Origin of the sequence: Streptomyces albicerus (genome assembly GCF_008905045.1) — a bacterium.
Taxonomy (GTDB): Bacteria; Actinomycetota; Actinomycetes; order Streptomycetales; family Streptomycetaceae; genus Streptomyces; species Streptomyces albicerus.
On record NZ_VWMY01000067.1, the window covers coordinates 1 to 55,849 of the forward strand.

51 protein-coding genes and 1 pseudogene are annotated in these 55,849 nt (G+C 71.7%); 28 read left to right on the plus strand and 24 right to left on the minus strand.

From position 1 onward, the window contains the following. Positions 1-196: 196 nt before the first annotated feature. Positions 197-1,378: a PP2C family protein-serine/threonine phosphatase gene (locus GAS53_RS42975; protein WP_151483221.1), complete on the plus strand. Its 1,182-nt coding sequence runs from the start codon at positions 197-199 to the stop codon at positions 1,376-1,378. Positions 1,379-1,574: 196 nt separating this feature from the next. Then, on the plus strand, positions 1,575-2,804 hold the full coding sequence (locus GAS53_RS42980; protein WP_151483222.1) for a hypothetical protein: 1,230 nt from the start codon (positions 1,575-1,577) through the stop codon (positions 2,802-2,804). A gap of 54 nt (positions 2,805-2,858) precedes the next feature. Here GAS53_RS42980 and GAS53_RS58120 read toward each other — a convergent pair whose 3' ends face one another. From GAS53_RS58120 to GAS53_RS42995, 3 genes are all read right to left on the minus strand, one after another. Then, positions 2,859-4,226: a sensor histidine kinase gene (locus GAS53_RS58120; protein ID WP_318723646.1), complete on the minus strand. Its 1,368-nt coding sequence runs from the start codon at positions 4,224-4,226 to the stop codon at positions 2,859-2,861. Then, positions 4,214-4,915 carry a response regulator transcription factor gene (locus tag GAS53_RS42990; protein WP_192583524.1) on the minus strand — a complete coding sequence of 234 codons (702 nt, stop codon included), beginning with the start codon at positions 4,913-4,915 and terminating at the stop codon, positions 4,214-4,216. The genes GAS53_RS58120 and GAS53_RS42990 overlap by 13 nt, the downstream gene beginning before the upstream one ends. A 119-nt stretch (positions 4,916-5,034) precedes the next feature. Then, the gene (locus GAS53_RS42995; RefSeq protein ID WP_151483223.1) at positions 5,035-6,282 is read right to left on the minus strand and encodes an amidohydrolase; all 1,248 of its coding nucleotides are present in this window, start codon (positions 6,280-6,282) and stop codon (positions 5,035-5,037) included. Between the two features lie 121 nt (positions 6,283-6,403). On the opposite strand from GAS53_RS42995, the gene GAS53_RS43000 reads away from it, so the two are divergent. Both GAS53_RS43000 and GAS53_RS43005 read left to right on the plus strand, forming a co-directional pair. Next, entirely contained in the window at positions 6,404-6,841 is a 438-nt protein-coding gene (locus GAS53_RS43000) for a VOC family protein (RefSeq protein WP_151483224.1), read from the plus strand. A gap of 85 nt (positions 6,842-6,926) precedes the next feature. Further along, positions 6,927-7,505: a TIGR03086 family metal-binding protein gene (locus GAS53_RS43005; protein WP_151483225.1), complete on the plus strand. Its 579-nt coding sequence runs from the start codon at positions 6,927-6,929 to the stop codon at positions 7,503-7,505. 94 nt (positions 7,506-7,599) lie between these two features. Here GAS53_RS43005 and GAS53_RS43010 read toward each other — a convergent pair whose 3' ends face one another. The 3 genes from GAS53_RS43010 to GAS53_RS43020 form a co-directional block, all read right to left on the minus strand. Further along, positions 7,600-8,943, minus strand: coding sequence for a helix-turn-helix domain-containing protein (locus GAS53_RS43010; RefSeq protein WP_151483226.1), 1,344 nt, complete (start codon positions 8,941-8,943; stop codon positions 7,600-7,602). A gap of 394 nt (positions 8,944-9,337) precedes the next feature. Beyond that, on the minus strand, positions 9,338-9,622 hold the full coding sequence (locus tag GAS53_RS43015) for a DUF397 domain-containing protein (RefSeq protein ID WP_151483227.1): 285 nt from the start codon (positions 9,620-9,622) through the stop codon (positions 9,338-9,340). After that, positions 9,582-10,430 (minus strand): helix-turn-helix domain-containing protein, encoded by an 849-nt coding sequence (locus GAS53_RS43020; protein WP_151483228.1) that lies wholly within the window; start codon positions 10,428-10,430, stop codon positions 9,582-9,584. Before GAS53_RS43020 ends, GAS53_RS43015 begins: the two co-directional genes overlap by 41 nt. An 83-nt stretch (positions 10,431-10,513) precedes the next feature. On the opposite strand from GAS53_RS43020, the gene GAS53_RS43025 reads away from it, so the two are divergent. Further along, positions 10,514-10,954 carry an ATP-binding protein gene (locus GAS53_RS43025; RefSeq protein WP_151483229.1) on the plus strand — a complete coding sequence of 147 codons (441 nt, stop codon included), beginning with the start codon at positions 10,514-10,516 and terminating at the stop codon, positions 10,952-10,954. Here the strand turns inward: GAS53_RS43025 and GAS53_RS43030 are convergent. Further along, on the minus strand, positions 10,951-12,033 hold the full coding sequence (locus GAS53_RS43030) for a DNA polymerase III subunit beta family protein (RefSeq protein ID WP_151483230.1): 1,083 nt from the start codon (positions 12,031-12,033) through the stop codon (positions 10,951-10,953). The two genes, GAS53_RS43025 and GAS53_RS43030, sit on opposite strands and share 4 nt — an antisense overlap. Before the next feature lie 185 nt (positions 12,034-12,218). Here GAS53_RS43030 and GAS53_RS43035 point away from each other — a divergent pair, with 185 nt between their 5' ends. The 3 genes from GAS53_RS43035 to GAS53_RS43045 all read left to right on the plus strand — a co-directional run bounded on the left by GAS53_RS43035 (position 12,219) and on the right by GAS53_RS43045 (position 15,052). After that, the gene (locus GAS53_RS43035; RefSeq protein ID WP_151483261.1) at positions 12,219-13,214 is read left to right on the plus strand and encodes a permease; all 996 of its coding nucleotides are present in this window, start codon (positions 12,219-12,221) and stop codon (positions 13,212-13,214) included. 41 nt (positions 13,215-13,255) lie between these two features. Then, positions 13,256-14,104, plus strand: a complete 849-nt coding sequence (locus tag GAS53_RS43040) for a TIGR03943 family putative permease subunit (RefSeq protein ID WP_450165072.1) — start codon at positions 13,256-13,258, stop codon at positions 14,102-14,104. 120 nt (positions 14,105-14,224) lie between these two features. After that, complete coding sequence (locus GAS53_RS43045; RefSeq protein ID WP_151483231.1) at positions 14,225-15,052, plus strand: MOSC domain-containing protein; 828 nt, start codon at positions 14,225-14,227, stop codon at positions 15,050-15,052. A 4-nt stretch (positions 15,053-15,056) separates the two neighbouring features. Here the strand turns inward: GAS53_RS43045 and GAS53_RS43050 are convergent, their stop codons facing one another. Beyond that, positions 15,057-16,739 carry a transglycosylase domain-containing protein gene (locus GAS53_RS43050; protein ID WP_151483232.1) on the minus strand — a complete coding sequence of 561 codons (1,683 nt, stop codon included), beginning with the start codon at positions 16,737-16,739 and terminating at the stop codon, positions 15,057-15,059. After that, positions 16,736-17,860 (minus strand): sigma factor-like helix-turn-helix DNA-binding protein, encoded by a 1,125-nt coding sequence (locus GAS53_RS43055; protein WP_151483233.1) that lies wholly within the window; start codon positions 17,858-17,860, stop codon positions 16,736-16,738. Before GAS53_RS43055 ends, GAS53_RS43050 begins: the two co-directional genes overlap by 4 nt. Before the next feature lie 224 nt (positions 17,861-18,084). Between GAS53_RS43055 and GAS53_RS43060 the strand changes: the two genes are divergently transcribed. Beyond that, the gene (locus GAS53_RS43060; RefSeq protein WP_151483234.1) at positions 18,085-18,594 is read left to right on the plus strand and encodes a SigE family RNA polymerase sigma factor; all 510 of its coding nucleotides are present in this window, start codon (positions 18,085-18,087) and stop codon (positions 18,592-18,594) included. Further along, complete coding sequence (locus GAS53_RS43065) at positions 18,584-19,417, plus strand: L,D-transpeptidase (RefSeq protein WP_192583525.1); 834 nt, start codon at positions 18,584-18,586, stop codon at positions 19,415-19,417. The genes GAS53_RS43060 and GAS53_RS43065 overlap by 11 nt, the downstream gene beginning before the upstream one ends. On the opposite strand, the gene GAS53_RS43070 is transcribed toward GAS53_RS43065, so the two are convergent. Continuing rightward, positions 19,414-19,845 (minus strand): luciferase domain-containing protein, encoded by a 432-nt coding sequence (locus GAS53_RS43070; RefSeq protein WP_192583526.1) that lies wholly within the window; start codon positions 19,843-19,845, stop codon positions 19,414-19,416. The genes GAS53_RS43065 and GAS53_RS43070 overlap by 4 nt on opposite strands. 226 nt (positions 19,846-20,071) lie before the next feature. On the opposite strand from GAS53_RS43070, the gene GAS53_RS43075 reads away from it, so the two are divergent. Then, the gene (locus tag GAS53_RS43075; RefSeq protein ID WP_151483236.1) at positions 20,072-20,497 is read left to right on the plus strand and encodes a nuclear transport factor 2 family protein; all 426 of its coding nucleotides are present in this window, start codon (positions 20,072-20,074) and stop codon (positions 20,495-20,497) included. 127 nt (positions 20,498-20,624) lie between these two features. Continuing rightward, the gene (locus GAS53_RS43080) at positions 20,625-21,854 is read left to right on the plus strand and encodes a PP2C family protein-serine/threonine phosphatase (RefSeq protein ID WP_151483237.1); all 1,230 of its coding nucleotides are present in this window, start codon (positions 20,625-20,627) and stop codon (positions 21,852-21,854) included. 64 nt (positions 21,855-21,918) lie between these two features. Here the strand turns inward: GAS53_RS43080 and GAS53_RS43085 are convergent, their stop codons facing one another. The 4 genes from GAS53_RS43085 to GAS53_RS43100 all read right to left on the minus strand — a co-directional run bounded on the left by GAS53_RS43085 (position 21,919) and on the right by GAS53_RS43100 (position 25,835). Beyond that, positions 21,919-22,458 (minus strand): CGNR zinc finger domain-containing protein, encoded by a 540-nt coding sequence (locus GAS53_RS43085; RefSeq protein ID WP_151483238.1) that lies wholly within the window; start codon positions 22,456-22,458, stop codon positions 21,919-21,921. Between the two features lie 377 nt (positions 22,459-22,835). Further along, positions 22,836-23,669 (minus strand): class I SAM-dependent methyltransferase, encoded by an 834-nt coding sequence (locus tag GAS53_RS43090; RefSeq protein WP_225859436.1) that lies wholly within the window; start codon positions 23,667-23,669, stop codon positions 22,836-22,838. A 70-nt stretch (positions 23,670-23,739) separates the two neighbouring features. Then, positions 23,740-24,786 carry an ABC transporter substrate-binding protein gene (locus GAS53_RS43095; RefSeq protein WP_151483239.1) on the minus strand — a complete coding sequence of 349 codons (1,047 nt, stop codon included), beginning with the start codon at positions 24,784-24,786 and terminating at the stop codon, positions 23,740-23,742. A 164-nt stretch (positions 24,787-24,950) separates the two neighbouring features. After that, positions 24,951-25,835: an alpha/beta fold hydrolase gene (locus tag GAS53_RS43100; RefSeq protein WP_151483240.1), complete on the minus strand. Its 885-nt coding sequence runs from the start codon at positions 25,833-25,835 to the stop codon at positions 24,951-24,953. 308 nt (positions 25,836-26,143) lie between these two features. Between GAS53_RS43100 and GAS53_RS43105 the strand changes: the two genes are divergently transcribed. Continuing rightward, on the plus strand, positions 26,144-28,261 hold the full coding sequence (locus GAS53_RS43105; RefSeq protein WP_151483264.1) for a BTAD domain-containing putative transcriptional regulator: 2,118 nt from the start codon (positions 26,144-26,146) through the stop codon (positions 28,259-28,261). Between the two features lie 55 nt (positions 28,262-28,316). Here the strand turns inward: GAS53_RS43105 and GAS53_RS43110 are convergent, their stop codons facing one another. Then, positions 28,317-29,198, minus strand: coding sequence for a hypothetical protein (locus GAS53_RS43110; RefSeq protein ID WP_151483241.1), 882 nt, complete (start codon positions 29,196-29,198; stop codon positions 28,317-28,319). Positions 29,199-29,426: 228 nt separating this feature from the next. Between GAS53_RS43110 and GAS53_RS43115 the strand changes: the two are divergent. The 3 genes and pseudogenes from GAS53_RS43115 (at position 29,427) to GAS53_RS43125 (ending at position 33,945) form a co-directional block, all read left to right on the plus strand. Beyond that, positions 29,427-31,245: pseudogene (locus GAS53_RS43115) on the plus strand (glycoside hydrolase family 15 protein). 217 nt (positions 31,246-31,462) lie between these two features. Then, the gene (locus GAS53_RS43120; protein ID WP_225859437.1) at positions 31,463-32,317 is read left to right on the plus strand and encodes an FkbM family methyltransferase; all 855 of its coding nucleotides are present in this window, start codon (positions 31,463-31,465) and stop codon (positions 32,315-32,317) included. A 266-nt stretch (positions 32,318-32,583) separates the two neighbouring features. Beyond that, a complete protein-coding gene (locus GAS53_RS43125) occupies positions 32,584-33,945 on the plus strand; it encodes a serine/threonine-protein kinase (protein WP_263974218.1) in 1,362 nt (453 codons plus the stop codon). Positions 33,946-33,998: 53 nt separating this feature from the next. Here the strand turns inward: GAS53_RS43125 and GAS53_RS43130 are convergent, their stop codons facing one another. Then, positions 33,999-35,051 carry a PucR family transcriptional regulator gene (locus GAS53_RS43130; RefSeq protein ID WP_151483265.1) on the minus strand — a complete coding sequence of 351 codons (1,053 nt, stop codon included), beginning with the start codon at positions 35,049-35,051 and terminating at the stop codon, positions 33,999-34,001. A 516-nt stretch (positions 35,052-35,567) separates the two neighbouring features. On the opposite strand from GAS53_RS43130, the gene GAS53_RS43135 reads away from it, so the two are divergent. The 4 genes from GAS53_RS43135 (at position 35,568) to GAS53_RS43150 (ending at position 39,596) form a co-directional block, all read left to right on the plus strand. After that, on the plus strand, positions 35,568-36,083 hold the full coding sequence (locus GAS53_RS43135) for a hypothetical protein (RefSeq protein ID WP_151483244.1): 516 nt from the start codon (positions 35,568-35,570) through the stop codon (positions 36,081-36,083). Between the two features lie 150 nt (positions 36,084-36,233). After that, complete coding sequence (locus tag GAS53_RS43140) at positions 36,234-37,664, plus strand: flotillin family protein (RefSeq protein WP_151483245.1); 1,431 nt, start codon at positions 36,234-36,236, stop codon at positions 37,662-37,664. Positions 37,665-37,872: 208 nt separating this feature from the next. Then, complete coding sequence (locus GAS53_RS43145) at positions 37,873-38,358, plus strand: cation:proton antiporter regulatory subunit (protein WP_151483246.1); 486 nt, start codon at positions 37,873-37,875, stop codon at positions 38,356-38,358. A gap of 5 nt (positions 38,359-38,363) precedes the next feature. Next, positions 38,364-39,596: a cation:proton antiporter gene (locus GAS53_RS43150; protein ID WP_225859438.1), complete on the plus strand. Its 1,233-nt coding sequence runs from the start codon at positions 38,364-38,366 to the stop codon at positions 39,594-39,596. Positions 39,597-39,607: 11 nt separating this feature from the next. Here the strand turns inward: GAS53_RS43150 and GAS53_RS43155 are convergent, their stop codons facing one another. Together GAS53_RS43155 and GAS53_RS43160 are read right to left on the minus strand one after the other, a co-directional pair. After that, positions 39,608-41,056: an FG-GAP repeat domain-containing protein gene (locus tag GAS53_RS43155; RefSeq protein WP_151483247.1), complete on the minus strand. Its 1,449-nt coding sequence runs from the start codon at positions 41,054-41,056 to the stop codon at positions 39,608-39,610. Between the two features lie 307 nt (positions 41,057-41,363). Further along, complete coding sequence (locus GAS53_RS43160; RefSeq protein WP_151483248.1) at positions 41,364-41,780, minus strand: hypothetical protein; 417 nt, start codon at positions 41,778-41,780, stop codon at positions 41,364-41,366. Between the two features lie 143 nt (positions 41,781-41,923). On the opposite strand from GAS53_RS43160, the gene GAS53_RS43165 reads away from it, so the two are divergent. The 3 genes from GAS53_RS43165 to GAS53_RS43175 all read left to right on the plus strand — a co-directional run bounded on the left by GAS53_RS43165 (position 41,924) and on the right by GAS53_RS43175 (position 44,977). Next, positions 41,924-42,883 (plus strand): ATP-binding protein, encoded by a 960-nt coding sequence (locus tag GAS53_RS43165; protein WP_151483249.1) that lies wholly within the window; start codon positions 41,924-41,926, stop codon positions 42,881-42,883. Between the two features lie 109 nt (positions 42,884-42,992). Then, positions 42,993-43,385, plus strand: a complete 393-nt coding sequence (locus GAS53_RS43170; RefSeq protein ID WP_151483250.1) for an SCO5389 family protein — start codon at positions 42,993-42,995, stop codon at positions 43,383-43,385. Positions 43,386-43,483: 98 nt separating this feature from the next. Further along, positions 43,484-44,977: an alpha/beta hydrolase gene (locus GAS53_RS43175; protein WP_151483251.1), complete on the plus strand. Its 1,494-nt coding sequence runs from the start codon at positions 43,484-43,486 to the stop codon at positions 44,975-44,977. A 129-nt stretch (positions 44,978-45,106) separates the two neighbouring features. On the opposite strand, the gene GAS53_RS43180 is transcribed toward GAS53_RS43175, so the two are convergent. Beyond that, complete coding sequence (locus GAS53_RS43180; protein WP_151483252.1) at positions 45,107-45,682, minus strand: TerD family protein; 576 nt, start codon at positions 45,680-45,682, stop codon at positions 45,107-45,109. A gap of 77 nt (positions 45,683-45,759) precedes the next feature. Continuing rightward, positions 45,760-46,266: an HflX-like GTP-binding protein gene (locus GAS53_RS43185; protein ID WP_225859439.1), complete on the minus strand. Its 507-nt coding sequence runs from the start codon at positions 46,264-46,266 to the stop codon at positions 45,760-45,762. 340 nt (positions 46,267-46,606) lie between these two features. Here GAS53_RS43185 and GAS53_RS43190 point away from each other — a divergent pair, with 340 nt between their 5' ends. From GAS53_RS43190 to GAS53_RS43205, 4 genes are all read left to right on the plus strand, one after another. After that, positions 46,607-47,980: a hemolysin family protein gene (locus GAS53_RS43190; RefSeq protein WP_151483253.1), complete on the plus strand. Its 1,374-nt coding sequence runs from the start codon at positions 46,607-46,609 to the stop codon at positions 47,978-47,980. A 5-nt stretch (positions 47,981-47,985) separates the two neighbouring features. Then, positions 47,986-49,008: a hemolysin family protein gene (locus GAS53_RS43195; protein ID WP_151483267.1), complete on the plus strand. Its 1,023-nt coding sequence runs from the start codon at positions 47,986-47,988 to the stop codon at positions 49,006-49,008. Positions 49,009-49,186: 178 nt separating this feature from the next. Continuing rightward, entirely contained in the window at positions 49,187-49,684 is a 498-nt protein-coding gene (locus tag GAS53_RS43200; RefSeq protein ID WP_151483254.1) for a hypothetical protein, read from the plus strand. A gap of 142 nt (positions 49,685-49,826) precedes the next feature. Further along, positions 49,827-51,443, plus strand: coding sequence for a serine/threonine-protein kinase (locus tag GAS53_RS43205; RefSeq protein WP_151483255.1), 1,617 nt, complete (start codon positions 49,827-49,829; stop codon positions 51,441-51,443). Positions 51,444-51,469: 26 nt separating this feature from the next. Here GAS53_RS43205 and GAS53_RS43210 read toward each other — a convergent pair whose 3' ends face one another. The 3 genes from GAS53_RS43210 to GAS53_RS43220 form a co-directional block, all read right to left on the minus strand. Continuing rightward, entirely contained in the window at positions 51,470-52,237 is a 768-nt protein-coding gene (locus GAS53_RS43210) for a GAF and ANTAR domain-containing protein (protein WP_151483256.1), read from the minus strand. Beyond that, positions 52,234-53,013 carry an ANTAR domain-containing protein gene (locus GAS53_RS43215; protein WP_225859440.1) on the minus strand — a complete coding sequence of 260 codons (780 nt, stop codon included), beginning with the start codon at positions 53,011-53,013 and terminating at the stop codon, positions 52,234-52,236. Before GAS53_RS43215 ends, GAS53_RS43210 begins: the two co-directional genes overlap by 4 nt. Positions 53,014-53,092: 79 nt before the next feature. Continuing rightward, a complete protein-coding gene (locus tag GAS53_RS43220) occupies positions 53,093-53,476 on the minus strand; it encodes an STAS domain-containing protein (RefSeq protein ID WP_151483258.1) in 384 nt (127 codons plus the stop codon). A 740-nt stretch (positions 53,477-54,216) separates the two neighbouring features. Here GAS53_RS43220 and GAS53_RS43225 point away from each other — a divergent pair. Further along, positions 54,217-54,639 carry a DUF5994 family protein gene (locus tag GAS53_RS43225; RefSeq protein ID WP_225859441.1) on the plus strand — a complete coding sequence of 141 codons (423 nt, stop codon included), beginning with the start codon at positions 54,217-54,219 and terminating at the stop codon, positions 54,637-54,639. A gap of 77 nt (positions 54,640-54,716) precedes the next feature. Here the strand turns inward: GAS53_RS43225 and GAS53_RS43230 are convergent, their stop codons facing one another. After that, positions 54,717-55,358, minus strand: a complete 642-nt coding sequence (locus tag GAS53_RS43230; protein ID WP_192583527.1) for a GNAT family N-acetyltransferase — start codon at positions 55,356-55,358, stop codon at positions 54,717-54,719. Positions 55,359-55,849: the final 491 nt, after the last annotated feature.

Below are 55,849 nucleotides of genomic sequence, written 5' to 3' on the forward strand. Positions count from 1 at the left end.
CCCGCGCCCCTAAAGACGGGGCAGCGCCCCGTAAGGGGCGCGGGGAACTGCGCGCTCAGCCAAGACGAACCCGCAAAACGACACGCGGCCCAAGCCCCACCCACCCAGGGGCGCGGGGAACTGCGCGACCAGCCCCCGTCGGCCTGCAGACGACACTCCGCGTGCACCTCCCCCACGGCCGTGGTTCGCTGGGCGAGTGAGCGGGCCGGACATCGTTGGTGTCGCCGCGCGCCGTCGTGCTCAGCCGCAGCACCTCCTGCGCGTACGCGGCCGGAGTGTGGCCTGGGTGCCGCCGCTGGTCCTCCTCGTCGCGATCGCGGTGGTCGACTGGAACACGTCGGCGGAGTTCAGGATCATCTCCTGGATCGTGCTCGTGCCGGGCATCGCGGCGGCGATCTGCGGAGTCAAGGCGACGGCCGTGTTCGCCGTGCTCGGGCTCATCACGTACATCGAGATGGACGCCGTCTGGCCGGACGAGTACCAGAGCGGCATGCCGGACTTCATCCTCGTCGCCGTGGGCGGGGCGCTGGCGACGCTGGCGTGTGCCGTGCGGATACGCGGCGAGCGGCGGATGCTGCACATGCGGGACGTGGCTGACACGACCCGGCGTACCGTGCTGCGCCCGCTGCCCTCGCCCTGGGCCGGCCTCGACCACGCGGCCGTGTACCTCGCCGCCGACAGCGAGGCCCGCGTCGGCGGCGACTTCTTCGACATCCAGCCGGGCCCGCACGGCACGCGGGTCCTCGTCGGGGACGTCCAGGGCAAGGGCCTGCCTGCGGTCGAGGCGGCCGCCGCCCTGCTCGGCACGTTCCGCGAGTCCGCCTACCACGAGGCGTCCCTGGCCGTCGTCGCCGAACGGCTGGAGGTACGGATGGGCCGCCACCGGCGATACGTCACCGACCTGGGCGAGGATCTGGACGGGAACCCGGCGAGGGGCGTGGAACGCTTCGCGACCGGTGTGCTCGTCGCGTTCCCTCCCCCGGGCTCCCCCGGCGGCCACATCGAGGTCGTCAACTTCGGTCACGAACCCCCGCTGGTGGCGGGCCCCGACGGCGTACGCGCCCTGCCGCCCGGTGACGGCCTGCCGCTCGGCCTCGGCGCCCTGGCGGGGACCGGTTCGGGCATCCCGCCGGTCCGCCGGGTCCCCCTCGCCCCCGACGAGACCCTCCTCCTCGTCACGGACGGCGTGACCGAGGCCCGCGACACCGACGGCGTCTTCTTCCCCCTGCACGAGCGGTTGGCCCTGGCCGTCTCCACCGACCCCACGGCCACCCACCCCCGCCACCTGGTCGAAGTCGTCCGAGACGGCACCCTCCGCCACAGCGAGGGCCACCTGGCAGACGACACAACGATCTTCGCGGTCCGCCAGGTCCGATGATGGGAGAGGTCCGGGGCAACCGCCCTCCTTTAGGGGCGCGGGGAACTGCGCGCTCAGCCACACACAACCCGCACCGGCTGAACAAACCCGCACCACCCACCCCGTACCGCCCCCACCCCAACACCATTTGCACCCGCACCGGTTACGGTGCTGCCGTAGTGATCGAAGGGGAATCGAAGGGGAGGGGACAACGGCGATGCCAGGAACCGTATTGCTGCTCGCAGCGTCGCCGACAGGCAAGAGCTGCCTCGTGGACGCCGCATCCGTACTCCCCGTACTCGCCGCCGTGTCCCCCTCCGTCCTCTCCGGCACGGACACCGCGAACGTGGTCGAACTCGCCGACCCGTTGGAGCCGCAAGCCGTCCTGACCCGCCTGCGCGCCGCCGCGACGGCCCCCGGCCCGCTCACCGTCTTCCTCACCGGCCAGCTCCAGCTGGACCGCCGCCAACGACTCCCGCACCTCGCACTCGCCCGGACGACCCCCGCCACCGTCCGCTACACCGGCTTCCCCTGGCACTGGCTCCGCGAGGAGATCCGGCTGCGCGCCCCGGGCAGTACGACCGTCCTCGTCGACCTCCACACGGACACGGAGACCTGGCAGCACCTGACCACCCATCCGCTCACCGTGGGACCGGGCACCCGGTTCTACGGCCGCGTCGCCCCGCCTCCCCCGCGACGCGCGGTGGCGTCCCCCACGTACATGAAGTCCCTGGCCACGATCCTCCGCAGCGGCCATCGCCCGTCGCTCCCGCAGCTCCACCAGCAGGCCCTGACGCGTTCGCTCGGCGAGGATCCGGAGGCCGCCCGCCGGGACATCGTGCTGGCGGTCGATCCGGCGCAGCCGGCGGCACCGGCGGCGGGACCGTACGCGCCGCCGGTCCAACAGGCGGCACCAGTCCAGCCCGCGTCACCTCCGGTACCCGTACCCGAGCCTGTGCCTGTACCCGAGCCCGTTTCCGTACCCGCCCCCGCCTCCCCGGAGGCACCACCCGCACCCCCGCCCTCGGACCCGCACGCCGAGATCGCCGCCGCCGTCCAGAGCGGCAAGCACGCCGAGGCCGCCGCGCTGGCCGAGCGGTGGGAGCAGGCGGCGGTTCGGGCGTACGGTCCCGGGGCCGACGAGGTCGTGCACTGGATGGAGGTGCGGGCCGACCTGGCCATGTTCGCGGGGGACGCCGAGCTCAGCTGCCGGACCTGGCTCGCGGTGGCCGACGTACGGCTGGCCGCGGGGCAGGCGCCGGACGCGCCCGGTGTCGAGGCGGCCGTCGACCGGGCGCATCACCAGTGGGGCCGTATCGACGACTCGGCGCGGGCCCGTGAGCTCGGGCCCGCGCTGGCCGACCTGCGCCTGCGCGTTCCGGGGCGTCGGCAGGGGGCGCTGGACGACGTCCAGCGGCAACTCAGCCGGCTCCAGGCACAGGTGTGACGAGGCTGAGCCTTTCCTCGTCTTTCCTCTCCTCCCCTTTCCTCTGCCTTTCCTTCAGAAATCGCTGGGCGGGTAGACCTCCGCCCTTGGTGACGCGGCGGGCAGTCTCACCCTGAACCAGGCTCCCCGGTCGGACGGTTCGAGGGTCACCGTGCCGCCGTGGGCCTGCGCGATGGCCGCCACGATGCTGAGCCCGAGGCCGCTGCCCGCCGCGGTCGCCTCCTCGCCCCGCACGAACCGTTCGAAGATCTGCGGCCGCAGCGTGGGCGGCACGCCCGGTCCGTCGTCCGTGACCTCGATGACCCGGTACCCGTCCTCCGTGCCCAGCCCCAGCGTGGTCGTCGTGCCCACGGGCGTGTGCACACGCGCGTTGGCCAACAGGTTGGCGATCACCTGGTGGAGCCGCAACGGATCACCGGTGACGGTGTGCTCGCCGGGCGCCACGAGGAGCCGTACGGCGTGCTCGGGATGGCAGTCGCGCGCGGCCGTGACCGCGTCGCGGCACAGCCGGGCCAGGTCCACGGGCAGCAGTTGCAGCGGCTGGCCCAGGTCCAGGCGGGACAGCAGCATGAGTTCGTCGATGAGCGAGGCCATCCGCTCGACCTCGGTGGCGACCCGCCCGAGCAACTCGTCGCGTACAGCGGCGACTTGTACGGACTCGGCTCGGCCTTCCCAGGAGTCCGATCCGTGCCCGGGACCCGATCCCTTCCCGGGACCCGATCCGTGCCCGGGACCCGATCCCTGCCCGGGTACCGGCCCGGCGCGGGCGAGTTCCGCGTACCCGGCGATCGCGGTCAGCGGATTGCGCAGTTCGTGTCCCGCGGCCGCCAGGAACTCCCGCATCCGGCGCTCCGACGCCTGCCGCTCCTTCTCCGCGCGTCTCCCCAGCCGCCGGGCACCGAACGCCACGGCGCCCAGCAGCGGCAGCGAGGCCCAGGCCTCGATCTTGAGGAGCCGGTCGACGGCCCGCTGGGCGTCGGCCATCGACCGGGCGGTGATCACATACGTGCTCTTGCGGTCGGCGCCCGCTTCCGGGGAGCGCACCACGAGGGCCCGGTACATGTCGCCGACGGCCACGGTGCGGCCGTGTGCGGCGAGGGCGGCCAGCCGGGCGGCGGTCAGGGAGGGGAAGGGCGGCAGGTCCGGGGAGCCCGCGTACCGCTCGGTCACCCGGCCCGTGTCGTCCACGACGAGGATCAGGCACGCCTCGTCGAGCACCGGCTGACCGGGGGCGGCGGACACCGTGATGCCGCGGAACTTCTCGATCTCCTGGTCGGTGCGCTCGGCGAGGTGGTGGCCGAGCGTGTGGGCGGACAGCGCGGCGACCGTGCCGAGGGTCGCGAGGGTGGCGGCCAGCCACAGTGCGACGGTCCGTGAACCGGCCGGGTACAGTCCGCGCACAGCCAGGTTCAGTCCGCGCACAACAGATAGCCCGCTCCGCGCACGGTCCGTATGAGTTCCTGTCCGGGGCCGCCGAGCTTGCGGCGCAGGTAGTAGACGTACGTGTCGACGTTGCCGGAGCTCTCGGCGCGGTGGTTCCAGACGCGCTCCTGGATCTGGGCGCGGGTCAGGACCCGGCCGGGGTTCTCCATCAGGTAGCGCAGCAGGGCGAATTCGGTGGTGGTGAGGCTCACCGGCCGCCCGCCGGACCAGACTTCGTGCGTGTCGGCGTCCAGCCTCACGCCGCCGGCCTGCAGGCTGCGGTGCTCGGCCGAGCGGTCGGCGGCGGTGCGTCGCAGGAGGGCCCGGACGCGGGCGGCGACCTCTTTGAGTTCGAAGGGCTTGGTGACGAAGTCGTCGCCGCCCAGGTCGAGTCCGCGTACCCGGTCGTCGACCTCGTCGCGGCCGGTGAGGAACAGCACCGGCATGGTGTGCCCCCGCGTCCGCATCGTCCGGCAGACGTCGAAGCCGTCGAGGCCGGGGAGGTTCACGTCGAGCAGCACGAGGTCGGTTCTCCGGCGGGAGAGCGCGTCCAGCGCGTGGCGTCCCGTGGCCGCGGCGGTCACGCGGAAGCCGAGGAACTCCATCGCCATGGTGAGCATGGCGCGTACGCCCTCCTCGTCGTCCACGACGAGGAGATGGGCGGGGGCAGTGGGGACAGGGTTGGTCATGTCCTGTTCCTTTGTTGTGCCGACCGTGAAAGTGACTCAACTCATGGAGGCTCATTGAGACTTCAAGTCTCAGTGGGCGCACATCGTCACACGTACCGGCAGGTAGCGGGTAGCACCCGCTATCGGGCAAACATCTCCAGCGCCCCCGACACCAGCGTCCGTACGCCCGGGCCGACCGTCGCCAGATCGGGTGCGAAGTGCGGGCTGTGGTTGCTGGGCACGGCGGCGAGCTGCTCCATCAGGTCGCCGCCGGCCGACGCCCCCGCCGCGTCCCACACCTCGGCGGGCGTGCTCGTCACGAACCAGTAGGCGTACGGGAGTCCGCCCTGGGCGAGGAACGGGAAGTCCTCGCTGCCCATCACCGGCCCGAAGTCGAGGACCGTGCCCGCGCCGAACACCTCGCCGTGCACGGCGGCGACCCGGCGGTCGGTGTCGGCGTCGTTCACGGTCACGGGGAAGCTGCCGCCGACCGTCATGGTGGGCTCGCGCGGACAGCCCGCCGCCGCGCACTCGCCCGCCGCGATCCGCCGGATCGCGGCGAGCATCCGCTCCCGCACCTCGACGGACTGCGTACGGAGGTTGAGGGCGAGCCGGGCCTCGGACGGAATGATGTTGTGGCGCGCGCCCGCCTCGATCTTCCCCACGGTCAGTACGGCGGACTCGCGGGCCGCGATCTCGCGCGAGACGACGGTCTGGAGCCTCGTCACGATGTACGCGGCCGTCACCACCGGGTCGACGGTCGCCTCGGGCCGCGAGCCGTGCCCGCCCACCCCGTGCACCACGATGTCGACGTCCGTCGAGGCCGACATGATCAGGCCGGGCGAGTGCGCGTACAGACCGGCCGGGCCGGGTGCCGCGTGCTGGGCGAGCAGGACGTCCGGGCGCGGGAAGCGCTCGTACAGCCCGTCCCCGACCATCGCGGCCGCGCCCTCGCCGGTCTCCTCGGCGGGCTGGCCGACGACGAGGAGCGTGCCGTTCCAGGTGTCGCGCCCGGCGGAGAGCGCGTCGGCGGCGCCGGTCAGCCAGGTGATGTGCAGGTCGTGCCCGCAGGCATGCATGACACCGGGCGTCTCGGAGGCGTACGGCAGTCCGGTCTCCTCGGCGACCGGCAGCGCGTCCATGTCGCCGCGCAGCAGGACGGTCGGCCCGTCGCCGTTGCGCAGCATCCCGACGACGCCGGTGCCGCCGACCCCCTCGGCCGTCTCGTACCCGGCGGCGCGCAGACGGTCGGCGAGCCCGGCCGCCGTGCGGTGCTCGCGCGCCGACAGCTCCGGGTGGCGGTGCAGGTCCCGGTAGAGCTCCTCCAGCGCGGGGAGCGGGAGGTCGGCGGTGAGGTCCAGCGCGGTGCGTGCGGCGGGAGAGGTCACGGGGTCAGATTATGTCCGCACGCCGTCCCGCGGGCCGGACCGGAAAGATCACGGGCAGGGAAGTTCGTATGCCGTCCCGCGGGCCGGACCGACTGTCAGAGGTGCGCAGTACCGTCCTGTCATGGCAGCCAGAATCGATCTGACCCTCGACTGCGCGGACGCGACGCTCCTCGCCGAGTTCTGGAAGACGGCCCTCGGGTACGTGGACGAGCCGCCGCCCGCGCCCTTCAAGACGCGTGAGGAGTGGCTCGCGCAGTTCGACCTTCCGGAGGACGACTCTGAGGATGACGCCGCGTGGCTCTGCGATCCCGACGGCGTCGGGCCCCGGCTCTCCATCCTCAAGGTCCCCGAGCCGAAGACCGCGAAGAACCGGCTCCACATCGACGTCCGGGTGCCGGGACACGGCAGTCCGGATGAGCGGTGGGCGCGAATCAGAGCGGAGTCCGGGCGGCTGGTGGCGGCGGGCGGGGCCGTCCTGGAGGAGGTCGAAGGGCATCACGTGGTGATGGCCGACCCGGAGGGCAATGAGTTCTGCGTCGCGGCGGCGGCTCCCGGTTGACCCGCTCGGAGTGACGGGCGGGACGACGTGCGGAGTGACGTGTTTCTTCAAGACCGCGGTGCGCGGGCCTTCCTAGACTCGCGTCATGCATGAAATTGAGCTGCTTTCGGGTGTTCTGTCCAAGACCGGTGACCTCATCGAGGGTGTCGAGGGCGGGCGGCTCGGTTCTCCGACGCCGTGCGAGGAGTACGACGTCGAGACGCTGGTCAACCATCTTGTGGGCTGGTTGATGTTGTTCGAGGCCCGCTGCCACGGCCGCCCGTACGACTCCGACCCCGCGCAGTACCGGTGCGGAGCTGATCCGGCCGGCGAGTTCCGGGCCGCCGCGGCCGGTCTGGTCGCCGGGTGGGAGAAGTACGGCTTCGACCGCGAGGTGGCCGTGACCGGCGACGCCAAGCTGCCCGCCGCGATGGTCTTCAACATGACGCTCATGGAGTTCTCGGTCCATGGGTGGGACCTGGCCGTGGCCACCGCTCAGCCCGTCCCCTTCACCGAGCAGGAGGCGGCGGAGATCCTGGCCCGCGCGGAGGTCACGCTCCCGCCGCAGTACCGGGGCGAGGGCATGCCCTTCGGCGAGATCGTCCCCGTCGCCGAGGACGCACCGGCCGCGGACCGCCTCGCGGGGTTCCTCGGCCGCGATCCGCTGCGCTGGGAACGGTCCTAGGCTAGGCCGGCGTCAGCGCCCCGTAGGGGCGCGGGGAACTGCGCGACCAGCCACAACGGACCCGCAGACGAAGCACCGCACTTCCAGCGGAGCGCTAAAGCGGTGGGTGCGCCGGTGCCGGGCCCAGTGTCGTGGTGCCCGGCGCCGTGCGGTGCCCGAGACCCGTCCGGTACGCGTCCAGCGCGGCGTCGATCCGGCCCGTGCGCCGGAGCAGATCGCCGAGCAGGCGGCACAGGTCGGCCAAGTCACCGGCCGCGCCCGCCCGTTCGAGGAGGCTCAGCGCGCGGACGTAGTGCTCCTCGGCGGTCTCCGTGTCGCGGGCGTCCTCCGCGATGATGCCGAGCAGCCGGTGCGCGGCCGCCGAGTGGACGGCACCCCGCTCCGAACTCAGGTCCCCGAGCACGTCGTGGAGCAGCGCCGCCGCCTCGTCCGACTTGCCCCGCCGGTGGAGTACGTCCGCCAGCTCCACCGCCACCTGGCTGGTGTAGAGCACGGCCCGCTTGGCCGAGAGCATGGCCTGCGCCTCGCGCAACTCGCTCTCCGCCCGCTCCATGTCACCGTTCTGCGCGTACAAGTACCCGCGCATCCAATGGCAGTTGGCGAGTTCCGTACGGATCTGGAGCTGCCGGTACAGCTCCGCCGCCTTCCCCAGGGACGCGTCCGCCTCGGCGATCCGGCCCTCGGCGATCATCGTGCGGGCGACGGACCGATGCATACGGGCCACCAGCGCGGGATCCCCGACCTGTGGGGCCAGCGCCAGCGCGAACTCCGCGGCCTGCGCCGCCCGCGCGTGCGCACCCATGTCCATGTACGGCGCTATCACCGCCGTGTAGAGCAGCAGCAGGGCGTCCGGATCGTGCAGCCCGCCGCGGTTCAGCTCGTCGAGCGTGGACTCCAACAGGTAGCAGGCGTACCGGAGTTCGCCCGCGAGGTAGTGCGAGACCGCCCGGCCGCGCAGGGCGGGTACCCGGCTCGGCAGCGGCGCGTCCGCGAGGCGCTTCTCGGCCTGCTCGAAACGGAGCCTGGCCGTGGCCAAGTCCCCTGTCTCCAGGGCGCATTCGCCCAACCCCAGCAGCGCGGCCGAGCACTCCGCGTTGAGCCCGTGCGCCTCCGCTTCCGCGAGCAGTTCGGTGTACTGCTCGGCGGCGACCTCCGCCTCGCCGGTCGCCAGCGTCCGCTGGGCGTCCGTGAGCCGCAGCCGCAGGTCCGTGGCCAGGTGCGCGGGCCGCCCGGTGGCCAGCTCCTCGTATGCGACCCCGAGCTTCTCCGCGATGTGCCGCAACGCCTCCTCGGAGGGCCGTACGCGGCCCGCCTCCAGCGTGGAGACGTACGCGGGCGTGTAGGCGGGTTCCGCCAACTGCTTCTGCGTCAGACCGCGTTCCGTACGCAGCTGCTGCACTCTGCGCCCGATGATTCCCGGGTCGTCGCGCTCGGCCATGGCGTAAGCATGCCAGTAAGTCGACTTACACCTACCTCGCTATCCAACTTCCGCTTGTAACAGCGTAGTTAAACGGTGCGGGCGGGCCGCCGAACGGCTCAATGCGGGTCTTGCCCCGGAGGCCAACACGCCCTAGGTTAAGCCGCGCGTTAAGCGCACCATGACTCAAGACTTAATACGCTGGCTTACGTTGACGATGCGAGGTTGTCGCCGTGTTCCGACGCATTGCCGCGCGCTACATCCCGGCCCGGTTCATCGCAGCGCTGGGCGCCGCCGTGATCGCCTTCACCGCGCTGATCAGCGCGGCGGAGGCGGGCCCCCACTAAGCGCTCCGCGGGAGGGCGGTACTGAAGGTGCGGGCCGTTTGTGGCTGGTCGCGCAGTTCCCCGCGCCCCTAAAGGGGCGCGACACCGCGTCGGGCGAGGGTGTCCACGAACGTGCCGAAGGCGGCCGGGCTGACGGTGAAGGCTCCGCCTTCGGGGTTCTTGGAGTCGCGGATGGCGATCAGGGTGGGGAGTTGGGCGACTTCGATGCACTCGCCGCCCGTGTTGCCGCCGTACGACGACTTGCGCCACTCGGCTGCGCCGAGAGGGGCGCACTCGACGCACTCGCCGCCGCTCGTTCCGCTGTAGCTGGACTTACGCCACGATGCGGCCGTCAGTGCCTCGCTGGTCTCCATAGCGCTCCTCCATTACGCGGGCGATCAGTTCTGCCGAGGCCTCGGGCGAGAGAGCCATGGCCTGCAAGCGAGCGTAGCCGACCGAACGCTCCCTGATCACTTGCGGGTTGGCCGTCATGTGAGGGATGTCGTAGGTCTCAGCGTAGAAGAGATCTGGGTCGTCCTCGAAGCGCAGGAGCGTGAACGAGCCCATCATTCCGGTGTGCTGGCCAACCGAGTGCGGCAGCACCTGAATCTGTACCCACGGTTGCGTACGGAAGCTCAACAAGTGGGCCAGTTGATTCCACATGACCTCTCGGCCACCCACCTTCTGGTGGAGCGCCGACTCGTCCAGAACCACCCAAAGTGCGGGCGGATGCTCTCGTTCGAGGATGCGCTGTCGTTCCAACCGAGCCGCGACCATCTCCTCGACCCTGTCCGGATGGTCCACACCCAGCAACGCTGACGCGTACCCCTTGGTCTGGAGAAGTCCGTGCACCAACTGGCACTGATACGTGGAGACGTACGTGGCCCGCGCCTCCATCTCCGCGTATGGCTGGAACCACGTCGGCAGCTGACTCCGCAGCACCAACCCCACCAGCCGCGTGAACAACCCATCCGTCATCAGCGCCGCATCCACCCGCTCGGCGAAATCCCTCGTCGGGACCTTCCTCGCCGTCTCGATCTGGCCGACCAGGGACCCCGTACAGAAGATGCAGGAACCCAACTCCCCCTGCTTCAGCCCGGCGGCCTCCCTCTGGCGGCGCAGTTCGGAGCCGAAGTAGTCCAAGGGGGAGGCGCTGGGATCGAGTTCGCGGATGTTGGCCATGTGTGCCATCCCCCAAGCTGACGCGTCGCGTCGTTGATTCCGGGTCGTAGCCGAGCGTAATCAAACAACTCCACGCTGGTGACATGAATCACGCAACTGACGTCCCTGAGGCGGGGATTGGCGCCAGGTACGGCATCAGCTTCACCGTCGGTGACCACTCGGCTCGGCATCTGCGCCGCATCTTGAGGATGTACCTCGCCGCATGGGAGACGCCGGAGCTGACGGAGGCGGCCGGGCTGGCGCTCACCGAGCTGGTCGCGAACGTCGTACGTCACGTACCGGATCGCCGTTGCGCGTTACTGATGCTGCGGCGGCCGGGCGGCGTACGCGTCGAGGTGACGGATGCACACCCCTCGCCCCCGCTGTCCACAGCTGTGGACGAACTCGCCGAGGGAGGCCGGGGCCTGGTGATCATCGAAGCGGTCACCGACCGCTGGGGCTGGCAACCCCTGCCCGGCCGCCCCGGCAAGACGGTGTGGTTCGAGTGCGACGCGAAGCCCCCCTCGCCTGTCGACGGCGCCTAGTTCTCCAGGCGGACCGGCATCAGGAGCGAGAACGTGTCCTCGGCGTCGGGCCGGCGGATCGCCAGCGGCGCCGTAGGGGCGCCGAACTCCAGGATCAGTCGGTCTCGGGCACCGGCGGCGAGCGCGTGCAGCAGGAACTCGCGGTTGACGGCGACGTGATTCTGGTCGTCGTCACTGTCCTCGCAGACGGTCACCGCGCCGTCGGCCGTCACCTCGAGCACGCTGAGGTCGCAGGACACGCCGTCCTCTTTGCGCGGCTCGCTCGCCCGGACCGGACCGGTCTCCAGCGCCTTCCGGAACGCCGGCACGTCGACGACCGCACGGCGCCCGGCCGGCAGGCGGACGAGGCGGCGGTAGTCAGGGAAGTGGTGGTCGAGGCACTGACCGGCCGCCTGGCGGTCCCCGGCCTCCAACGTCACGCGGTCACCGTCCACGGAGAGTCGGACGGGTTCCTCGCCGTTCAGCAACGCCCGCATCGCGTCGGCGAGCGGGGCAGGCACGATGACCTGCACACGGGGCCCGCCGTGCCCGGCGGTACCGGTCCGCGCGACAGCCATCCGGTACCGGTCGGTGGCCACGACATGGAGTGCCTCGTCCTCGATGTCGAACAGGACACCGCCGAGCATCGGCAGCTCCGGGTCGGCACTGGCGGCGAACCGGACGGCGTCCAACGCGCCGGCCAGCTCAGCCGCGGAGACGGTCAGCCGGACGGCGGCGGTGCGGAGCGATGTCATGGGAATCTCCTTGCGTTCGAGTAGCGCTCTGACCGCGGAGAACTCGCTGCGGGCATCGGCCAGCCCCAGTTCGAGACGGCGCAGATGCGCCTGAAGCAGCGTCCGTACGAGGTCGGTGTCCGCGCCGGACCAGCCGGCCAGCACCAGCCGGATGTCCGGCAACGGCATACCGGCCCGGCGCAACCGGGTCAGCAACCGGGCCTCCTCGCACTGCTCGGGGCCGTACCAGCGGTAGCCGCTCACCGGATCCACCCAGGCGGGGACCAGCACCCCGGCACGGTCGTAGAACCGCAGGGCGCTCACGCTCAGTCCACTGTCCCGGGCCATCTCGCCGATACTGCGCATCTCGCTCTCCACATCCGGAACTCTGAGCCCTGCACAAGGTCGAGGGTCAATCCCAGCCGGTCGGCCCCGCAAGCGGCCCGTCGCCCAAGGAAAGCGCGGACCCCGCACAGCGGCACCGGTTAACCTGCGCTGACGTACAAGTGGGTGAGGCGGGGCGGGAAGCAAGGCGCGTGGAGAACCGACGAATGGTGGCCGACGGGGCGCGGGTGGCGGCCCGGGCCTTGGTCTACGCGGTGGTCGGTGGGGTCGCGCTGATCACCATCGCCACCGTCGGGTCCGTGCTCGGGCCGATGCTCGCGCTCGACATCGCGACGCCGGCGATGGCCGCGTGGTGGACGGTGTTCACGGCCATCGCCGTGCAGGGGATGCCGTTTCTGCTGCTGGGCACGGTGGTGTCGGCGGCGATCGGGGCGTTCGTGCCGGAGCGGGTCTTCAAGCGCGTACTGCCGAAGAACCCGGCGCTCGCCGTGCCCGTCGCGGGCGCCGCGGGGGTCGTACTGCCCGGGTGCGAGTGCGCGTCCGTGCCGGTGGCCGACAGCCTGATGCGACGCGGGGTCGCCCCGGCGGCCGCGCTGGCCTTCCTCCTCTCCGCGCCCGCCATCAATCCGGTGGTGCTGGTCGCCACCTCCATCGCCTTCCCCGGGAACCCCGCCATGGTCGGCGCCCGGCTCGTCGCCTCGCTCGCCGCCGCCGTGGTGATGGGATGGCTGTGGGTGCGGTTCGGGCGGGAGGAGTGGCTGCCCGCACGACGTACGGGTGGCGCGGGGGCTGCCGGCCTGGGCGGATGGCCGGGCTTCCGGGACGGGCTCCAGCACGACTTCCTGCACGCCGGAGGCTTTCTCGTGGTGGGCGCGGCCGCCGCGGCGACGTTCAACATCCTCGTGCCGCGGTCCGTCCTCGACCTCTTCACCGACTCGCCCTGGTTGTCGGTGCTGCTGCTCGCCGTTCTCGCTGTCGTGTTGTGTGTCTGCTCCGAGGCCGATGCCTTCGTGGCCGCTTCGCTGACCGGGTTCTCCCCCACCGCCCGGCTCGCCTTCATGGTCGTCGGGCCGATGGTCGACCTGAAGCTCATCGCTCTGCAGGCGGGGACCTTCGGGCGGGCGTTCGCGGTGCGGTTCTCGGCCGTGACGTGGGTGGTGGCCGTGGTGAGCAGTGGGGTGGTGGGCTGGTGGCTGCTGTGAATGACGTGAGTGACGTGGATTCCGGGAAGGGGCGGACCCGTGTGCGTCTGCGTCTGGGTCCGCAAGGGGTGCTGCTCATCCTGTGCGGCGCCGCGCTGCTCCGGATCGCGCTCTTCAGTGAGCTGTATCTGCGGTACGTGAAGGAAGGGCTGCGGCCCTATCTGGTCGTCTCGGGGGTAGTGCTGATCGTGCTCGGGGTGGTGGGCATGGTCAGGCGCGATCACGAGGATGAGCGGTCTGAGGCTCACGATCACCACGAACCCGGTGACGAGTGGAGTGACGGTCACGATCAGCCCGAGCACGGTGACGAACGGACTGACGGTCACGATCAGCACGAACACGGTGACGAACGGACTGACGGTCACGATCTGCCCGAGCACGTCGGCCACGACCACACCCGCAACCCCCGCATCGCCTGGCTCCTCACCGCCCCCGCCCTCGCCCTCCTCCTCTTCCCTCCTCCCGCCCTCGGCTCGTACAGCGCCGAACGCGAGGAGGCGAGGGTCGCGGCCCAGGGCACGGGCACCTTTCCGAAGCTCCCGGCCGGGGATCCCGTCGACCTGACGGTCGGCGCGTTCGCGTCCCGGGCGGAGTGGGACACGGGCGCCTCCCTGAAGGGCCGCACCGTCCGCCTGACCGGCTTCGTGACCCGGGACGACGGCGGGGTCTGGTACGTCGCCCGGTTGCTGGTCGCCTGCTGCGCCGCCGATGTGCAGGCACTGAAGGTCGAGATCCGCGGTGCCGACGCTCCGGCGGCCGATACGTGGGTCACGGTCACGGGGACGTGGCGTCCGACGGGGAAGCCCGGGTCGGAAGCGGCTCGACCCGTGCTGGACGCCGCATCCGTACAACGGATTTCGGCACCTTCCGACCCGTACGAGAAGCGTTGAGCGTTCCGTGCGACCGCGACGAGGCAGGACCCCCGGGCCCCTGGCGGGACGCGGTGGCGGGCGGAGGGTGCCGGAAACAACGGGAAGCAGGGCAGGAAACAACGGAAGGCAGGGCAGGACATGGCCACCGTCGTCGAGTTGACGTACTACCCCGTCAAGGGCTGCGCCGGGACGTCGGCGAGTGAGGCGATGCTGACGCCCGCCGGTCTCGCACACGACCGCAGCTTCATGGTCGTCAGCGAAGAGGGCGTCTTCCGCACGCAGCGGCGGGATCCACGACTGGCCGTGATCCGGCCCGACATCACCACCGACGGCGAACGGCTCACGCTCCGCGCACCGGGCTCCGAATCCGTGGACATCGACGTGGACACCTCCGGCGCCCGGCGGCCCGTCGACCTGTTCGGGGCCGCACACCAGGGGATCGACCAGGGCGACGCGGCAGCCGACTGGCTGTCGCACGTGCTCGGCACACCCAGCAGGCTCGTGCGCGTGCCGCCGGAACACCACCGGGTGACCGACGGCAGGACACCGGGCACCTCCGGCTACGCCGACAGCAGCGCCCTGCACCTCATCTCGCGCTCCACCCTGGACCTGCTGCAGCGGAAGCTGGCCGAACGCGGCGCGCAACCGCTGCCCATGAATCGCTTCCGCCCGAACGTCGTCATCGACGGCTGGGACGAACCGCACACCGAGGACCGCGCCCACCGCATCACCATCGGCGACGCCGAACTGAGCTACGCGAAACTCGCCATCCGCTGCGCCGTCACCATCGTCGAGCAGAATTCCGGCACGAAAACGGGCCCGGAGCCCCTCCGCACCCTCGCCGCCTACCGCCGCGCCACCCAGGGCGGAGTCGCCTTCGGCACGAAGTACGCCGTACTGCGCCCCGGCAAGCTGTCCGTCGGCGACGACGTGACCGTCAGCTTGTGGGGCGAGTCCGAGATGTAGCCCCCTATGGGGCTGTCCGGGTGGGTACGGGCACGGCCACCGCCTCGGACTGCGCGCCGGGGGAGCCGGCCAGCCGCCATACCTCCGTCGCCTCCAGCGCCGCGTGCTGGTCGGGCGGATACGTGCCGGTCAGGCCCGCGACCCGGGCGGGCTTGCCGCCGCGCTCGGCGAACAGGGCGACGGTGAGGGCGAGCCGGGGCGAGTAGACGCTGTGCCAGACGGTACGGGTTCCCGGGCCGCTGCCCGCGCCCGCCGAGTGGCTGATCAGCGGCCGGGACGTGACCTCGACCGGCTTGACCGCGGCCCCCTCGGCGAGCGACACATGCATCAGCTCGTTGATCACCGCCGCCTCCTTCTCGTGCATCGCCGTACGGGTCTTCGCGTGCGTGGTGTGGACCGTGGTGCCCCCGCGGGTGATCTTCGTGACCGTGTACGGCTTCGCGTACCTGCCTTTGGCCGCCAGGGTCGCGTACGCCGAGTTCAGGCGCATGGGCGTGGGGGCCGGATCCTTCTGGAGGTCGGACAGCGGGTCGCCGAGCCGGATGCCCTTGAACATGAACGGTTCGGTCGCCGTGCCCGCCTCGACCGCCCCGTCGACGGCGTCGTTGAACGGCTGGTGAGCGTAGTCCGCGCCGCCGTACAGCACACGGACCGCGCCGTCGCCCGGCACGGTCGCGACGACCGCGGTGTGCAGCCGCGCCCCTTTCGAGTTCGCGGGCGTACGGTCGCGGACCAGTTCCGCCGTCGCGTCCTGCAGGCCGAGGTCGAAGGTGGTGTGCACCTTGTAGCCGCCGCGCGCCAGTTGGTCCTCCGTGATGCCGAGCCGGTCGGCGGCCTCGGCGGAGGCCGCGTCGATCAGGTACTGGCGCTGGCCGTCCGTGTCGCCCGGCGGGTAGAAGCGGAACGCCGGGAAGCGGGCGGACGCGCGCTGCCGGTCGGTGATCGCGCCCGAGTCCGCCATCGCGTCGAGCACCCAGACCCAGCGGCGCTCCAGCGTCCCGGTCACCTTCGCGTCGGCGCCCGCCCGCTCGTAGTACGAGGGAAGGTTGACGATCGCCGCGAGTGCCGCACCCTGAGAGACCGTCAAGTCCCCTGCTCCCACGCCGAAGTAGTTCCGCGCGGCCGACTCGATCCCCGCGGCGCCGCGGCCGAAGTACACCGTGTTGAGGTAGCCCTCCAGGATCTCGTCCTTGGACCTCGTGCGGTCCAGCTTCACGGCGATCAGCGCCTCGTGCGCCTTGCGCTTCAGCGACTGCTCCGGGGTCAGCAGGGCGTTCTTCACGTACTGCTGCGTGATCGTGGAACCGCCCTGCCGCTCGCCGCCCGTCACGGTCGCGAGCGCCGCCCGCAGGATCGCGGTCGGGGCGACCCCCGAGTCCGTACGGAACGAACGGTTCTCGGCGGCGATCACCGCGTTCTGGACATGCCGGGGCACCTGCTCGAGAGGGATGTCCTGGCGGTCGACCGGTCCACGGCGGCCCAGGTACTCGCCCTCCGCGTCCACGAAGACCGTGCTCTGGCTGACCGTCTCCGGGTGCGGCTCGGGGATCTCGGTCAGGCGGTACGCGAGGACGAGGGCCGCGCAGGCCGTGAGGAACAGGGCGAGCAGGGCTGCCAGGGCGCGGCGGAGGCGGCGGGGGCGGGTCCGGCGGAGGTAGGTGCGGAGCGTGCGAAGTCGGGCGCTCATGAGGTGGTGGCCGTCCGCGCGAGGAGCTTGCCGGTGGAGTCGTAGGCCTTCACGGTGACCGGGTCCAACAGCCCCTTGCTGCCGGGGAGTTGGGTGTCCGCGAACCAGACGGACCAGCCCGGGGTGCCCGCCAGAGTGAGGACACGGGCCGTGAACTCGCCGTCGTCAGTGGTCAGTTCGATGCGGGACAGCTCGCGGGCGCCCCGGTAGACGCCGGAGAGGAAGTGGCGCTCACCGGACGCGGGGTCCGACTGGACGGTCAGAGTGGGACTCTTCCCCTCACCGGTCGGGTGGAACTGGTTCGACTGCTTCGGCGTCGACCAGTGCTTGCCGTCCTTGGTGAGCCAGAGCTCGACACCGGGGCCGGCGGCGACGCGCTCACCGGCGGTGACGACGCGAACAGCAGTCCTGGCGGCGGGAGTTGAGGTCGTATTCGGACCGGAGCCGGTGCCCTGCACGGCTCCCAGGACCAGGGGTACGAGGAGCAGGGCGCAGGCCGTCGTCAGTGCCGCCGTCGTACGGCGCCGTCGTCGTCGGCGGGTGCGGCCCGCCTCTTCGATCGCGGGGAGCGGCGGGAGGACGGGGTCGGGCACGGGCGGGCTCCCGATGTGGGGGGCGTCGTTGTACGCGGGATGGGCGCGGAGGGTCTTCAGGGCTCGGCGCCGGTGCGCTTTGACCGCGCCCGGCGAGGAGTCGAGGAGCGCGGCGATCTCGCGGTGGGGGAGGCCGTCCCAGTGGTGGAGCACGGCCACGGCCCGTCGACGGGGCGAAAGGGCGGCCAACGCCTCGGCGAGCGGGTCGAGTTCATCGGGGACGTACGACTTCGGTGCGTGCCCGGAACGGGCGAACGGCAGGCGCTGCCTGCGCGAACGCCGGAGGTGACCTCGGGCGAAGGGCAGGCGCTCGCTGCGTGACCGCCGGAGGTAGCCCCGTACCAACGCCCTTCGGACGTAGAACTCCGCGTCGTCGGATGGAACCCCTCGCCGCCGCGCGTACATCTCCGTCAGTGCCGCTCGCGCCAGGCTCTCCGCGCCGGCGGGATCCCCCGTGAGCAAGCGGGCGGTACGGATCAGTCGAGGCCAGTACTTCCTGGCGCGGGTGGTGACGTCGTGTTCGTCCATGGTCAGTCGATCGCTGGTCGTCGGGCTGGTGCGGGTCCGTGGGGGGTTCTGTGCCCACCGCCGCCGTGGACCGCTGTCGCTCCGCGGAGGTCGTTGCTCGTGGTCATGGGGTGCCCCCTGTGTTGTGCTTCGATGTACGCGACGTACGGGACCTGTACGCACGGCGGGGGCGGCCGGGTTGCACGGGAAATCCGCGAACAGCGGCGGGGAACATGGCGGGGGGCATGACCGAGGAAGAGTTCGACACGTTCTACGCCGCCGCGTTCCCCCGGCTGACCGGCCAGCTCTACGCCTTCACCGGGGATCACGGCGAGGCGCAGGACGTCGTCCAGGAGGCGTTCGTACGCGCCTGGGACCGGCGGCGGGAGTTCCTGGCCGAGGGGGCGCCCGAGGCGTGGATCCGCACGGTCGCGATGCGGCTCGCGGTGAGCCGGTGGCGGCGGGCGCGGCGCTGGCTGGAACTGGTGCGCCGCAATCCGCCGCCGGAGCACACGCCCGGTCCGGGGCCGGAGCGTGCCGCGCTGGTGGGGGCGTTGCGGGAGCTGCCGGAGGCGCAGCGCATGGCTGTCGTTCTGCACCATCTGTGCGACATGAGTGTCGAACAGGTAGCCTCCGAAACCGGTGCGCCCGTGGGGACGGTCAAGGCCCGGCTGTCCCGTGGCCGGGCGGCGCTGGCGCGGCTGCTCGACGAGGCCGACGAACTGGGTGAGAGGGAGGACGGCCGTGTCCGATGAGCTCACGCCCCGCCGACCCGAGGACGCTTCGGGCTCCGGGCAGCTCGATCGCTCCGAACTGGCCCTCGCGCTGCATGAGTTGGCCCAGGACCACGAGACGCCCGTACCGGTTCCGGGTGCGGAGATCCGGCGGCGCGCGGTACGCCGTCGGCGTCGGCGGCAGGGCTCGCTGGCCGCGGCCGGCGCCACCGCCGCGGGGGCCCTGGCTCTGGTCCTGACCGTGATCCTGACGGGTGGCGAGGATGCCCGTTCGACTCCGCCCGCCGCGACCTACGGCGCGCCCACGCCGCCGGTCACCAGGGCGCCCAGTCCGGTGGCCCCCGCCGTCACGGTCGATCTCACCCGGCGTGAACTGACCGTCGAGGGGCGCATTCTGCCCATCTCTTCCGGGGCGCTCAAGACACCGACCCCGACGGGGCTGATGACGGTCACCGCCAAATACCCGGCGGCGACCGTGCCCGGCGATTCCGCGGGGTTCAACGGGTACGACATGAAGGCGACATGGGTGATGAGGCTGCGCACCCCCGACGACCGTACGAACTACGTCCTCGCCCTCACCTGGGACGAGAAGGCGCCCGGCAACTACGACAGCACCGGCGGCGTGATCGGCCTGCGGAGCCCCGACGCGATGTTGCTGTACAAGGTGTTGAAGCCGGGCTCGGTGGTGGAGGTGGTGGGGGCGGCTCCGGCGACGGAGCTGGCCCCGACGGGGAAGGCGAAGGCGACTGCGGCGGAGCCGTCGACTGCGACGGACGCGGCATCCCCGGCGGAGCCCCGGACAGCGGCAACGCGGGGCGTGAGCGGCGGCGGTACGGGGCCCTAGTGACTGTGACCGTGCGGCATGAGGCGGTCCACCACGCGCCGGGCCGCCCCCGGGCGTGGACGGGGGACCGTCGGCGGCCGCTCCCAGTCGCACGGTGGTGACGGGCGGCGGGGCGTGACCGCGCCGTGCTCCTTCAGCGCGACGCTCACGAGGCCCAGCAGGAGCTGGACGTCGGCGTCGCAGTCGAGGAGGACGGTGATCCAGGAGGCGCCGGGGCGGACTCGGATCGCGCTGGTGTGCACGAGCTGGGGAAGCAGGCGTTCGACAGCCGTGCGGGTGAGGTAGAGGTCGGCGGAGTCGTCGGAGTGGAAGTGGACGATCTCGTGTCCCGCCGAAGCGAAGGCATGCCCAACGGTGCACCGGGGCGGGCCACTTACCAGGTTCGGCCAGGTCTCCAGGAGAGCCATGGCGCGATGGGCCGCGGTCATAACCCCATACTCGCTCATGCTTCACCCGGAGTACCACCCCCAGCCACTTCCGACTACTGGTCCCGCACGCCCGGTCAAACCGCCCGGTCAAGCCGCCAGGCCACCCCACCCGGTCACCCGCCGGTTTCCGGCCCGCTCACCCCTCCTGGACCTCGAGGCCGATGCCCCGCGGCGATTACTTTCCGGCCGTGGAACAGTCGTCAGAGAAAGGAGCAAGGAGATCGACATGACCGACACGACCGATACAAAGGGCCCGGAGAACGACGAAGCGCTGATCCGGGAGCTGATCGAGCGGTGGGCCGAGGCCGTGCACGCCGGGGATCTGGACACGGTTCTGGCCGACCACGCGCAGGACATCGTGATGTACGACGTGCCGCCGCCGCAGGAAGGCGTCCGTGGTCTGGACGCGTACCGCGCCACTTGGCCGCCCTTCTTCGAGTGGCAGGCCAAGGGGGCGTCCTTCGACATCCTCTCGCTCGACGTCACCGCGGGCGCGGACGTCGCCTACGCCCATGCCCTCCTGCGCTGCGGCACCCCGGACGAGCTGGCCACCCGCCCGGACACCCGGCTGCGCCTCACCCTCGGCCTGCGCAAGGAGGACGGCCGCTGGATCGTGGCACACGAGCACCACTCGTTCCCGTACGAGGACTAGGTTTCCGGGAATTCCGCCGCACCTTCCCCGCCGCCGCGCGCCAGAGGCCGCGCCGTTCGATAGCTGGTGATATGGCTGCTTGGGTGCGTCGCGGGGCGTACGGGAGCGGTGCGGCGGAGGTGGGTTTGTGGAGCGGTCTGGTGAGGACGGTTCGGCGCCGGTCGGCCTTGTGGAGGAGGCCGTCGAGTCGATCGGGACCAGCCTGGACGAGCGGACCACCTGCGGGGAACTGGTCGGATTCCTGGGGCGGCACGGATGCGAGGCCGTCGCCGTGGACCTGCTCGGCGAGGACGTACCGGCGGCGGAGCACACGGGCGAGACGGCGCTGACCCGGGTCGCGGCGGTGGGGCCGGGCGAGCTGCTGGAGACGCCCGACAGGGAGCGGTCCCTGACCGTGCGGGCCCTGGACGAGGGACACCCGATCACCGCCACGGAGGACGTGTCCGGCGTCGTGTCGCGCCGGTCGATGTCCGTGCCGCTGCTCGCGCACGGCCGCCTGTACGGGGTGCTGCTCGCCGTGCGCACCGGCCGCCCCTTCGCCGACCACGAGACCGCCGCGATGCACTACGCAGCCCGTCTCGCCGCCGTCCACATCGGCCACGCCCGCCGCCACACCGCCGTCCACAGCACCGCCATGAAGCTCCAGCGCGCCCTCCTCGCCGAACCCGGCCGCCCGCACCCGAACCTCGACGTCGCCACCCGCTACCTGCCCGTCGGCGGCGGCACCCTCGTGGGCGGCGACTGGTTCGAGACCGTACGGCTGCACTACGGGCGCACCCTGCTGGTCATGGGCGACGTCATGGGGCACGGCCTGGACGCCGCCGTCGACATGAACGCGTACCGCTCGATGCTCCGGTACGTCGCCTCCGCCGACCTGCCCCCGCACCGCGTGCTCCGCCAGCTCGACGCCGCCGTCGCCGAGGACGGCACGCGCCGCCCGGCCACCTGCCTGCTCGCCCGCGTCGACCCGACCCGCGGGAGGGCCGCGCTCGCCAGCGCGGGGCACCTGCCTCCGGCCGTGTTCGCCGGCGACGGCACCGGCACCCTGCTCGACGTCCCCGTCGGTCCCCCGCTCGGCACCGGCGTCGGCGGCTACGAGCTGAGCACCCACGAACTCGCCCCCGACGAGACCCTGTTGATGTTCACCGACGGCCTGGTCGAGCGCCGCGAGGAGGACATCGACACCTCCCTGACCCGGCTGGCCACCCTGCGCCTGCACCCGGAGGCCGACATCGAACACCTCCTGGACCAAATCCTCACCCGCCTCGACGCCCCCCGAGCCCAGGACGACGTCGCGGCCCTGGCCGCGAAAATCCGCCCCCGAAAACCACGCCGCCGCTCCGAGTCCGATCACTGAGCCCCAGGGCCACCGTTTGTGGGTCAGGGCGTGCTGATCCGGACCGGCTCACCGCATTCGTGGATCACTTGGCCGAGCTGCTCGCGGAGCGTTCGTAGCGGGAGCGGTGTCGGATGACCGCTTCGGTGTTTCCGCAGCGGGCCGTGCAATAGCGGCGGCGTCCGTTTCTGGAGGTGTCCACGTAGGCCCGGGAGCATGCGGGGCGGGAGCAGCGGCCCAGTCTTGATCCTCCTTCCCAGCACAGGACGAAGGCGAGTCCGCCGGCGGTGACCGCCTTGACCCGGGAGAGTACGTCGGCCGAGTCGGGTACGAAGTGGAGATGGGGCTGGAGGCCGTCGTGGGTGGTCACCCAGGGGCGGATGGTTGCCTGTACCAGCAGGTCGTTCACGGCTGAGCACTGCTCGGTCGGGTCGCTGGGGTCGAATGCCCGCGCCAGTCGGTCCCGCCAGAGCCGGAAGCCCTCGACGTCGGCTTCGGTCATTTCAGGGCGGCGGATCTCGTGTGCCTCGAGCAGGGCTTGGATGCTCGTGGCGCTCATCTCGGGCAGATTGATCAGATCGGCGGAGAGTACCGCCCCGAGGCGGCCGTAATGGTTCTGCTTCACGTGACCTTCTCGCGCGTCAGGAGACCCCACGCTCCGCGGCCCGGCTGGCCCCGCTCGGCTCGCTCACCTGGATCAGGTGGAAGTCGGAGCGGGTGATGAGCCATCCATTGGTGGCGCACCACAGGTACCGCACCATTCCCTCGGACGTGAAGTGTTCCGATATCGGTCGGCAGAAATCGGAGGAGAGGCCACACGAGGGGCACCACCACGATTCTCGCCGCACATCTGCGATTCGTGCCATGTCCGCCAGGGTGCGGTCATGGGTCAAATACATTCAACCATTACATCTGGCGTTGTATGTGGCGTTGCATCTGGGGGGCGTGCCCCATGGCGCGACGGTGGTGGACCGGCGGGTGCTCGCCTCGCCCGCGCAGGGGTTATTCAGAGGCGAACCGGAACAGGTTGAAGCGGTACGCCTCGATGTCGCGGCGGCGGACCGTGGCCATGAACCGGAGGACGAGGCGCAAAGGGAGCGGGAGCTGACGGGCGACCGGAGCGGGCAGGTGGGCCAGGGTGCGGGAGTCGGTCAGGCGCAGGCCCGGCTGCCAGTGCTCGACCGCTCTGGGGTCGTCGCAGCTCCACCGCATACGGGCCGCCATTCCGGCGAGTACGTCATGGCTGTCCTGGGCGTCGATCATGCGGGCCGACGCGGTCTCCAGGGCGAGGTGCGCCCCCGGCAACCGCTCGCCGGCCTGCCGGAGGACCGAGCGGACCTGCTCCTCCTCCAGGTAGATCAACACCGCCTCGGCGGCCAGGAAGTACGGCCCGGGGCTGCTGCTCCGTACCTCCTCCAGCCAGTCGGAGTCGGTGACCGAGGCGGCGAGCATGCGCCGGCGGTCCGTGTCCTCGAAGAAGTTCCGCCGCAGCGCGATCACATCGGGCAGGTCGAGGTCGAACCAGTGGACCGTGCCGTTGTCCAGGCGCTCGAAACGGGTGTTGAGGCCCGTACCGATCTCCACGACCGTGCCCGACGGGTGCCGGTCCAGGAAGTCGCGTACCCACAGGTCGAAGAGCAGCGTGCGCAGATTCGCCCCGAGCAGGCTCTTCGCGCCGTCGAAGCGGGAGAAGTCGTAGTCGAGCGCGTCGACCATGTCGACGGCTCGCGGGTCCTTCAGCATGCCGCGCGGCTTACGTGTCTCCACCGCGCGGGCGTAGAGGGGGATGAGCAACGTCTCCTGGATGTCGCCGAGTCGGGGCGTGCGCTTCTCCACCGGACTCTCCTCACGGGGCAGTAGGGCCGGCTGGGCGATCAAGCGATCAGGCGGCCAGTTGGCCACTCGGTCAGGTCAGCTTCTTCGACTTCTCCACCGCCGCCGCGAGCCGTTCGACGACCGGCGCGAAACCGGCGTAACTGAACCGCTCCTCCATCGACCACGGGGTCGTCTGGCCGGCCTTGACGGCGGGCAGCTGACGCCAAGTCGGCTTCCTGTCCAGCTCCTTGGGCGGGAGGGCGGTGGAGCGGTTGTCGATCATGATGAGATCGGCGTGGTACTTGTCGGCGTTCTCCCAGCTGAGGAACTCCCAGAAGCCCCACTCGTCGGACTTCTCGCCCTCGACGAACTCCACTCCCAGGTCCTTGAAGTAGTTCAGGTCGCTGTACGAGTCGGGGACGGCCACGTACATCTGCTCGTCGTCCCCGGTCATCGCCATGACCTTCAGCCCGCCGCTCGCCTCCGCGGCCTCGCGGAGGGTCTCGACCGCCTTGTCGAAGCGGGCCTTCGCGTCGGTGACCTTCTTGGCGCCCAGGTCCGCTCCGAGGGACTCGGCGAGTTCGGCGGTCCGGCGGAGGGGGTTGAGGAGCGAGGTCCGGGCGACGCTGATGCCGGCGGTGGGCGCGAGGGCCTCGATCTTCTCGCGGCTCTCCTCGGGTACGTACCAGAGGTCGGGCGCCGGGAACATGTTGCTGATCAGCAGGTCGGGCTTCAGGGCCGCGTACTTCTCGACGTTGAACTGGCCCCACGCCGTGCCGAGGCTGGTCAGCTTGGACACGTCCATGTCGCCGGCCTGCGGGTTGGGCTTGCCGCCGACCGGATCGGTGGGGCCGAAGACGCCCTTGCACTCGATGCCGTAGTCGTAGAGCGCGGCGGCCGTGCTCACGAACGCGACGAGCGTCTCCGGCCTGCGGTCGGTCTCGACCGTACGCCCGCGGTCGTCCTTGAAGGACCAGGGGCCGTCGCCGCTCCGGTCCTCTCCGGCCGTCCCCGCGGGCTCGTCGCTGTCGTCGCCGTCACCGCAGGCGGCCAGAAGGGGAGCGAGGGCGAGGGCGCCGCCGGCCGCCAGCAGGCGCCGGCGGGAGACACGGTTCGGGACAGGGGAGGTCGATTTCATTAGGAAAGGCTAACCTAACTATCCTGCCTGTCGACAGGCCCTTGCGCCGGCAGCCCCTTGCGTCGACAGCCCCTGCGTCGGCAGGACCTTCCGTCGATACGACCCTTGCGTCGGCAGTCCGTGCGCTGGCAGCCTCTTGCGTCGGCGCGCCGGATCCCGCGGATTCACCGGGTCAGCAGGTCCCGTACGGCCTTGGTCACCTCATCGGGAGCCTCCTCTGCCATGAAGTGCCCGCAGGAGACGGTGGTGTGCCGCAGGTCGGGTGCCCAGGCGGACCACAGCGCGGCGGCGTCGAAACCGAGGGCCGTGCCCCAGTCCTGCTGGAGGACGGTCACCGGCATCCGCAGGCGGTTGCCGGCCTCGCGGTCGGCCCGGTCGTGTACGACGTCGATGCCGGCGGAGGCGCGGTAGTCCGCGACGATGGAGGGGACGGCCGCGCGGGACGCCGCCAGGTAGGCGGCGCGGACCTCGGGCGGCATCGCCGCCTCGTCCCGCGTCCAGACGTCGAGGAAGTGGCCGAAGAAGGCGTCCGGGCTCGCTCCGATCAACTGCTCGGGCAGGCCGGGTGGTTGGGCCATGAGGTAGAGGTGGAAGCCGATCGCGGCCGACGTCCCGTGCAGCACGTCCCACATGTCCAGGGTCGGCAGGACGTCCAGCGAGGCGAGGTGCGTGACCGCGTCCGGGTGGTCGAGGGCCGCCCGGAACGCGACCAGTGCGCCCCGGTCGTGCCCCACCAGCGCGAAGCGTTCGTGGCCGAGCGCTCTGGCGAGCGCGACCACGTCGGCGGCCATCGTCCGCTTCGAGTACGTCGTTCCGTCGGGGTCGGCCGGTTTGTCGCTGGCTCCGTAGCCGCGCAGGTCGGGGCAGATGACGGTGTGCTCGGCCGCGAGGGCGGGGGCGACGTGGCGCCACATCAGGTGGGTCTGCGGGAAGCCGTGCAGGAGGACGACGGGGGTGCCGGTGCCGCCGACGGATGCGGTGAGGGTGACGTTGTCTGCGACGCCTGTGCGGAGGTGGGTGAAGCCGGGGATGGTTGGGGCGGTGGTCACGGGTGGCCTTTCGGAGGGGTTGTCGGGTTGGTCGTTGGCTGCGGGTTGTGGGGGCTGGTCGCGCAGTTCCCCGCGCCCCTGGGTGGGGTGGGTGGTCGGGTTCGTGGTGAGCTGCGGGTTGTGGGGGTTGCTCGCGCAGTTCCCCGCGCCCCTTATGGGGCGCTGCCGGGGCCCGGGGTAGCAGGAGCGCCCGTGCACCTTGAGCCTGCCGGGTGTGAATCAGCGGGGGATCAGCAGGCGGGCCGTACGGGGGTGGCGCATGTGTGGCGCAGTACCGTGCCTGGGGATATGCGGAGAGGTCGGTCGGCATGGAGCGGGTTGCGTTCGGGGTGCTCGGGCCGACGGTGGCCGTCGGCGGGGACGGGCGTGGGCTCGCGTTGAAGGGGCCGCGGCATCGGGCCGTGCTGGCCCGGCTGATCGTGGCGCGCCGCCGGGTCGTGCCCGTCGCCCGGCTGGTCGAGGACCTGTGGGTGGATCCGCCGCCCGGTGCGGTGGGGGCCGTCCAGACGTTCGTGGCCGCGCTGCGCCGCGTACTGGAACCGGAGCGGCCGCCGCGGGCGCCGGCCCGGCTGCTGGTCACCGACGGGCCGGGGTACGCGCTGCGCGCCGAGCCGGACGCGGTCGACGCGTGGCGCTTCGAGAAGGCGCTCGGAACGGCGGCGAAGCTACCGGCCCCGGAGGCCCTGTCGGCGCTGGAGGAGGCCCTGGGCTGGTGGCGGGGCCCGGCCTACGCCGAGTTCGCGCAGGAGGACTGGTCCCGGGCCGAGCGAGCCCGCCTCGCCGAACTCCGCCTCCAGGCCGTCGAGCGGCGCGCCGAGGCCCAACTCGCCCTGGGCCGTCCCGCCGACGCGGTCCCCGACCTCGACGCCCACCTCACCGACCACCCCTGGCGCGAGGACGCCTGGCGCCTGCTCGCCCTGGCCCTCTACCGCCAGCACCGCCAGGGCGACGCCCTCGCCGTCCTACGCCGAGCCCGCACGGTCCTGGTGGACCAACTGGGAGTGGACCCCGGCCCACCCCTGCGCCACCTGGAAACATCCATCCTCACGCAGGACCCGACCCTGGATTTCGACCGGCCCGAGCCCCCACCTACCCAGGGGCGCGGGGCTGTGACATTTGCGGCTCCGCCGCGTGGGCGCGCTCAGCCCCCACAACCCGCAGCCAACGACCAAGCCGAGCCCCCACAACCCGCACCCGACACGCCACCGCCCCCCACCCCGGCCCAACTCTGGACCCAAGCCGCCGAAACCTACGACCGCACCGTCGCCGCAGGCGCCCGCGCCCGCCTGGAATCCACCGTCGGCCTGATCCGGAACCTCGCGGTCACCGGAGGCGGCGGCCTGACGGCGGCCCGGCAGCACCGCATGGCGGCGATCACGGCCGCGGAGGAGCACGGAGACCCGGAGCTGACCGCCCGGGTGATCGGCGCGTACGACGTCCCGGCGATCTGGACGCGCGCAGACGACCCGGCCCTCGCGGAGCACATCGTGGCCGCCGCCGAACGCACCCTCGCCGCGCTGCCGCCCGATACGCACGACGCGGCCCGCTGCCGCCTGCTGGCCACCGTCGCCCTGGAGACGCGCGGCGCCGACGGGCCGCGCGGGCCCGAGGCCGCCCGCGAGGCCGAGGAGATCGCCCGTCGCCTCGACGACCCCGCGCTGCTGGCCTTCGCCCTGAACGGCACGTTCATGCAGTCCTTCACCCGCGCCGGCCTCGCCCCGCAGCGGGACGCGATCGGCGCGGAACTCGTCGAACTGGCCGCGCGGCACGGCCTGGTGACGTACGAGGTCCTGGGCCACCTCATCCGCCTCCAGGCCCGCAGCGCACTCGCCGACTTCGAGGCGGCGGACACCCACGCGACCGCCGCGGACCGCCTCGCCGAACGCCACGAACTGCCGCTGGTGAGCGTCTTCACCGAGTGGTACGCGGCCCTCAGGCTCGCCGCGACCGGACACCCGGCCCAGGCCGAGACCGCCTACCGGACCGCCGCCACCCGCCTCGACGGCGCCGGCATGCCCGGCCTGGAACACGGGCTCCTCCCGCTCGCCCTGCTCTGTCTGCGCCTGACGTACGGACTGCCACCGGCCCCGGACCCACAGGCCGAGTGGGGTCCCTACCGCCCCTGGGCCGAGCCCTTCACGCTGATCGCCGCGGGCCGCCCCGCCGAGGCCCGTACGGCCCTCCGCACCCTCCCGGAACCCCCGCGCGACCTCCTCTACGAGGCCTGCTGCGCCCTGGAGGCCGAAGCCGCCCTCCGCCTCGACGACCGAACCGCACTGCAACGCGCCCGCACCCGCCTCCGCCCGGCCGCCGCCGAACTCGCGGGCGCGGGCAGCGGGTTGCTCACGCTGGGACCGGTCGAGCGGTACCTGGCCGAGCCCGGCGATGACGCCGACCCCGGGCGCCTCGCCGGCCCCCGGTGGTGACGAGCGTGGAGAACCGCCGAGCGTGAGCGGTCAGTCCTGTGCGTTCGTGGGCGGGTCAGTCCTGTTCGTTCGCGGGCTCCTGTTCGTCCGCGGGCTCCTGCTCGTTCGTGGGCGGGGCCGCCGGGGTCTTTCCGGTGAGGACGTCCTGGAGGCGTTGTGTGCCGAGTTGGGCGGCCTGCTGGGTCGAGTCGGAGTCCGCGCCGTCGATGCCGCCGTTGGTGAGGGAGAGCGCGCTGTCGCCGACCCGTACGGCGGCGAAGTCCAGGGAGAGGGCGACCGGCATGCCCTCGGTCTCACCGGTCACCGTCACGTGCAGGCCCTCGCGGGCCTCGCCCACGCCGGGCAACGGCGCCGCGACGACCTGGACCGTGTGCTGCCCGCCCCTGACATCCGTGGACGTGAACTCGGCACACGTCTCCGGCGCCGTCTTCAGCCAGGCCAGCGACGCGTCCAGCGCCGCCCGGTCGTACGCGGCGACCTGGTGGCGCAACTGCGCCCTGTTGTCCGCGTCGTCGAAGCCGGCGACCGCGCGGGCCCCGGCGGGCTCGCCCAGCAGGTCCTCCGCGTACAGGCCGTCCAGCAGTCGCTGGCAGTCGGCGACGTCCGTCTTCCCCTTGAGCAGGGCGTCCCGCCAGGTCGCCGCGCCCTGGGTCGGTGCCCACTGTTCGCCGAGGCCGGTGTTGTCGATCAACGCCGACTTCGCCTGCGCCTCGGTGAGCGTCGGGGCGACCGTGACCGAGGGGGAGGGCGACGGGGCCCGTCTGGCCACGGGCGACGCGGAGGCGGCCGGATCGTCCGCCGCCCGGCCGGCGCCGCCCGCGCCGTCCGAGCACCCGGCCGTCGTCGTCAGCAGCGCGGCCGCCGCCAGGGCCGGCGCGAGGGCACGGGCGCGGACGGCGCCGGCCGGGCGGCGGGGCGGGCGGGGCGGACGGTTCATCGCGGATGCCTCCTGAAGTGCCTGACGTTTCCCGACGACAAGTTCCTGACGTTTCCTGACGACAGGTTCCCGAGGTTCCTGACGTTTCCCCACGACAAGGTCCCGAGGTCCCTGACGAGGCGGGATCTCCTCCCCACCGCACCACCCGTCGGCACCTCCCACCAGCGCACCGGGCCGACCGGGTGAGCCCGAGATGCCCCCGCCCACCCCCGCGCCGACACTGGCCCCATGCCGGGAAGGATCGAGGACTACGCCCTCGTCGGAGACCTGCTGACCGCCGCCCTCGTCGGCCGCGACGGCAGCCTCGACTGGCTGTGCCTGCCGCGCTTCGACTCGCCCGCCTGCTTCGCCGCGCTGCTGGGCGACGAGAACAACGGCCGATGGCGGATCGCGCCGGCGGGAGCCGAGGACGGCTGCACCCGCCGTCGCTACCGCGGCGACTCCCTCGTCCTGGAGACCGAGTGGGAGACCGCCACCGGCCGGGCCACGGTCGTCGACTTCATGCCGCGCCGCGCCGGCGCCCCCTGCGTCGTACGCATCGTGGAGGGCCTGTCCGGCACGGTCGAGCTGCACATGGATCTGCGGCTGCGCTTCGAGTACGGGAGCGTGGTGCCCTGGATGCACCGCGTGCGCGGGCAGTTGACGGGCATCGCGGGACCGGAGTCGGTGTGGCTGTCCACCCCCGTCACGCCGACCGCGCACGGCGAGGCCCACACCGCCGACTTCACCGTCTCCGCGGGCGAACGGGTTCCCTTCGTCCTCACCTGGCAGCCCTCCCACCTGCCCGCCCCCGACCCGGTGGACCCCTTGGAGGCGCTGCACCGCACAGAGGAGTACTGGAAGAAGTGGCTGGGCCCCTGCTCGTACGAGGGCACCTACCGTGACGCGGTCGTACGGTCCCTCATCACGCTCAAGGCCCTCACGTACGAGCCGACCGGCGGCATCATCGCCGCTCCCACCACCTCCCTGCCCGAGCAGCCCGGCGGCGTACGCAACTGGGACTACCGCTACTGCTGGCTGCGCGACGCCGGAATGACCCTGGAGGCGCTGCTGCGCAGCGGGTTCACCGTCGAGGCGGACGCCTGGCGGGGCTGGCTGGAGCGGGCGGTGGCGGGACGGCCGCAGGACATCCAGATCATGTACGGCATCGGCGGCGAGCGCAGGCTCACCGAGTGGACGGCCGACTGGCTGGCCGGGTACGAGGAGTTCGCGCCCGGTACGGATCGGGAACGGCGCCGCCGCGCAGCAACAGCTCGACGTACCGGGCGAGTTGATGGACACACTCGCCCTGACACTGCGTTCCGGACTACGGCCCGAGCGGCATCTCGTCGCGCTCCAGCGGGCCGTGCTCGACCACCTGGAGAAGGTGTGGTCCCGCCCCGACCAGGGCCTGTGGGAGACGCGCGGCGCACCGCGCCACCACGTCCACTCCAAGGTCATGTGCTGGGTGGCCTTCGACCGGGCGGTCCGCATGGCCGAGGACCACGGACGCCCCGGGCCCGTCGCGCACTGGCGAGAGATCCGGGACCGTATCCACCGGGAGGTCTGCGAACGCGGCTTCGACCCGGCCCGCGCCACCTTCACCCAGTCCTACGGCTCCCGCGCGCTCGACGCCGCGCTGCTGCTCATCCCGCGGACCGGGTTCCTGCCGCCGGACGACCCGCGCGTCGTCGGCACGGTCGCCGCCGTCGAACGCGAGCTCGCGACCGACGACGGCCTGGTCCGCCGCTACTCGACGGGCGGCGGCCCCGAGAGCCCCGACGGCATCGGCGGCGACGGCCTCACCGGCGGCGAGGGAGCCTTCCTCGCCTGCTCCTTCTGGCTCGTGGACGCCCTGCGGCTGACCGGCCGCGAGAAGGACGCCCGGACACTCTTCGAGCGGCTGCTGCTCCTGCGCAACGACGTCGGGCTGCTGGCCGAGGAGTACGACCCACGGGCCCGCCGCCACCTCGGCAACTTCCCGCAGGCCTTCACCCACGTTCCACTCATCCGGGTGGCATACGAACTGGACCGCCACGCCACGCATCACACCCCACCCCAGGGGTAAGGGCGCCCTGGGCAGGCCACCGGCGAAAACTTGTCCAAAGGCTGGGTGAATCCCAGGTGTCTTCTGCGAGGCTGACCGAATGCAGACCCTTTACAGAAAACTGCTCAGGATCCTGCCCCGAATCGGGGTGAAGGTACTCGATCTTGGTCCGGGGGCCGCCGTGGTATTCCGGCGGGGCGATCGGACCAGCGTTCCCGTGGGGGCGGGAGCCGATCTGGTGACTCGCGGAAAGGGACGGTATGCGGTCACGGCCGCGGGCGCGGACGCGTGGCTGGTGGCGCGCGGGACCGCCGGGCGGAAGGTGAAGGCCGTTCCCTTCGGCGACACCGGTGCGCGGCTACTCCTTGAGAAGGCCGTGTCTGCGGAGTCGGAACGCGAGTTCCAGCTCGGAGCCGCCCACTATCTGTGCGCCCAGCATGTGGCCGCGGTGCTGGAGAAATACCGCGTGAACTGCGTGTTCGACGTGGGGGCCAATACCGGCCAGTACGGGAAGGGGCTGCGGCGGTTCGGATATACGGGGCGCATCGTTTCGTTCGAGCCCGTCTCCGACACCTTCGAGAGGCTGCAGCGGAGTGCTGAGAGCGACCCCGACTGGCAGGTGTACAACTTCGCGCTCGGACGCGAGGAAGCCGTTCAGTCCATCCACATCGACTGGAAGTCCATGAACTCCCTGCTGCCGCCGAGCGAGTACGGCAAGGAGCGGTACAAGCGGTTCGCCAAGGGGCGTACGGAGGAGATCGAGATCCGGCGGCTCGACGACGTGATGCAAAAGGCGCTGGAGGGGATCGATGATCCTCGGCCGTATCTGAAGATGGACACGCAGGGGTTCGACATGGAGGTGTTCGCCGGGGCGGGCGAGCGGATTTCCGAGTTCGTCGGGATGCAGTCCGAGGTGGCGGCGCTTCGGTTGTACGAGGGGAGTCCGGCGATGGGGGAGGCCATCGCCGCGTACGAGGAGGCGGGGTTCGGAGTGACCGGGATGTATCCGGTTACTCGGGAGCCGGCCACCGGGCGGGTTGTCGAGTTCGACTGTGTGATGGTCCGGCCCGAGGCTGTCCCTTTGGAGCAATGAAGAGGTACGCGGGGTTGTGGGTTGGCTGCGGGTTGTTCCGGGCTGAGCGCGCCCACGCGGCGGAGCCGCATATCGACACAGCCCCGCGCTCCTTGGGGGCCCGGAGTCGGTAGGGTGGGTCCGCTGCGGATCCCCCCACTTGCTCTTCTGCATCGCATGAAGTGCCGTTCGCGGTCATCGTGTTGGCCTTCTGCTGTGTTGAGGATGATTCGCTGGTGCTCGTCGCGGAGCGGTATCGGTTGCAGGTGTCCATTGGCCGCGGCGGTATGGGTGAGGTGTGGCAGGCCACCGACGAGGTGCTGGGCCGGGCCGTGGCCGTCAAGTTGCTGCTCGGGGACGAGGCCGACAGCGCGGCGGCCGCGCGGTTCCGGCTGGAGGCGCAGACGGCGGCCAGGCTGAGCCATCCGTACGTCGTCGCCGTGTTCGACTTCGGCGCCTGGGACAACCGCTTCTATCTCGTCATGGAGCTCGTCGAAGGCCGCAGCCTCGCCCAGGAGTTGACCGCGGCGGGCACCCTCGGGCCGGAGCGGGTCGCCGCCGTCGCCGCCCAAGCGGCCGCCGGGCTCGCCGCCGCGCACCGGGAAGGCATCGTGCACCGGGACATAAAGCCCGGCAACCTCCTCTCGGACGCCCAAGGCACCGTGAAAATCGGCGACTTCGGCATCGCTCGCTTCGTCGACGACCCCGCCTCCGCGCTCACCACGGCCGGCCAGATCGTCGGCACCAGCCTCTACCTCGCGCCCGAACGCGCCCTCGGCCGCCCCGCGTCGGCCGCCTCCGACGTGTACTCGCTGGGCTGCGTGCTGTACCAACTCCTCACCGGGCGCCCGCCGTTCCAGGGGGAGAGCGCCACGGTCACCCTGCACCAGCACATCGACATGGCGCCCGTGCCGCCCCGCGAGCGCGGCGCCCAACTGCCGCCCGCCTTCGAGAACTACCTCCTCGGCCTCCTCGCCAAGCAGCCCGCGGACCGCCCCACGGCCCAGGAGGTCGCGGACTGGTTCGGAACGGGGGCCTGGCAGGGGCGGGCGGAGCCGCTGCCCATGGCGTCGGCGCAGACACCGACGTCACCTGCGACTTCCGGACCGGCGTCGGCGTACGCGGCGAGCCCGCCGCACATCGGTTCCGCCGAGACCGGGCCGCCGACGATGTACCGGCTGCCGCCGACCGCCGCCCACGCCGCACACTCCGCCCCGTCCGCACCCTCGCGACGCGCACGGTCCGGTGGCGGCGTCGGGGGCGGTGTCGGTGGCGGTGTCGGGGCGATGGTCCGCCGTCGGCCCCGGGTCCTCGGCATCCTCGCCGGTGCGGTGCTCTTCGTGCTGGCCGTGCTCGCCGGCATGTCGATGTTCTCGCCGGACAACACCGCGGCGGAGCCCGGAGGGCAGGACACGCCGTCCGCGACCGACCCGACCAACGAGGCGCCCGCCGCCGGGACAGTGGCCCGGACACAGACGCCCACACCCACACCCGACGTCGGTACGGCGCCGCCCGCGTCCCCCTCCTTCACGGAAACCCCGGCCGTCACACCGAGCCCGGCCGAGGACAAGGAGAAAACGCAGGAGAAGCCGCCCAAGGAAGACGGCGGCGGCGAGGAGTACGAGGACGAAGGGGACGGGGAGGACTAAGGGAGTCGAGTGAGGGAGTCCCTCAGGACACCTCGGAGCATCCTCGGAAATCCTTAGAGATCGTTCTCCGGCCAGTCCAGCAACCGCGCCCCGATCACCGCGGTCTGCAGCGTGTACCGGTGCACCGGATCCGCTGGATTCGCGCCCGTGAGCTTGTGGATGCGGTCCAGCCGGTAGGTGAGCGCGCGGACGCTGAGCGACAGCCGCCGCGCGGCCTCCGCGGCGACGCAGCCGGAGTCGAAGTACGCGGTGAGGGTGTCGAGGAGCGGCTCGGCGCCGCCGCGGGCCATCCGCAGGGGGCCCAGCGCGCTGACGACCAGGTCGGCCATGGCCTGCCGGTCCCGGGTGAGGACGGGGTAGACGAGGAGGTCGGCGGCGCGCAGCACGGGTGTGTCGAACCCCAGGCGGTCGGCCAGGTCGCGGGCGTTCAGGGCCTCCTCGTACGACTGGACGACACCACCGGGCCCGGGCTGGGACCGGCCGAGGGCCACCCGTCCGCCGTCGGTGGCGGCGTACGCCTGCTTGGCGAAGAAGGTGAGTACGTCCTCCTGGTCGCCGGGCGCGATGCACACCAGGCGCCCGTCCTTGGTGGTGACGAGGATGCTGCGGTCGCCGAACCGGCCGATCAGGGCGCGCTCGACCTCGCGGGACACGGCGTCCCCCTCGTCGTACGCGGCTTGGCCCTGCGCCACGGCGACGGCGTGCGCGTGCGACAGGCGCAGCCCGAAGCGTTCGGCACGCTCGGCGAGCAGGCCGAGGTCGCTGCGGCCGTGCAGGAGGTCGTCGATGAACTCCCGCCGTGCGGCCTCCTCCTGGCGTACGGCGAGGAGTTGCGCGCGCTCATATCCCTCGGCGAAGGCGTCGACGGCCTGTTCGACGGCGGCGAGGGTGCTCTCGGAGGCAGTGGCCGGCCAGTGCGCGCGGGCGGTGGCCAGGTGCGCGCCGACGAGGGCGCGCAGTCCGTACCCCGCCTCGGCGGCCCGTTCGCCCAGCGTCCGGCGGGAGTCGAGCTCGTCGCGGGTCAGCCGGCGGCCGGTCGCGGAGGCTTCCGCGAGAATGCGCGCATACCCGTCCAGGTACTCCTCGGGTATGTCCCGCCCCGCCATCCGCGCCCTCGGTGCCTTGATGAGCCGTTGACGCCTTTTTAGCGCATGCGGGGCGAGTGCGGTCCGGCGAGGGAGGGTCTCGCTGCCGGGATACGGCAGGTCCATGGGTGACCTCGGCTCCCCTCACCGCGGAGGAAGTTCCAGGGGGGTTCGGGCGGAAAGCCCAAGGGGGCAAGGGAGGTAAAGGGATCGGGCCCCGGTGCCGGTCGTCCCCCGACGATGTTCCGGCACCGGGTCCCTATCCGTCCCCCGTGCTTCCCCCCGTTTCTGCCCGACCATCGTGACCCGGGGCGGGAGCCCGGCGCATTGCCGGATTCCGGCAGTCTTTACGCGCTCTTGATGCCGGACGGCGGTTACGGGCTCGGTGCCGGACGCCGACCGGATGACGCTTCAGGTGTCAGCGCGGCATCAAGAACGCATAAAGACTGCCGGGTCACGGCAATGTGCGCACGCGCACGAACCTGGCATGATTCGCGTCGATCGAGGTGACCGGCGCAGGTGGGGGAGGTGGACCGGATGACTCTGTTTCTCGGTCTCGGCATCGCGGGAATCGTTCTGCTGGTCCTGACTCTGGTCTTCGACGGCGTCCTCGAAGGGCTCTTCGGCGGGGCGAGTTTCCTGGACGGGCTCTTCGACGGGCTGCTCTCGCTGCCGGTCATCGCCGGGTTCGTGTCGATGCTCGGCTTCGGCGGGGCGCTCGTGCTCGGGACGACCGGGCTCGGGGCCGGACCCGCCACCGCGGTGGGCATCGGTGCCGGGGCCGGAGCGGGCTGGCTCACCTGGAGGTTCAGCCGGGCCCTGATGCGGGACGAGCCCTCCGCGACTCCGCGCGGCACCGACCTCGTGGGCAGTTCGGGCTCCGTGGTCACACCGATCCCGGCCGACGGCTACGGCGAGGTGCTCGTGTACCTCGCGGGCCAGCCGGTGAAGCTGGCGGCGAAGAGCCCCGCCCCGGTGGCCCGGGGCGCCGAGATCTGGGTCGAGGAGTCCCTGTCACCCACGTCGGTGGCGGTCCGCCCGGTCCAGCGCTGAACGGCCGGGGCGCCACGGGTCGTTCGTGCCGATCCCGGTCTGTTCCGTAAGCCGTCACTCGTCAGTCGTCACTCTTCACTCGTCATTTGTCATTCGTAAGTCGTCATTCGTACTGATCTGCCGCCTGGGCGGTGGAAGGGGGAATTCACCATGAGTCCAGTTCTCATCGCGGTCGTGGGAGTCGTCGTACTCGTCGTGCTGCTCGCGCTCGTCGTCGTCACCCGCTACAAGGTGGCCGGGCCCAGCGAGGCGTTCATCGTCACCGGGCGGCGCGGCAAGAAGTCCACCGACCCGGACACCGGCCGGGTGTTCACCGACAACAGCGGCCAGAAGGTCGTGGTCGGCGGCGGTGTCTTCGTCGTGCCGTTCGTGCAGCAGAAGTTCACGCTCGACCTGTCCAGCCGGCACATCCCCATCTCGGTGCGCGGCGCGGTCACGCTGCGCGGCGTCAAGGCGAACCTCGAAGGCGTCGCCATCGTCAAGGTCGGCGGCACCGAGGACTCCATCCGCGCCGCCGCCCAGCGGTTCCTGATGCAGCAGAACGGCATCGTCGGCTTCACCCAGGAGGTCCTCTCCGGCGCGCTGCGTTCCATCGTGGGCCGGATGTCGGTGGAGGACATCATCCGGGACCGTGCCGCGTTCGCCGGGCAGGTCGCGGAGGAGGCCGAGGCGAGCCTGTCCGGGCAGGGCCTGGTGCTCGACGCCTTCCAGATCCAGGACATCACCACCGAGGGCTCCTACCTGGAGGACCTGGGCCGCCCCGAGGCCGCGCGCGCCAAGCAGGAGGCCGACATCGCGGAGGCGGTGGCCCGGCGCGCCGCCGAGCAGGCGCGGCTGAAGGCCGAGGAGGAGATCGCGATCGCCCAGCGGACGTTCGCGCTCAAGACCGCCGAGATCAAGGCCGAGACCGACGAGGCGGCGGCCCGTGCCGCGGCCGCCGGCCCGCTGGCCGAGGCCGCCCGCCAGCAGGATGTGTTGAGCGAGCAGGAGAAGGTGGCCCAGCGGCAGGCCGCACTGACCGACCGCGAGCTGGACACCAAGGTCCGTAAGCCCGCCGACGCCGCCCGTTACCAGGCCGAGCAGGAGGCGGAGGCCCGCCGTATCGCCCTGGTCAAGCAGGCCGAGGCGGACGCCCAGCGGTCCCGGCTGACGGGTGAGGGCGAGAAGGCGCACCGCGCCGCGCTCGCCGACGCCGTACGCATCGAGGGCGAGGCGGAGGCCGCCGCGATCGGTGCGAAGGGCTCCGCCGAGGCCGAGGCGATGCGCAAGAAGGCCGACGCGTTCGCCCAGTACGGCGACGCGGCCGTGCTGCAGATGCTCGTCGAGGTGCTGCCGCAGGTCGTCGCCAAGGCGTCCGAGCCGCTCAGCGCGATCGACAAGATGACGGTGATCTCCACGGACGGGGCGAGCCAGCTGTCCCGTACGGTCGCCGACAACGTCGCCCAGGGGGTCGAGCTGCTGAGCTCGACCACGGGGGTCGACCTCGCCGAGCTGCTGAAGAACATCACGGCGCCCAAGCAGGCCGCTGTCGCGGTCGAGACCAACGGGAAGGGCGAGGGCAAGATCGAAGTGACCGGCTGACTGACGGTACGGCCTCATTCTGTCTGCGGGTGCGTGGGGGCTGGTCGCGCAGTTCCCCGCGCCCCTACAGGCATGCCTGCGGCCCAGCCCCGCCCAAGGGGCGCGGGGAACTGCGCGATCAACCCCCACCGGGCCGCGGACGAATCCGTTCCAACCACCCCCCGTAGGGTGAACGCACACCTAGATCGACACGGACAGGGGACCAGCCATGGGCACACCACGCCTCAGCAGTACGCCGTTGCCGGGGATCGGTGTGCGCTACGACCTGACGACGCGCGAGCAGCGCCGCCTCTCCGTGGTGGCCCACCGGGACGGCGCCCGGACCCTCAGCGCGTACCGAAAGGACGACCCGGACGCCTGCGCCCTCTCCGTACGGCTCACCGCAGGTGAATCCGCGGCGCTCATCGACGCGCTGATGCCCGCGCACCACAGCCCGAACCTGCTGTCCACCACCGAACTGGGCCTGGTCGCCGAGCGGATCGAGCTGTCGTCGGTCTCGTACTGGAACGGGCGGCTGCTGGGCGAGACCCGGATGCGCACCGAGACCGGCGCCTCGATCGTCGCGGTACTGCGCCGGGCGGAGGCCATCCCGTCCCCCACGCCGGACTTCCGGCTGGCCGGCGGCGACATCCTCATCGTCATCGGCACCCGCGAGGGCGTCGAAACGGCGGCGACGATACTCGGACGGGAGTGAGCCCGGTGCACAACTCGGCGATGTTCCTGATCGAGTTCGGCGCGATCATCCTGGGTCTGGGGCTGCTCGGCCGGTTCGCCGGGCGTTTCCAGTTCTCGCCCATCCCGCTGTATCTGCTGGCCGGGCTCGCCTTCGGCGAGGGCGGGCTGCTGCCGCTGGGCACCAGTGAGGAGTTCGTCGCGATCGGCGCCGAGATCGGCGTCATCCTGCTGCTGCTCATGCTCGGCCTGGAGTACACCGCCAGCGACCTGGTCTCCAACCTCAAGACCCAGTACCACGCAGGCCTCGTCGACGCCGCCCTGAACGCCCTGCCCGGCGCGGCGATGGCCCTGCTGCTCGGCTGGGGCCCGGTGGCCGCCGTGGTCCTGGCGGGCGTCACCTGGATCTCCTCCTCCGGCGTGATCGCCAAGGTCCTCGGCGACCTGGGCCGGCTCGGAAACCGGGAGACCCCAGTGATCCTGAGCATCCTGGTCCTCGAAGACCTCTCCATGGCCGTCTACCTGCCGATCCTCACCGCCCTGCTGGCCGGCGCGGGCCTGGCGGCGGGCAGCATCACCCTGGCCGTCGCCCTCGGCGCCGCCGGGCTGGTACTGGTGATAGCGGTGCGCTACGGGCGGCACATCTCCCGCTTCGTCTCCAGCGACGACCCGGAGAAGCTGCTGCTGGTCGTACTGGGCCTGACGCTGCTGGTGGCCGGGCTGGCCCAGCAGCTCCAGGTGTCCGCGGCCGTGGGCGCGTTCCTGGTAGGCATCGCCCTGTCCGGCGAGGTCGCCGAGGGCGCGTACAACCTGCTCTCCCCGCTCCGCGACCTGTTCGCCGCGGTGTTCTTCGTCTTCTTCGGGCTGCACACCGACCCCGCCAGCATCCCGCCCGTCCTGCTGCCCGCGCTCGCCCTGGCCGCCGTCACCGCCTGCACGAAGATCGCCACCGGCTACTGGGCCGCCAAGCGCGCCGGGATCTCCGCCAAGGGCCGCTGGCGCGCGGGCGGCACGCTGGTGGCCCGCGGCGAGTTCTCCATCGTCATCGCCGGGCTCGCCGTCACCTCCGGCATCGAACCCTCACTCGGCCCGCTGGCCACCGCGTACGTCCTGATCCTGGTGATGCTGGGCCCGCTCACCGCCCGCTGGACCGAGCCCCTGGCCACCCGCCTGACCGGCAGGCGCCGCCACGAGCCCGCTCCGGAGACGACCGGAACCACACCGGAGCCCGTGTCCGAGGCACCGCACGAGGTGTCCTAGCACGAGGCGTCCTAGGAGGCGCGGGGAGCGAATCCCGTCGTCGTGAAGGACGCTTCGTCACGGGATGTCGTGCCGTCGGTGATCCACCAATGCGTGGGGTCCTGGCCGTACAGGCCGAACAGGGTGCCGGCCGCCCAGTGGAGGATCAGCTCGTCCTTGCCGTCACGGTCGAAGTCGGCGGCACCCGCGGGCCGCGCGTGCCGCCATTTCGCAGGCCCCTTCGGCGCGCTGCGCCGGACCGGGGTGCGCTTGTCGCCGTCGATGAGGGTGGCACCTTCGTACGTGGCGACCAGGATGCCGTCGCGGCCGTCGCCGTCCGGATCGGCGGCCACGAAACCGCCGGGTCCGTAGTCGGTGCCCGCACCCTCGGGCACCTCGGGCAGCCGGTGGGTGACCGGTGCGCCACCGCTGCCGGGATACACGGCGAGCGATCCGTCGACGTCGGGTGCCTCCGTCTCGTAGCCGGGCTCGTCGTTGCGGCCGCGGTCGTCCCCGACGGCCACGTCGCGCTGTCCGTCCCCGTCGAAGTCGCCGAACGCGTGGGCGTTTCCGAGACGCAGCCGCCTGCCGTCCGCGGACGGGCCGCTGCCGCGGCGGGCCGGGTAGAGGATGTTGCCGGACTGCTCACCGTCGCTGGTCTCGTGGAGCAGCAGGGAGGTCGCGCGCGGCTTGCCCGACGGGTCGATGTCGTCCACCACGAGCGAGCCGTCCGACCAGGGCAGGCCCGTATCGGTGCGCGCCGGCGCCCCGGCCCGGGTGAACGGGCCGTAGAGCACCACCATGGACGACTGGTTGTACGCGAGCCCCGCGAGGTCGTGATGCCCGTCCCCGTCGAAGTCGCCGCGCACCACGGACTCCAGGCCCAGCTTCGACGCGCTCTGCGGCAGCCGCACCGGGGTCGCCCCGGCACCCGCCGCGGGCCCGCCGGGCCCGCCCCAGGTCACGTACGGGACGGTGCGTGCGGCGGAGACCTGCCCGTCCTCCACGGTCTCGCCCGCGACGGTCGTGACGAAGTCCGGGAAGCCGTCGCCGTCCAGATCGGCGCTGACCACCGTCTCCGCGGCGACGCCGTCACCGGCGCCCGAACCCTCCGGCGGATCGGGCAGGCCCAGGTCGCGGCGCCCGTGGACCGTACGCGTCGAGGGGTCGAGCCCCTTCGCCGAGCCGTAGACCACACCGACCCGCTCGTCGTCGCGGGCCTCGTTCGCCCCGCCGCCGACGGGGACGCGCACCACGAGGTCGCGATACCCGTCGCCGTTGATGTCGTCGGGGTCCTTCGACCCCTTCCCGGGAGCCGGCGCCCGGCTCTCGGCGGGCGCGCTGGGCGCCCCGGCAGAGGGAGACGAGGGCGACGGCTTGCGGCCCGTTCCGTCACCGCCACCGCCGCAGCCCGTGAGCGGTGCGAGCACGACGCAGACGCCGCAGACAGCGAAAGCCGACAAGGCGGTACGAGACTTCATACGCCTCACCCTCACATCCCGCGCCACGCCGACTCCAGCGGGGCGGCACGACTGTTGCCCAGCTGTCGATCAGCGGCAGCAACAGATCGAGGCGGCGTGGAGCGCGATCCGCCGGGCCCGTCAGGGTCTGTGCGGCATGATCCGCCGGACGGGCCCTCAGCGGGTTCGCCGAAGTCCGGTGCGGTTCGGCAGCGCCCCGAAGGGGCGCGGGGCTGTGACATTTGCGGCTCCGCCGCGTGGGCGCGACCAGCCACGACGAACCCGCAGACGAAGCACCGCACTTCCAGCGGAGCGCATCGCGGAGCGCCTAGTTGAGGGGCGCCACCTGCCGCGGCGCGGGAGCCGTGCGCAGGCGGCGCGGGAGCGTGCCGTCGTCCGGCATGCCGGACCGGAGCCAGGCGCCGATCGCCTCGGCGTCGGCCTCGCCGGTGATCGGGCCGAGGCGTACGACGTCGCCGTTGGGCCTGCGGTCCTCGGCGCAGGGCTGCACCGCGGCGTGCAGACCGGCCGTGCGACGGCAGTGCAGCAGGCCGCCCAGGCAGCCGGTGGAGACCATGACGCCGTGCGGGCACGCGCGGACCGCGCGGCGCAGCGGGTCGAGGCGCTCGTCGGCCTTGGAGCCGGCCCTGGAGCCGGCCTTGGAGTCGCCCGTGGAGCCGTGGCAGTTGCCGCAGACGACCAGAGTGAAGGGTCGACTCGATCGATCCGGTGATCCTCGGGTCATGGTTCCTCCGCCGTCCTTCCCCGCCCTCCCCCGTCAACTCGGGCTCCGCGCAGGTCAATTGGGTGAGCGGCGATTTGACAGGGATACGGCCGCCGCACTAACTCTAACCACATGACATTCATTTTCAACAGGGGAGGCTAGTCGTGCGCGTCGCATTCGTCGGCAAGGGCGGCAGCGGAAAGACCACCCTCTCCGCCCTCTTCTCCCGTCACCTGGCGCGCTCGGGCGCCCCGGTCGTCGCCATCGACGGCGACATCAACCAGCACCTGGCGTACGCCCTCGGGCTCGACGAGGACGAGACCTTCGGCGCGCCACCGCTGAGCGCGCGCACGGGCGAGATCAAGGACTACCTCCGCGGCACCAACCCGCGCATCGCCTCCCGCGACGCCATGATCAAGACCACCCCGCCCGGCCGCGGCTCCCGGCTGCTGCGCCCGCTCGGCGACGACGAGATCCACGGCCACCACGTCCAGCTCGTGGACGGCGTACCCGTGATGGTGACCGGCGCCTTCGACGAGAGCGACCTCGGCGTGGCCTGCTACCACTCCAAGCTCGGCGCGGTCGAGCTGTACCTCAACCACCTCGTGGACGGCCCCGGCGAGTATGTCGTCGTCGACATGACGGCCGGCGCCGACGCCTTCGCCTCCGGCCTGTTCACCCGCTTCGACCTGACCTTCCTGGTCGCCGAACCGACCCGCAAGGGCGTCTCGGTCTACCGCCAGTACCGCGACCACGCCGCCGAGTTCGGCGTCCCGCTCGCCGTCGTCGGCAACAAGGTCTCCGGCGAGGACGACCTGCTCTTCCTCAAGGAACACGTCGGCGACGACCTCCTCGCGTACTGCGAACACTCCTCCTGGGTCCGCGCCCGCGAACAGGGCCGGGGCGAAGGCGAGTTGGAGCCCCACAACACCCACACCCTGCATCTGCTGAAGGACGCCCTCGACTCGCGTACGAAGGACTGGGCCGCTTTCCAGCGGCACGCGGTCGAGTTCCACCTGCGCAACGCCACCGCGTGGGCCGACCGGGCGACGGGCCAGGACCTCGCGGCCCAGGTGGACCCGGACTTCCGCCACGGCCCCGAGGCCTTGACCGCCTCAGCCTGAGCCGCATTCACACCGCTGCCCGCCGACCCCATATCCCGCGTTCTATAGCCCGCATCCCGCATCCCGTATCCCGGGTGCCACATCCCACATCCCACAGACAGGACACCTCATGTCGCTCGACGTCTCCCCGCAGCTGCTCGCCGAAGCCGAGAACGGCCAGGTGCGGGAGGAGGACTTCGTGGAAACCGTCCGTACGTCCCTGCCGTACGCCTACGATCTCGTCGCCCGCCTCGCCGGTGAACTGGGCGCGGGCACCGCCGAGTTCGCCGACAACCAGACCCCGCCGCCCTCCGAGAAGGAGCGCGGCCAGCTGCTGCGCGCGCTGTCCAGCGACGCGATCCGGGGCAGCCTGGAGCGTCACTTCGGCATCGCCCTGGCCTTCCAGAACTGCCACCGTGTCGCCGCCTTCCGCCCCGAGGCCCGCGGCGGTGAGATCCACACCCGTTTCACGTCCCTGCGCTCGCAGATCCTCAACCAGTCGCCGGAGTTCCGCGACTGCTGACGTGGGTTGCCGGTGAGGGGCCTCCTGGGGCAAACCCCCGTGTGCATAGGCCCGTTGGCACGATGTGACAACCAGGGAAGATCCGCGAGGCTCTTCCCATGACGAAGATCAAGCGAAACGCCGCACTGCTCGCCGCCTCCGCCGCGGTCCTGAGCCTCACCGCACCCCTCACCGCGACCGCCGCCTCGACGCCCGCTCCCGCCGGGACCAAGCCCCTCGACTGGGCGAAGTGCGAAGGGAGCGGGCTCGACCCCCGGCAGGAGTGCGCGACCGTCGAGGTGCCGATGGACTACTCCGACCCCGGCGGGAAGAAGATCGGCATCGCCGTCTCCCGCATCCCGAGCGAGAAGCCGGACGTACGCCGTGGCGCCTTACTCCTGATACCGGGCGGGCCCGGCGGATCCAGCCTGAACAACCCTTCAGGGAAGGGGCAGAGGCTGCCGCAGGAGGTGCGGGACGCATACGACCTGATCGGGTTCGAGGCGCGCGGCCTCGGCCGGTCCGCTCCGGTCAGCTGCGGTCTCGAGACCGGTGACCTGGCCCTGACGAAGCTGCGCCCCTGGCCCGCCCCGGACGGCTCCGTCACCGAGAACATGGTCACCGCGAAGCGGCTGGCCGACGCCTGCGCACGCAACGGCGGTGAGCTGATGCGCCACATCAGCACCGCCAACAACGCCCGCGACCTCGACCGGATCCGGGCCGCGCTCGGCGAGCGGAAGGTCTCCGCGTGGGGCGTCTCGTACGGCACGTACGTCGGCGCCGTCTACAGCCAGCTGTTCCCGCACCGCACCGACCGCGTCGTGCTGGACAGCAACGACGACCCCGACCACACGCGGGTGGCCCGCGCCTGGCTCGCCGGGCACGAGCAGGGCGTCGAGGACGTCTTCCCGGAGTTCGCCAAGTGGGCTTCGGCGCCCGGGAATCCGGACCGGCTGGCCCGGACCGCTGCCGAGGTGCGGCCGCTGTTCCTGCGGCTCGCCGCCCGGCTCGACCGTGAGTCGATCCCCTGGCCCGGCGCCAACCCGGCCGAGCTGAACGGCAATGTCCTGCGCCAGACCATGCTGGACGCGCTCTACGACCCCGACGACTTCCCGGGGCTGGCCCAGCTGATGCTGGCCGCCAAGAAGGGCAAGGTCCCGCCCGCGCCCCCGTCGCCCCCGGAGTCCGTACTGCAGAACGTCGCCGCGGTCGGCGCCGGGACCCTCTGCAACGACGTCGCGTGGCCGAAGTCGACCGCCGTGTATCAGAGGGGAGTCGACGAGAGCCGGGTCGAGTACCCGCTGACCGCCGGGATGCCGAGGAACGCGATGGTCTGCGCCGCCTGGCCGTACGAGCCGAAGGAGGCCCCGGTACGGATCACCGACCGAGGCCCGTCCAACATCCTCCTCGTCCAGAACGAGCGGGACGTGGCGACCCCGCTGGCCGGCGCCCTGAAGCTCCGCGCCGCCCTCGGCAAGCGCGCCACGATGGTGACCGTGAACTCCACGGGCCACGACGCGTACCTCGCCAACGGGAACGCGTGCGGGGATGCGACGGTGTCGCGCTATCTGGCGACGGGAGAGCGGCCGGACGGGGACACCTACTGCGAGTAGGGAGACACGTGAATCTGCGAGTGGGGAGTCACGTAGTACTCCAGGCAGGGTGACACGTACCGCAAGTCGTGGGTGGCTGATGGGCGTCGGCCGGGAAAAGGCCGACGCCCCCGTGCAGCCCGCTCGGACTCAGACGCCGACGCCGAAGTCGGAGGCGATGCCGGCCAGGCCGGACGCGTAACCCTGGCCCACCGCGCGGAACTTCCACTCGGCGCCGTGGCGGTAGAGCTCGCCGAAGACCATCGCGGTCTCGGTGGCGGCGTCCTCGGACAGGTCGTAGCGGGCGATCTCGGCCCCGCCGGCCTGGTTCACGACCCGGATGAAGGCGCCCCGGACCTGGCCGAAGCTCTGGCCGCGGCTCTCGGCGTCGTGGATGGACACCGGGAAGACGATCTTCGCGACCTCGGCGGGCACGGCCGCCAGGTTCACCTTGACCGACTCGTCGTCGCCCTCGCCCTCACCGGTGAGGTTGTCGCCGGTGTGCTCGACCGAACCGTCCGGGCTCTTCAGGTTGTTGTAGAAGACGAAGTGCTGGTCGGAGAGGACCTTGCCCGACTCGTCGACGAGCAGCGCGGAGGCGTCGAGGTCGTAGTCGGTACCCGTCGTGGTCCGTACGTCCCAGCCGAGGCCGACCAGCACGGCGGTCAGGCCGGGCGCCTCCTTGCTGAGCGAGACATTGCCGCCTTTGGACAGGGAAACTCCCACGCTGATCTCCTTGTTGGGGTGCGGGTACGCAGTCGGTGTGCGGACGTCTTGGTGCGGTTGTCGTGTTCGGTGAAAAACTACAGCAATGCAGAAAATAGGGCTGGTGCTGTGCGGCATTTCCGAACTCCCGGACCCTGTACTCCCGTTGGCGCAGGTGGCTGTGCCTCCGTGAGACTCACCGTCGGGCAGCCGAAGATCTCCGTCAGGACCTGACGTTGATGTTCGGTGAGAGCGTTCAGGAAGACCACCGCGTCCGCTCCCGACCGCTCGCAGAGCGCCGCCACTTCGCGGACCTTTCCGGAACTCATCAGCGTCCGTGAGGAGTACGGCAGGGTCATCTTCCGCGCTCCGCCGTTCGAGACACCACGTCGCTGCACCACGCGTCCTACGACCCGTGCGCCGCGCGTCGTCAGCTCGACGGACGCCGCGTCCATGCGCACGGCGAAGTCCTTCTGCCTGGCGGAGAAGTAGCCCACGACCACGACATCGGCACCCGCGACCGTCAGGGCCGAGACGCCCTGCCGTGCGCCGGCCGGCCGCTTCCGGCGTGCGGGCCTGCGATCGCGTCTTCGGTCCTGGTGCACAGCGCCACCGTAGGGACCTGTCACCTGCCGCGACACCCATTTTCCGGGGAGCTCCTCGATGTCGGACCAGGGCGGCCCGTACTCCTCGACGGCTTACTTTGCGATTCCTTTACACTGGGTGCGACGTGTCCGTCAGGACGCGTCAGTCAGGACATGTCGGTACGACCGATGAAACCGTCGGTACGACGGATGAAACTGTCGGTACGACCGATGAAACCGATGAATACGAGTTCCGATGAATACGAGTGAGGAGCGACGGTTCCGCGATGGGTGAACCTCCCAGTACGAGCCGTGCCATTCCCGGCCCGAGACGCATGCGTGAGGGATCGGGGGTGGCACGGTGACCGAGATCCTGCTGCTCCTGCTCGCCCTGCTGCTCACGCTCGCCTGCGCGCTGTTCGTGGCGGCCGAGTTCTCCCTGACCACCGTCGAGCGCGGTGACCTGGAGCGGGCCGCCGAGGCGGGCGAGCGGGGCGCCGAGGGCGCGCTGAAGGCGGTGCGACGGCTGACGTTCCAGCTGTCCGGGGCCCAGCTGGGCATCACCGTCACCTCGCTGGTGATCGGCATGCTCGCCGAACCCTCGCTGGCCGTGCTCCTCCGAGGCCCCTTGGAGGCGGCAGGACTGGGCGGTGCGGCCTCGTCCGTGGCGACCGTGCTGGGCGTGGTCGTCTCCACCGTCGTCCTGATGGTGGTCGGCGAGCTGGTGCCGAAGAACTGGGCGATCTCCCGCCCGCTGGCCGTCGCCAAGGTGGTCGCGGGCCCGCAGCGCGGCTTCACGGCCGCGTTCGGCCCGTTCATCCACCATCTCAACAACACCGCGAACCGTTTCGTACGCCGTTTCGGCCTGGAGCCCGCCGAGGAGCTGGCCTCGGCCCGCAGCCCGGAGGAGCTCGTCGCGCTGGCCCAGCACTCGGCCGCCGAGGGCGCGCTGGAGGCGGACTCCGCCGAGCTGTTCGTCCGTACGCTGCACCTGGGCGAGCTGACCGCTCAGAACGTGATGACCCCGCGCGTGGACGTACGGGCCCTGGAGTCGCGGGCCACGGCCGCCGACGCCGCCGATCTCACCCATGCGACGGGCCTGTCCCGCTTCCCGGTCTACCGCGACAGCTTGGACGAGGTGGTCGGCACGGTCCACATCCGTGACGTACTCGCCCTGGAGCCCGGCAAGCGGGCCGTCACCCCCATCACCGAGCTGGCCACGCCCCCGCTGCTGGTGCCGGACAGCCTGCCCGCCGACCGGCTCCTCGAGCGGATGCGGACGGCCCGCACGATGGCCGTCGTCATCGACGAGTACGGCGGCACGGCGGGTGTGGCGACGGTGGAGGACATCGTCGAGGAGGTCGTCGGCGAGGTGCGCGACGAGCACGATCCCGTCGAGGTCCCGGACCTGCATCCCGCGCCCGCCACCCACGACGGCCGCGCGGCCTGGGAGGCGGACGGCGGCGTACGGATCGACGAGCTGGCCGGGATAGGACTGCGGGCGCCGGAGGGACCGTACGAGACCGTGGCCGGCCTGGTCGCCACGCGGCTCGCCCGGATTCCGGCCGAGGGCGACGTGCTCGACCTGGACGGCTGGCGGCTGGACGTCCTCGAGGTCGAGCACCACCGTGCCGATCGCGTCCGCATCACCGAACCGGCCCGGAGCACCGAACCGGCCGGCGTCACCGATCCGGGGCACGAGCCCGCCCGCCGGACCGTGGAGGAGACCCGATGAGCACGATGACGACCGTTCAGCTCGCCATCGGCGCTCTGACCCTGCTGACCAACGCGTTCTTCGTCGGCGCGGAGTTCGCCCTGATCTCCGTGCGCCGGAGCCAGATCGAACCGCTGTCCCAGGAGGGCAACAAGCGGGCCCGGATGACCCTGTGGGGTCTGCGGCACATCTCCGCGATGATGGCGACCGCCCAACTCGGCATCACGGTCTCGTCGTTGGTGCTCGGCGCGGTCGCGGAACCGGCCATCGCGCATCTGCTGGAGCCGGCCTTCGAGGCGGCCCACATCCCGCACGCCCTCGTCCACCCGATCGCCTTCGTGATCGCGCTCACCGTGGCGACGTATCTGCACATGCTGATCGGCGAGATGGTTCCGAAGAACCTCGCGCTCGCCGCGCCGGTGCCGACCGCGCTGCTGCTCGGCCCGCCCCTGGTGGCCCTCACCCGGGCGCTGAAGCCGGTCGTCTTCGGCATCAACGCCTTCGCCAACGCCCTGCTGAAGCTGCTGCGGGTCGAGGCCAGGGACGAGGTGGAGTCGGCCTTCACGGACGACCAGCTCGCCCGTATGGTCGTCGACTCCAGCCAGGCGGGGCTGCTGTCGGCCGCGGACGGCGAACGGCTGCGCGACGCCCTGGAGCTGGGCACCCGCCCGGTCGGCGAGATCCTCGTCCCGGCCCAGCGGATGCGCACGGTCCCCCACGCCGTCACCCCGGCGCAGCTGGAGCGGGCGGCCGCCGAGGCCGGCTACTCCCGTTTCCCGGTGACGGGCGAGGACGGCACGCTGCTCGGCTACCTCCACATCAAGGACACGCTCGGCGTCGCCGACCGCGACCGTCCCTTCCCCCGTACCGCCCTGCATCCCGTCACCCGCGTCCGCATCGACACCCCGCTCGACGACACCCTCACCGCTCTGCGCGCCACGGGCAGCCACCTGGCCGCGGTCACCGGCGAGTCGGGCAAGGTCCTCGGCTTCGTCACGATGGAGGACGTGCTGTCGGAGCTGGTGGGGCCGTCTCCGGCGGGGGTCTGACGGGCTCCGGCGACTGTGACGCTCCTGTTGCCGGAGATGTGGCTTCCGTCACAGGCGAAGTGATCGTCTCCTGCTGAACTCGGCGGATGAGAAGTCCGGCAGGTGCAGTACCAGGCGCTTTACGTGCCAGCCACCCCGAGCCGCTCCCCGCGCCCGGCCACTGGGGGCCGAGGTGGTGATGCTCTGGCTGCTGGTGCTCATGGCGGTCGCGTGCATCACCGCCGTCGTCCTCCTCGGCCGGGGGTTCGGAGCTCTCGGCCGGCGCGGCATACGGCGCTCGGGCCCCGGCGTACTGCTGCGCAGTCTCGCCTGCGTCGCGGGCGGGGCGGCGCTCGTCCTGTACGTCTGGGGCATGCTGCACGTCGCCCTGGTGATCCTGGACGCGGAGGACGGCGGCACCGACTCGGCGCCGATCCGGCCCTGCCGTACGGCGGGCTGGGTGGAGCGGGAGCGGAGTAACGGGGGCATCGTCGACTACACGGTGGACTACATCCCCCTCCGGTTCGTGTGCGAGACGCAGGGCGGTGGGAGCTACGCCCCCGACCGCGTGCCCGGCTATCTGAACCCCGCCGTCCTGGGCATCGGCCTGACCGCCGTCGGCCTCGCCGTCGCCGCGGCCCTGGAGTCGGAATACCGGGCCAGGGCCGAGCACAAAAAGGGCAGCGGCAGGTCCTAGGAGTCCCTGGCGGGGCCTACGGGTGCGACGGCGGGGGCGACGGCATGGCCTCCGCCACAGTGCCCGCAACCTGCTGCGACTATCGTGGCGACGCGAATCGAACATGGAGTAGATCGCGGAAGGCCGGGGAAGGGCGCGCGCAGTGTCGGACGAAGGGCGGCTGGTCGCCGGGCGGTACCGGTTGATCGAGCGGATCGGCCGCGGTGGCATGGGCACCGTGTGGCGTGCCGAGGACGAGGTCCTCAGCCGGGAGATCGCGCTCAAGCGGCTGCACGTCCAGCGGCACCTCACCGAGGACGAGCTGGCCACCGTCTACGAACGCACCCGCCGCGAAGCGCGCAGCGCGGCCCGTATCGCCCACCCGAACGTGGTCGTCGTCCATGACGTCGTGGACGACGAGGGGCTCCCCTGCATCGTCATGGAGTACGTGCACGGCACCACCCTCGCCGCGCTCCTCAAGGGCGGCGGGACCGTGCCGCCCGGCGAGGCCGCCCGCGTCGGCCTCGGCATGATCGCCGCACTGCGGGCCGCCCACGCCGCCGGAGTACTGCACCGCGACGTCAAGCCCGGCAACGTACTGCTGGGCGCCGGCGGCCGCGTCGTCCTCACCGACTTCGGCATCGCCATGGCGACCGGCACCTCCACGCTGACCAAGACCGGCGAGATCATCGGCTCGATCGACTACATAGCGCCCGAGCGCATGAAGGGCCAGAAGCCGGGCCCCACCGCGGACCTCTGGGCGCTGGGCGCGACCCTCTACCAGTCCGTCGAGGGACGGCCCCCGTTCCGCAAGGACACGGCGATGGAGACCGCGTACGCCATCGCCGTCGACCCCCTCTCCCCCATGAAGCAGGCCGGGCCGCTCGAACCCCTCATCGAGATGCTGCTGGCCAAGGAGCCGGACGAGCGTCCGACGGCGGAGGAGACGGAGCGGGCGCTGCGGGTGGTGGCGTCTCGGACGCCGAGCGCCGCGACGGAGGCCGCGTGGGCGTCGGCCGTGCCGGGGTCGACGGTGACGGGGCCGACGAGTCCGGTCGGTGCCACCGGTTCCTTGGGTGCGACGACCGCCGATTCGGGGCCGCAGTCGGGGTCGGGGCGCGGATCGATGCCGCCCGCTCCCGCTCCCGCACCCACCGGTACGGGCAGCCGCCGAGGCCGGGGGCGGCGCACGGTCGTCCGGAGCGCCGTGACCGTGGTCGCCGTGGCCGTGGCCGTGGCGGGCGGGCTCTACGCGATGTCGGACGGCGACGGCGGCGGGAGGCGGGGCACGGAGACGGCGCCCTCCGCCACCGCGTCCGTGCCGCCGCAGCCCGTTCCCGAGGGATTCCACCTGGTCAGGGAGAAGGAGATGGGCGTCTCCTTCCCCGTCCCGGACGGCTGGAAGCGCGGCGACAAGGCGACCGCCGAACAGGTCAAGTACATCGACAAGTCGGGCCTCGTCGAGCTCACCATCGGCACCGTGAACCCCGCGGGCCCGAACCCCATCTCCCACTTCGAGAACATCGAGGCGAACACCAAGCTCAACTACCCCACGTCGTATCGGAAGCTGCGCATGCTGCGCACCACGTTCCGGGGGAAGCCCGCGGCGGTCTGGGAGTTCACCTTCGAGGGAAAGGTCCGGACGTTCCGCGCCATCGACTTCGGCTTCGGCGAGGAGGGCGGCACGGAGTACGACATCTACCTCTCGGCGCCGGAAGCCCGATGGGACGAGTACCGTCCTGTCTTCGACACGGCCAAGCAGGGCTTCCGCGTCGGCTGACGACGGCGGGCGGAAATCCCGGGCCGTCAGCCGTGGCGGTGCTCCGGCGGGGCAGGGGCCGGTGCCGGGATGGTCGCGGTGTCGAAGTCGCCCGCGATGATCCGCGTGGCGAGGTCCGCGAGGCGCAGGTGATGGGCCCGCGCGTACGAGCGGAACACGGCGAAGGCGTCGTCCACCGAACTGTTCCAGCGCTCCGCCAGTACGCCCTTGACCTGTTCGACCAGGATGCGACTGGTGAGCGCGCTCTCCAGCTGGCTGTTCTCGACGTGCGACTGTTCCAGCGTGCGCTGCTGGAGGATCGCGATGGTGGCCACGTCGGCGAGCGCCTGGGCGAGTGCGATGTCGCCGTCGCCGAGGCGGTGCGCTGTGGTCTGGAAGAGGTTGAGCGCGCCGACGACCCGGTTGCGCAGGCGCAGCGGAAGCGCGTGCGTGGTCACGTACCCCGTCTCGCGGGCCCGTATGGCGAAGTGCGGCCAGGGCGCCGTCGTCTCCGGGTGCGTCAGGTCGATGTTCGTGCGGGCCGCGCCGGTGCGGTAGCACTCCAGGCACGGGCCCTGGTCCTGCTGGAGCGCGAACAGTTCCAGCAGGCGCGTGTGCTCGTCCGACGCGGCGATGATCTGCAGCTCGCCGTGCGCGTCCACGAGCAGGATGCCGGCCGCCGAGACGTCGAGCAGCTCGACGCAGCGCGCGGACAGCCGTTGCAGCAGGTCGATGACGTCGAAGTCCTCGACGAGGGAGTCCGCGACCTCCACGAAGGTCTCGGCCAGACGTTGTTCGCGGGCCATGCCGATCATTCCTTTCCACCGTCGGGCGAGTACGGCCCGTTCGTGTCGTCACCGAAGTCGTCGAAGCTGTCAAGGTCGTTGAAGCGGAGTCTGCGGGCGACCACGTCGTCCGCGATCTCCCCGAGAGGGCGCTCGCTGCCGTAGGCGTGGGCCCGCAGGCGCAGGAAGGCCTCCTCCATCGGCACGTCGAGCTGCACGCTGATCATTCCCGTGGCCTGGTGCACCGCCGCGCGGTGCAGTCGCGGCGGCCACTCCAGGAACGCGCCGAGCACCGGGCGGCCATCCCCGTTCCCGTCCCCGTTCCCATCCCCGCCCCGCTTCCCTCGCCGGTCCCCGTTCAGGAACGCGCCGGTCAGCGCGGCGGCCAGGGCCGTGGCGTCCGCGCACTGCTGCACGGTCATCCTCCGGTCCTCGTCGCAGAGCACGGTCAGTACGCCCAGCCGGATGGCCCCGACACCCAGCGGGAAGCAGCACACTCCGTGAATGCCCATCTCCCGCGCGGTCGGCAGCAGCGCGGGCCACCGGTCGGGCCGTACCCGGTCCAGGTCCGGTTCCATGACGGGTGTCCCGGTGCGCACCGCGTCCGGGCCCGGGCCCTCGCCCAGCGTGAACTGGAGTTCCTCAAAACGCGCGCTCACCTCGGGATAGCACCAGAGTGGCTCCGCCGTCCGGCTGTCGCCCACGAGCAGCGACAGCGCGACGCCCTCGGCGCCCAGCGCCAGCGCGCACGCCCGAGCCGGATCACCGCGCCCGCCGAGGCGCAGCGACCGGAGGACGTCGGCCATGCCGTCGCTGATCACCGGTTTCCGTTCCGCCGCGGCCGGGATCCTCGGAGCGAGGCACTGACCGGCCTGTTCCCCCACCCTACGCGGATCGGTCCGTCACCGTGCTCCGCTCTTCCCAGCCGTCGGCGGGCACGCCCCGCCAGGCGTCCTGGGCACTCGCGTACCGGGGAAACCGGTCCACGACAGCGCCGGCCCGGAACACGAGACTCACGCAGGGGCGGGCGTAGACGACCCGCGTCCACCCGCGCCGCTCCCGGCAGTCGTCCCACGCCGCGCACAACGGGTCCAGGGCGCTGCCGTCCATGAACGTCACGTCGCTCAGGTCGACGATGAGGAAGAGGCGCCCGCCGCCCTGGCGGACATCCTCCAGGTCGTGGGCGAAGCCCGGGGCGGTCGTCAGGTCCAGCTCGCCGCGCGCCCGGACCACACGGCACTCGTCGAACAGGCTGGGATGCGGGCCCATGTGCCCCATCTCCTCTGTCTGTGGAGCGGCTGTCCGTGGGGCGGTGCCGTGGCAGCTCCGTGGAGCAGCGCTCCGGGGTGGCTTTCGCCTTGCGCAGGGCCTCTGTTGCGCGGAACGGGACTTCACGGAGAGGGCCGGGGGCACGGGCTGCCGCACGGCGAGGGTACTGCCGGAGAGGAACCGCCTGCCGAGCAGCTTCCGCTATCCGCGGAGAGGGCCTTCGAAGAGGCCGTACTTGGCCGTACGTGACCGGTTCCTGACGGCTCGGGACCAAAGCCGCAAGATCCGCGCGGGAGTTGACACGGACCGCAACCTCGCAAACCGTACGCTCTCCGCCGCCCTCTTTCCCTGCGGGCGGGGTACGGTGGGGGAACCGAGGGCATGTCGTACACCGGTGTTCGAGCCGGTCTCGTCCTCGGCGCACGACGACGCCGGGCCGTTCGGCGCCCGGGGCAGGGTCCGCCCGATGACGGCCGAAGCTGTTCACGTTCCGCCGGTTCCGACCGCCCGCCAGGGCGCCACGAGACCCTGACCGCACCCTTCGCAGCGAGTCACGGAACCACTGAGTCGCCGATTCGCCGGCTCACGGAACCACCAAGGCACCGGGGCACTGAGGCCGAGGAGTCGCCTGTCACCCGGCTCGACCGAGCCGCCCGAGAAGAGAACCAGTTCAGACCCGCGGTCAGTCGCGAACGAACCACCGGCACACCGCACTCGTGCCCCCAGACAGGAGCGCCTCCATGACCACCGTACCCGTCCTCGAACCCCTGCCGTCTCTGCCCCTCGCCCGCCTGCGGCTGGCCCCGCACAGCTCCCTGCCGCGGCGCATCGACGGGGCGTGGTGGCCCCACTCACGTGATCTGCTGGCCGAACTTCCCTTGTTGATCGGCGCATTGCCGCGTACGTGGGGACAGATCACCGGCGTCACCGTGAACACGGCGATGTGGTCGGCCTCGCCCGGCCGGATGCTCGTCGCCAACCACGTCGTACGGCTGCGCCGGACGTCCGGAGCGCACGACCGGCACACCATCTGCCTGCTCAGCCCGGGCCGGGGCCGCTGGGACCTGCTGGTCGTACCCCCGGAGGTCGACGCGGCGGACGCGGGGCCCCTGATGGAGGCCGCGGCGGCGGACCCGGCGGAGGGCACGCACTCACTTCGCTGATGGCTCCATTCCTCGCTGATCGGTTCCGATCCGACGGCCCGCCCACGCGGTGGCGTCGGGTCGTCGGGTGCGCGGAGTCACTGCAGTGGCCTGCGGATCCATACCTCGCGAGCGGCTGCTTCCCGGCCGGTGCCGGCACGGGAACCGGAGCCCGAACCGACGTCTGAGACGGCGCGGGGATCCAGGACACCGAGTCTCGACCATCCCCAGGCCCGCAAGGTCTCCTCGGCCGCGCTCCTCGGGCCGCTGTCGCCGTCGTCGCCTCCACTGTCATCGCCTCCGCTGTCGTCGGGCCGCTCCACGGCCGCGACGACCAGATCGGCGTCGAGCCGGCTCAGCAGCCGTTTGCCCAGGAGGGTCGCGATGCCGAGGCGGCGGTGGGCCGGCAGCACCATCAGTTCGGCGAGCAGGAACGTACGGCCCGAGGCGGTCAGTTCCTCGATGTCCGTCGGCAGCTCCCCGCCGAAGCCCGACCACCACTCGCCGGTACGGTCCACCCGGAATCCGTACGCGCAGCCGACCAGCCCGCCCGCGTCGGCGACCACCATGTCGAACCCGGGTCGCTGCACATGCTGCTCGAAGCGGCTCAGAAAGCCCTGGCGGTCGCGGTATTCGGCGCCCGCGGCACCCCGGTACGCCGTGACGTACACGTCCGCGACGGCGCTCCGCTGCTGCTCGGCCTGCCACCGGGACAGCCTGCGCAAGTACACCTCTGCCATACGGGCCTCCCCCGGCCGCGGGACGGGTACCCCCGGACTCGGCATCGTGTCAGCAGGAGCCGCCGGGGTAAACCGGGCGTCGGGATCAGGTGGGTGACGCCCGGCGACCGATGGTCCCGCGGGGCTGTCCACGGGCGCCCACGTGGCCTAGGCTCGGAGTCGAGTGATGAATGAGGCTCTTCGCGAGCCTGGTCACGGTTTCGAAGTCGCGATCTCCGACTTCCCGCGCGCCCCCTGTCCCCGGGCGCCATCCGCCCCCTGACCCCGGGCGCCAGGCCGAGGCGGTCGCCACCGCCGAGACAACTCCCGTACACCCGGCGCCTCTTCGTGGCCGGGCCCCTGTCCACGTGTCCCTTTCGGACCCCGCCGCGGTGCACTCCCGCGTACCGCCGCGACCCGACGAGGGATTCCATGCCCTGCCGTGCCGACCGGGGGGCGGCGCTTGCGGGGCGGTGCGGTCGCCGCCGGTGTACTCATCACCGGCGGCGACC

Coding starts and splice junctions, on each gene's coding strand:
- GAS53_RS43020 (WP_151483228.1), bottom strand. CDS start 10,430: ATGGCCAACATCCGCGAACTCGATCCCAGCGCCTCCCCCTTGGACTAC.
- GAS53_RS42990 (WP_192583524.1), bottom strand. CDS start 4,915: ATGACCAACCCTGTCCCCACTGCCCCCGCCCATCTCCTCGTCGTGGAC.
- GAS53_RS43170 (WP_151483250.1), top strand. CDS start 42,993: ATGTCGCTCGACGTCTCCCCGCAGCTGCTCGCCGAAGCCGAGAACGGC.
- GAS53_RS42980 (WP_151483222.1), top strand. CDS start 1,575: ATGCCAGGAACCGTATTGCTGCTCGCAGCGTCGCCGACAGGCAAGAGC.
- GAS53_RS43160 (WP_151483248.1), bottom strand. CDS start 41,780: ATGACCCGAGGATCACCGGATCGATCGAGTCGACCCTTCACTCTGGTC.
- GAS53_RS43055 (WP_151483233.1), bottom strand. CDS start 17,860: ATGGACGAACACGACGTCACCACCCGCGCCAGGAAGTACTGGCCTCGA.
- GAS53_RS43230 (WP_192583527.1), bottom strand. CDS start 55,358: ATGGCAGAGGTGTACTTGCGCAGGCTGTCCCGGTGGCAGGCCGAGCAG.
- GAS53_RS43130 (WP_151483265.1), bottom strand. CDS start 35,051: ATGGCGGGGCGGGACATACCCGAGGAGTACCTGGACGGGTATGCGCGC.
- GAS53_RS43000 (WP_151483224.1), top strand. CDS start 6,404: ATGGCAGCCAGAATCGATCTGACCCTCGACTGCGCGGACGCGACGCTC.
- GAS53_RS43225 (WP_225859441.1), top strand. CDS start 54,217: ATGACCACCGTACCCGTCCTCGAACCCCTGCCGTCTCTGCCCCTCGCC.
- GAS53_RS43110 (WP_151483241.1), bottom strand. CDS start 29,198: ATGAACCGTCCGCCCCGCCCGCCCCGCCGCCCGGCCGGCGCCGTCCGC.
- GAS53_RS43015 (WP_151483227.1), bottom strand. CDS start 9,622: ATGGAGACCAGCGAGGCACTGACGGCCGCATCGTGGCGTAAGTCCAGC.
- GAS53_RS43095 (WP_151483239.1), bottom strand. CDS start 24,786: ATGAAATCGACCTCCCCTGTCCCGAACCGTGTCTCCCGCCGGCGCCTG.
- GAS53_RS43050 (WP_151483232.1), bottom strand. CDS start 16,739: ATGAGCGCCCGACTTCGCACGCTCCGCACCTACCTCCGCCGGACCCGC.
- GAS53_RS43220 (WP_151483258.1), bottom strand. CDS start 53,476: ATGGGCCCGCATCCCAGCCTGTTCGACGAGTGCCGTGTGGTCCGGGCG.
- GAS53_RS43010 (WP_151483226.1), bottom strand. CDS start 8,943: ATGGCCGAGCGCGACGACCCGGGAATCATCGGGCGCAGAGTGCAGCAG.
- GAS53_RS43060 (WP_151483234.1), top strand. CDS start 18,085: ATGACCGAGGAAGAGTTCGACACGTTCTACGCCGCCGCGTTCCCCCGG.
- GAS53_RS43105 (WP_151483264.1), top strand. CDS start 26,144: ATGGAGCGGGTTGCGTTCGGGGTGCTCGGGCCGACGGTGGCCGTCGGC.
- GAS53_RS43145 (WP_151483246.1), top strand. CDS start 37,873: ATGGGCACACCACGCCTCAGCAGTACGCCGTTGCCGGGGATCGGTGTG.
- GAS53_RS43005 (WP_151483225.1), top strand. CDS start 6,927: ATGCATGAAATTGAGCTGCTTTCGGGTGTTCTGTCCAAGACCGGTGAC.
- GAS53_RS43175 (WP_151483251.1), top strand. CDS start 43,484: ATGACGAAGATCAAGCGAAACGCCGCACTGCTCGCCGCCTCCGCCGCG.
- GAS53_RS43195 (WP_151483267.1), top strand. CDS start 47,986: ATGACGACCGTTCAGCTCGCCATCGGCGCTCTGACCCTGCTGACCAAC.
- GAS53_RS43140 (WP_151483245.1), top strand. CDS start 36,234: ATGAGTCCAGTTCTCATCGCGGTCGTGGGAGTCGTCGTACTCGTCGTG.
- GAS53_RS43135 (WP_151483244.1), top strand. CDS start 35,568: ATGACTCTGTTTCTCGGTCTCGGCATCGCGGGAATCGTTCTGCTGGTC.
- GAS53_RS43025 (WP_151483229.1), top strand. CDS start 10,514: ATGAATCACGCAACTGACGTCCCTGAGGCGGGGATTGGCGCCAGGTAC.
- GAS53_RS43030 (WP_151483230.1), bottom strand. CDS start 12,033: ATGCGCAGTATCGGCGAGATGGCCCGGGACAGTGGACTGAGCGTGAGC.
- GAS53_RS43045 (WP_151483231.1), top strand. CDS start 14,225: ATGGCCACCGTCGTCGAGTTGACGTACTACCCCGTCAAGGGCTGCGCC.
- GAS53_RS43075 (WP_151483236.1), top strand. CDS start 20,072: ATGACCGACACGACCGATACAAAGGGCCCGGAGAACGACGAAGCGCTG.
- GAS53_RS43200 (WP_151483254.1), top strand. CDS start 49,187: ATGCTCTGGCTGCTGGTGCTCATGGCGGTCGCGTGCATCACCGCCGTC.
- GAS53_RS43035 (WP_151483261.1), top strand. CDS start 12,219: ATGGTGGCCGACGGGGCGCGGGTGGCGGCCCGGGCCTTGGTCTACGCG.
- GAS53_RS43070 (WP_192583526.1), bottom strand. CDS start 19,845: ATGACCGCGGCCCATCGCGCCATGGCTCTCCTGGAGACCTGGCCGAAC.
- GAS53_RS43210 (WP_151483256.1), bottom strand. CDS start 52,237: ATGATCGGCATGGCCCGCGAACAACGTCTGGCCGAGACCTTCGTGGAG.
- GAS53_RS43215 (WP_225859440.1), bottom strand. CDS start 53,013: ATGGCCGACGTCCTCCGGTCGCTGCGCCTCGGCGGGCGCGGTGATCCG.
- GAS53_RS43125 (WP_263974218.1), top strand. CDS start 32,584: ATGGGTGAGGTGTGGCAGGCCACCGACGAGGTGCTGGGCCGGGCCGTG.
- GAS53_RS43155 (WP_151483247.1), bottom strand. CDS start 41,056: ATGAAGTCTCGTACCGCCTTGTCGGCTTTCGCTGTCTGCGGCGTCTGC.